Below are 57,671 nucleotides of genomic sequence, written 5' to 3' on the forward strand. Positions count from 1 at the left end.
TTTGAAAACTTACAGGCTCGTGGGGTAAATTATTTAGACGTCACACCGGATAAATTAGCGGTAAGTTTAGTCAACCGATATTTAGATATTAAGAGTAGTGGGCAATTATAAAATTGCACAAATACGATCACCATCCTCCAGGAGAAAATTTTTGAAAATTTCATTAATCGCAGCGATGGCAGAAAATAGAGTCATCGGTATCGACAATCAATTACCATGGAAATTACCAGCGGATTTAGCCTGGTTTAAAAAAAATACAGTCAATAAACCCATCGTAATGGGGCGAAAAACATGGGAGTCCTTACCTTTTCGACCCCTACCCGGACGGGATAATATTATTATTACTCGTGACAGAGACTATCAAGCCAAAAACACAAAAGCTGAAATTATCCCTTCTGCCATTGTCTGTTCATCAATTGATGAGGCCATACAAGTAGCAAAAGAAAAATCGCATGAAGAACTCATGTTTATTGGTGGCGCAACACTCTATGAGCAAGTGTTAGAAAAAGCGGATTGCCTGTATTTAACATTCGTTAAAGGCGATTTTGACGGTGACGCTTGGTTCCCTGAAATTGATTTCTCACAATGGCAGGAAAGCTATGTTCAGGACAATCTACCGGATGAGAAAAACCCCCACCATTATCGTTTTAGTATCTATCAACGAAACCAGTAGGGTGCTGAGGAACGATGCGCACCATTGACCACATCCTACAAGTGTAAAGATAAATGGGCTTATTTGCTCAGTCCCTTATCTTGCATAGCAGAATCACTAACAGCCTGAATAGCATCACCCATAAGTGATGAAGCTTGTACGATTGAGCCAATCCCTTGGCGGAAGCTATCACTGAGTGCTTCGAGAGAGATTTCAATGACTCGATTATTTTGTGTCAAGCAACTGAACTGACTTTTATCGTCTTTTACCCAAGTAACTCGAGCGCGGGAATAATGTGATTTGAAACAAAATTCAAGCCAGGAGTCTTCAGTAATATTTTTTACCTGATAGGTGTATTCATCATCAATAAGTTGTAATTTATAGCTATTGTTCACTAGACGAATCAATTCAAAATCAGTTTTTGACTGTTTTTCAGGTGTATAATTTTTCTTCACACAATGTGTGGTTGGTCGATTGATTAGGTGTGTTAATCCGGTCTTTTTCGGGGCTTGTTCTGCTAATGCATCCTCTTCAGCAATACTATCAACAAATGCTTCTTCAAGTGTGGATACTTCCGTGACTACAACTTTAGTCGGTGTGTTAATTTCCTCATCAAATTGAGTGAGTTCGCTATGCATGGCCTTTGAGTCAAGAACCGACTCAAGAGTAGATTCGGGAGCTGATTCAGGAGAATTGACTTTTGCTGTCTCGGCTACTTGAGAGCCATCAGCAAGGTGAGAGCCATCAGCGGCTTGAGAGTCATCAAATAATTCATTTCTAAAAATAATTTTATCAGGCTCATTATTCAAATTATTAGGCTGTTGTTTTGTTTTGCCTTCAGTGGATTGTAATGCAGCATGATGAAGTTTTTTAATTGCCAGAGTAATTTTATCTTGAATGTTTTTAGGGCAATGGACACGTGCTAGGCCGAATTGAAGCTCTTCATTGATAATTGGAATCAAGCGTTGTATACGGACTCTTTCAATATGCTTTTGTGTTGCTGTAATGCTAAAAATAAGGGCGCTAATAAATGCATTAGCGCGTTCCTTCATATCGTCACTGCTACTATTATCTGAATAAATATTGAGTAAAACATTTTTCCATATCTTATCAATAAATAAATGGATGCCGGGAGGGATTTCTTTGTCTTTTATTGCTTGTTGGACAATGTTGTCCACTTTGCTTTGTAAATTGGCCTTCACTGCCTGGGGTTGTTTTCGGGTATGATTAGCTTGCTGTTTCCGGTAGTTAACAAATTGTTTCAAGTCACCATCAAGCTCAGAAAATATGGCTTTATTGATTTTGTTTTCACGACCCAGTTGAGTGCTTATTTTTTTTAGTTTAAGATAAACAGGGTTGTTAATGCTTTCTTCGGTATCAGTAATACCAAAGGCTGCATTGGCAAAATCATCTAAAAAGTGTCTGGCAACATGCGTGGTATTATTGATAAAAGTATCATCAACCAAAGACAGATGAATAATGGGTATCATTAAACGCCGGAATAGTTTTTTTGCCCGGATAGAGAGGTGTTTATTGTTTTCAATATGAGTAAATAAATCCTCAATCATATCGATTAAGTGTAACTTTTTATTTTTTAGGGCAGTGCTGTGAGATTGCTTATTGGTATCAGCAAGAATGTTATTTTTTATTTGTAAGTGAATTGAGGGTGATGATTGCATGGCATCATAGAGCAAAGCATTATGATGCAAGGCTTGCAGGGAGCTAATTAATTCCTGAGTACTGGTTTCATGATGATGTGTGAAATTGTCATTATTCTGCGTGTTTTTATTAAGGTGATTTTCAGCGTAAACATCATGGAGTTGCAATAAATGATTGTTAGCATTTTCTTGTAACGATGAAAAAATGACAGGTGTCGATCTTTTCTTTGTTAGCAATTGATTGAGTTGTTTTCTGGTGCCAGTATTTTGGTTTAGGGAGGTTTTATTTCTAGCTAAATTCTGGGCTAATTCTAAGTGACGATTATTCAGTGTTGATGTTCTTTGTTGCCTTGTAGATGGCGGACTAAAATGAGTTAAAGTGCTATTTGCTGTTGGACTAAATTCAGGGTATTCATTACCTGGTATATTATTTTGATTATAATTGTCTTGAGTTTCTATAGGGCTTGGAATTTCTTCAGACTTACTTAAGGGTGGGGTTAAGGGCTTTGTATATTCTTTCTTTATACGGTAATCGCTGATAATTTCAGGCAAGATGCCTTGCTTAATCAATGCGTTGTTGAGTTCATCCAATAAGGCTGGCAGGTGAACAGCTAAAAATTGTTCAAATAATTTATAAACCTGTAGTCGCACATCGGGAGAAAAATCAAAAGTGTGCATGCTAGAGCGGAAAGCTGACAGAATTGTATCAGCACTGAGTGGACTCTTGCTGATTTCTTCGCCTCGTAACTTAAGTAAGGCAAATATTCGGGTTTCTAAATGCTCAAAAGCCTCACGATTTTGCTGGTTAATTTTTTCAATGACGGTATCAAAGGATAGGTTTTCTTCAAGATCTTTAGTGGCAATCAGATTGAGGCTTTCACGACTGCGTTTGTTGGTTGATAAATTATTGCTGAATGAACCGTCAAAAGTTTGCCCTGCTTTTGAGGTGTAAAAACTTTCTGAGAGAGAGTCGATGAATAAAGGTATGGCCTCATCAACAGAATTTTTCAGGCTATGTAAGGCTGTGAAACAATCAGATTGAACAGTCACCGAGGTGGTTTGTTCTGCTTTATCGATTAACTCATCTGTCAATCTGTCTGAAAACTGGCGGAGAAACACTGAAAACCATCGTTCAGTGATGTTAAAGAGTGGTGCGAGGGATGCATTGATATTATTTTTCATGACATCGTCTCTATGTCAACTTCTGCGACGTGATGGTCTACAACTTGTTTGGCACATGAAGGCACTAATATTGAGTTGAAGTATTGCTTTTCCATAGATAATAAAAAGCTTGTCCGGTGAGCATAAAACCTAAAACCTTAAGCAATGTGGGGGTACTAACATATTCCATTAAAGTGCCGGCGGCCAGAAAATAAATGGCGATGGTTATAAAGAGCATGGCCTTATCTTGAGTTTTTTTGCGTTCATTGTTCACCGCTTCGCTGCTGGCAATATCATCCATGACCATTTCTCTGAGTTTAGGCATAATTTCTTTAGCTCCTATTGATTGATTGATTGATTGACTGACTGACTGACTATAAATTAATCATAGCAGTTAAGTGACCAGAATTCTATTTTAAGAAAAAAAGCTATTGATCTAAATCGGTTATTTTTTGATAATCAGGGCAGTCAACACTAATGAACTCCGGTGGCTGAGGTACTTTATTGAGCTGCATGGCGGTTAAAGCCCCCCCCCAAAGACAGCCCGTATCAATGGCATAGGTATTGGGATGGCTGGTTTTGCCAAAAACAGTAGACCAATGACCAAAAATAATTTTTAACTCACTGCTTTTTCGCTTGGGTGTTTCATACCAGGGAAGATAGCCCTCCTTTTGCGTGCCAATGGGGCCTTTATCTTTAAAATTAAGCTTGCCACCGGGCTTACAATAACGCATCCGGGTCAAACAATTGGTAATAAATCGCAGTCGTTCCCAGCCAGCCAGATCTTGATGCCACTCTCTCGGCTGATCACCAAACATATTGGCCATAAATAGTGGAAAATCATTGCTTTGTAAGATGGATTCAACCTCTATGGCACAGGCCTGTGCTGTGGCTAAGTCCCATTGCGGCGGTAAGCCTGCATGGATCATGGTATAGCCCAAACGGGCATCATGATGTAATAAAGGGCGATGCCGTAGCCAGAGAATCAGTTCTTCACGATCGGGGGCGTTAAGAATATCATCCATCGTGTGATGTTTAACTTTTTTATTGCCTTCACACAAGGCCAGAAGCGTCAGATCATGATTGCCTAAAATGCTGATAGCGCTATCACCTAAGCTTTTGATAAAACGTAATGTTTCCAATGATTTATCACCTCGGTTGATCAAATCACCGGCAAACCAGAGAGTGTCTTTTGCGGGTTCAAAGTTGAGTTTGTCTAAGAGGCTAATAAGTGAGTCAAAACAGCCCTGAATATCACCAATCGCATAGGTGGTCATTAATCCTTATACCTTCTTTTATGCTATGAGAAAGGCTAAGATAATAGCATTATTTCCTTGAACCTGCGATGGGATAAATAAGCCTGCATTTCCAAGTATCACAGGGATATATTCGGGGTAGTCGGTATTTCCAAGTGGTGCAGGTATAGTGTAGAATAGCTTTTTTTGATTTAAGCGAGGAGTTTGTTTATGTTATCGATGGATGACAGAGATGGCGTCATCTGGTTTGATGGCGAAATGGTTCCCTGGCGTGATGCCAAAGTGCATGTTTTAACTCATACACTGCATTATGGAATGGGTGTTTTTGAAGGTGAACGTGCCTATCATACTGATAAGGGCGCTGCTATTTTTCGTCTACAGGAACATACTGACCGTTTATTTCGTTCGGCGCATATTCTCAATATGCCCATGCCATTTGATAAAGACACCATTAACGAAGCAACTCGTGCAGTGGTAGCGGAAAACAATCTGGACTCTGCCTATATCCGCCCGATGGCTTTTTATGGCAGTGAAGGCATGGGTCTGCGAGCCGATAACCTGAAAGTTCACGTCATGGTGGCCGCTTGGGAATGGGGTGCTTATCTGGGTGATGATTGCCTAGAAAAAGGCATTCGTATTCGTACTTCTTCGTTTACTCGTCACCATGTCAATATCACCATGTGCAAGGCCAAGGCGAATGGCAATTACATGAATTCCATGCTGGCCTTGCAAGAAGCATTAACCGATGGCTATGATGAAGCACTATTGCTTGATGTTGAAGGCTTTGTGGCCGAAGGCAGTGGTGAGAATATATTTATTGTGCGTAATAACACCATATTTACACCGGATTTGACCTCGGCACTAGAAGGTATTACTCGTGATACGATTTTTACTCTTGCCGCCGAGTTAGGCTATACGGTAAAAGAAAAACGCATTACCCGTGATGAAGTCTATTGCGCTGATGAAGCCTTCTTTACTGGCTCAGCAGCCGAAGTAACACCCATTCGTGAGCTGGATAATCGCAAAATTGGCTGTGGCAGTCGTGGTTCAGTGACAGAAAAATTGCAGACCATGTATTTTGATCAGGTGCATGGTCGTCGTGATAAATATCCTGAGTGGCAAACTTTAGTAAAATAACTGTTTTTGAATAGGAAAGGTTTATGGCAATAGTCAGCAATGAATTACTAGCGACACCCAATAGTAGCAATCGCTATGAACTCAAAGCATCCGAGTTGCCAGCACATTGCCCGATGCCCGGTACTAGCCTGTGGAATTCACATCCCAAAGTCTATTTGCCGGTCAAAGAAAATGGCGGCATGGCAAAATGCCCCTATTGTGGTGCAGAGTACCTGCTAAAAGGGTGACTTCCAGTACCGCCGAGCAACGCATACTGATCATCGGCCCTTCATGGGTGGGTGATATGGTGATGGCACAAAGTCTGTTTATGGTACTCAAGCAGCAATATGCTGCTCGTGATCAGTCGCTACAGATTGACGTGATGGCACCACCCTGGAGCAATGCACTTTTAGAGCGTATGCCAGAAGTCAGTGAAGTGATTGATATGCCCCTAGGGCATGGTCAGTTGCAGCTCAAACAACGCTATCAATTGGGCAAGTCGCTACGCTCAAGGCGCTATGACCAAGCTATTCTACTGCCAAATTCCCTCAAATCAGCCTTAGTTCCCTTTTGGGCAAAGATCCTAAAACGTACCGGCTATGTGGGTGAGATGCGCTATAGTTTGCTTAATGATGTGCATAAACTCGACAAAGAATTATTGTTTATGACCGTACAGCGTTTTGTTGCTCTGGCGGGTGCGGATACAGATATTGAACAGATTCCGGTACCAGCCTTAGTGGTTAAAGCAGAAGATGTGCAGGCCGTATTAAGCGAATTTAAACTGACTCAGGACAAACCAATTTTAAGTCTTTGCCCCGGTGCAGAATACGGCCCTGCAAAGCAATGGCCAGCACGCCATTATGCTGCCTTAGCAAAAGAAAAATTACGTCAGGGCTGGCAAGTATGGATTTTTGGCTCAGAGAAAGATCAGGCCATTGGGGCAGAAATAAAGCAATTGCTCGATCAGCAAGCAGTCAATCTCTGTGGCAAAACCCAATTAGCGCAGGCCATTGATTTAATGTCTTTGAGTAAAACCGTGGTGAGTAATGACTCCGGTTTAATGCACATGGGCGCTGCACTCGGTGTGCCGGTGGTCGGTGTTTATGGTTCTAGCGATCCCAATTTTACTCCACCTCTGGGCAAGCAATCAGCAGTAAAAAGCCTTTATCTCAGTTGTAGTCCTTGTTTTAAGCGTACTTGTCCTTTGGGGCATACTGATTGTTTGGAAAAATTATCGCCTGAAATGGTCACCGAAGTGTTAGAGCAACTTGAGAGTGATTTAGAAAAAGGTGAGCGCCTTTGAACACATCAACTGCTAATACAGCGCCTATAAAAACACCTACTATCAAAAAAGTATTGATCATAAAAACCTCCTCTTTGGGTGATGTCATTCATACATTACCTGCACTGAGTGATGCCGTTGCACGGCTGGGTGAAGTGCAATTTGACTGGGTAGTGGAAGAAAATTTTGCTGAAATTCCTGCCTGGCATCCCGCTGTCAATAAAGTGATCCCCGTTGCCATTCGACGCTGGCGCAAGCAAATCTTCAAAACGCTTTTTTCCGGAGAATGGCAAAGCTTTAAGGTGGACTTACAAGTAGAACGTTATGATGTTGTGATTGATGCCCAAGGCTTAATAAAAAGTGCGCTGATCACACGCATGGCAAAGGGAAAACGCTATGGTCTGGATAAAAGTTCAGCCCGAGAACCACTCGCAGCAAAACTTTACCAATACCCACAAGCCATAGACAAAGATCAACATGCAGTTGAACGAGTACGCCAATTATTTGCCCAGAGCCTAGGCTATTCGCTTGATGGTCTAACATTACAATATGGTATCAGTGAAAAATTGAATACCAAACTCAATGCGATGACCGCACAAAAGCAAGTCTTATTTCTCCATGGCACGACCTGGGCAACCAAGCATTGGCCGGAAAAATTCTGGCTTGAATTGGCACAGCGCTTGAGCGATAAGGGCTATACGATTCTTTTGCCCTGGGGCAATGAGATTGAACGCCAGCGAGCAGTGCGTATAAAAAATAATACCAATGTCGTGATACTTGATAAAATGAATCTCCATGATTTAGCCCAACAAATTGATGCGGTGGATGCGGTGGTGGCCGTGGATACAGGACTGGCTCATTTAGCCGCAGCCTTAGACAAGGCCACTATTGCGCTTTATGGGCCGACCAGCCCGGGTCTTACAGGCACTTATGGTCAACATCAGCAGCACCTACAATCCACAATCGACTGTGCACCCTGTTTTCAAAAAAATTGTGATAAACAGATAGATGACATTAGACCCGCCTGTTATAGTTTTCTGACGCCAGAACAGGTCTTTAACGAATTGGATGGCTTGTTAAACGAGAAAGAGACTCAACAATGAAATTAGCCTTTGCACTCTTTAAATACTTTCCCTATGGGGGCCTGGAACGTGATTTTTTACGTATCGCGAAAGAATGTCAGTCTCGTGGCCATGAAATTTTTGTTTACAGCTTTATTTGGGAAGGCGAAGTACCCGAAGGATTTAACTTAACCATGATACCAGTGAAAGGTATCAGCAATCATCAACGCATTAGTGATTATTCCGATAAATTATCACAACTGTTATTACAAGAGCAATCATTAAACGAGCCATACGATCTGGTTGTGGGTTTTAATAAAATGAAAGACCTGGATCTCTATTATGCAGCCGATCCTTGTTATGAAGCAAAAGTCAGAGAACAACATGGTCGCTTGTATCGTTTAGCTAAGCGTTATAAAGTATTTCATGCCATGGAAGAAGCAGTCTTTGCAGAGGATAAAAACGTTGAGTTACTCTTTATCTCTGAAATACAAATGGCCAATTTTAAAAAGATTTATAATACCCCCGCAGATCGTTTTCATTCTTTACCGCCGGGTGTCGATCGCTCACGCATACGGCCTGATAATGCCGATGATATTCGTCAAACGATGCGTCAGAAACTATCACTTAACGCCGATGATAAGCTCTTATTAATGATTGGTACGGGTTATAAGCGCAAAGGAGTTGATCGGGCAATGGCAGGCTTGGCGAGCTTGCCGGAGCCTCTGAGAAGCAAAACATTCTTGATGGTTGCCGGTGAAGATAAATTAAAAAAATACCGGGCATTGGCAAAAAAATTGGGCATTGAAAATCAAGTACACCTACCAGGTGCTAGAGATGATGTACCACAATTATTGTTGGCCAGTGATCTCTTTATGCATCCGGCACGTCATGAAAATACCGGCACAGTGTTATTAGAAGCGATTGCTGCTGGCATCCCACAATTAATCAGTGGTGTTTGTGGTTATGCCTTTCATATAGAGCAAGCCAATGCGGGTATGGTGTTGAGTGAGCCTTTTCAGCAAGCTGAATTGAACCAACAATTATTGACTATGCTGACATCAGATGAGTGGCAGCAATGGCAGGATAATGCCCTGCATTATATGCGCCATAGCGATATTTTTAGTATGCCGGATAAAGTCTCGGATATTATTGAAGCGACCGGAGAAAAACGTTCGATAGCCAATGTTTACTGCAATCATCAGGCAAGCTGAGGCGTATGAGAATTGCCGTGGAAGCGATAACATTACAACAGTTGCAAGCAATTAACTATCAGGTCGATTTGCCATTCAAACTGCATCTGAATGGACAAAGCATCCAATGCGAGCAGTTATTACGTGTCGTACCCGGAAAAAGACTGGTTTTTCGTGCCTCTTTAAACGCACCGAATATTACTGAGAGTAGCACAGACAATAGCGATAAGAAAAAAATCATTATCAAGCTTTTTCTGCATGCTTCAAGGGCAAAAAAACATTGTTTAAGAGAGCTGGAAGGCGCTCAATTGTTAATGAATCATCATATCAAAACCCCTGAACTCATTACTCAGGGAGTGACGGATGAAGGGATTCATTGTTTGCTTTTTGCTTATCTAGAGGGGCAAAATCTAGCGGCATTTTGGGCTGAAAATACGCCCAAAGCTCGGGTGAAAAAACTACATGAGCTTATGCCGGTATTAGTACAGCATCATAATGCCGGCCTGACTCATCAAGATCTACACTATGCTAATTTTTTATTAAGTCATGGGGTTTACACCTTAGATGGTGAGGAAGTTAAAGCAAGTGCTACGCCACTAAAGAAAAAAATACGCCTGCAAAATCTAGCCCTGTTTTTAGCGCAAACCTTTGATTTGAGTCGTGAGCATCATATTGAATTATTAGATATTTATTTGTCCCTCAGTAAGATAGAACTTAGTGCAAAAGAAAAAGACATTTTTTTAATAGCGATCAAAGTATTTCAGCAAGGGCGTATTAAACATTATTTGAAAAAAATACTCAGAGATTGCACGGATATCATGCATACAAAAAGCAAGCAAAGTGAAACACTCTGTCGTCGAGAATATCATAATTCAAGCATTCAACGCTTACTTGATCAGCCCGAACTTTTTTTTCAACATGAAAATGCGACTTTTTTAAAGCAGGGTAATACCTGTACGGTAAAATCTATCGTTGTTAATAACGAAAAGTTTGTGGTTAAGCGTTATAATCCTAAAGGCATCGCCTATGAACTAAAGCATCAGGCACAATGGTCAAGGGCAAAACGCTCCTGGCTTAATGCCCATTTACTACGTTTTATGGGTATAAAAACCCCCGAACCCATTGCTTTTATTGAACATCGGCCGGCACTAGGAAAACGCTGTAGTTATTTTATTTGCAAATATCAACAAGGACAAAGCAGTTGGGACTTTTTTTGTGATAGCGATAAGAATAATACAATTAATAAGCAACCAGCGGCAGAAAATTTAGTTAAAACATTATTACAATTATGCCAATATCAAATTACTCATGGTGATTTGAAAGGCAGTAATTTTATCATTGATAATAACAACACCTGGGTACTTGATTTGGATGCCATGACGCAACATAAAACCCTGTGGCGATTTAAACAAAACTGGCAACGGGATAAAATGCGTTTTTTTAAAAACTGGGACAAGAAGGCTTGTTATAAAAACTGGCAACAGTATTTTATGCAAGCCCTAAAATAAACGTAGGCACAGCTCAAACCTTGTTTACACTCAGATGTAGGATGTGGTGAGGAACGAACCGCATCAATGGCTTTAAATGTACGTCTTTGATGCGGTTCGTTCCTCACCACATCCTACTAACGTAAAGATAAATGGGCTTGTTTTATCTGTCCAAAACGTAGGTTGGGCGCTGTCCACCAAATGGTATAGTTCGATTCAATATTTATGGATTCACACTAAAGAATGACCTTAGAATTAAGCAAAGTATTTGCCCAACAATGGCACAATAAAGATCCCTTCGTCGAAGCTGATAAGCTGGAAGGTGAAATTTTTCGTGCGCTGGAAGCGCGTAAAACACTGCGTTTTAGTTTGTTGGGAAAAAGCTATTTTATAAAAATACATCGTGGTGTTGGCTGGTTTGAAATCATTGAAAATCTTGTGCGCCTACGTTTGCCGGTATTAGGTGCTGCCAATGAATACTTAGCGATTAAACGCTTGGAAACACTGAATGTTGATACCATGAAGACTGTGGCCTATGCGAATAAAGGAATAAATCCCGCGAGACAACAATCCTTCATTATCACCGAAGATTTAATCAATACCATCAGCTTAGAAGATTTCTGCGCGCCATGGAAAGATCAAGCGCCAAGATTTACCCTGAAAAACCACTTAATCAAAAAAATTGCTCATATTAGCCGAACTTTGCATCAAAATGGCATTAATCACCGCGATTTTTATATTTGTCATTTTTTGTTAGATATCAGTCACGAGCCTATTGGTGAAAAACACTTGAAGTTATCGCTGATTGATCTTCACCGAGCACAATTACGGGAGGTTACGCCGGAGCGTTGGATAGTCAAAGATATAGCCAGCCTATACTTTTCTGCCATGAACATCGGCCTGACGAAAAGAGATTTTTTTCGTTTTATGAAACACTATCGAAATTCCAGTTTAAGAGCCTGTTTTACTCAGGAACGTGATTTTTGGCAACAGGTTGAACGACAAGGTAAAAAACTCTGGCTACGTAAACAGCGAAAGGGAGATGCAATTTAGTACTTAGATATACTGCCATGAGTAGACTTGACTACCATAAATTTTAAAAAAGCTCTAAACTATCATTATGCGACTAGACTCAACACAACAAGCGGCACTCAAATTAGCTTTTCAGAATCTGAATAAAGAGGATGAAGTGTATTTGTTTGGTTCAAGAGTTGATGATAATAAAAAAGGTGGTGATATTGATTTGCTCATTTTTTCAGCCAAAGATAGCTTTGAACTTTCTAGAAAGATTAGTCAGGAGTTTTTCAAACATTGCGAAGAAAAAATTGATGTTTTGGTTGTACATCCACAAAATCAAACCCAAGAACAAAAACTGTTTACTTCATCACTAAAAAAAGTACCTCTAAAGCTGTTATAAAAACATTTTGAGTGGAATATTATGACTAGTATCACTAACGAACAATTACTTATCGCAGCAAAAAAATACACACGTACTTTCCTGCTTCTTGAAGCCAGTGTCAAAAAAACAACTGATTACGATATAGAAAAAAACTTTAGTGCTGATGAATTAGAGCCTTATGACGCATTAAGTGATCGGTTTATTCGCTCAGTAGAAATTGCAATTAAATTTTTTAAAACCTATGAATATCATTTTCAGGCAGAACAAAGTCAAACATTAAGAGATGGATTGCACCAAATGGAAAAATTTGACTTAATCTCAAACCTTGATATTTGGATTGATATGCGAGATATCCGAAACCGTATTGTGCATGACTATATTCCTGAAAAAATAGCCCAAATGTACCAATTAATTCGTGGTAACTTCTATCTTGAGCTTAAGCGATTAAATAATAAGATCATTAATATGGATATCATTCACGACTAATGAGTGTCCATTCTACTGTTTTATGCTGTCAAATAACCCTATTTACGGGTGAATATTAACTATCAGAAGTTTAGCTCGAATCAGGTAAATTATGTTCGCTAGTCTTATTAAATTATTTTTCCCTAAAAAAATTGTCTGGCATATTATCCCACAATTTCAGAATACTCTTTTGGGCGAAAAACTGAAAAATTTTGATGATGCCTATGAATATCCGGGTGAATTTATTGTTAAAAGCCCTTTGAGTCAGGTGTATAAAATAAAAATAGATAATAAATATTATTATCTAAAAAAATACAATATTTCCCGAAAGAAAATACAACGCTATCTAGGGCAAAGTAAAATTCAAAGTGAATGGCAGAATTTACTCTGGTTTGAGTCTTTAGATATTCCCGTAGCAAAAGTCGTGGCCTATGGCAGAGAAACTATGGGCTGGATCAATAATCGAGGTATTTTACTGACTGAAGAATTGGTTAATACGACAGATTTTGCAGATGTTGCAGACCATTACTCCGAATTATTAAAACGACCGGAGTGGGTTGCTCAGGTTAGCCAGCAGATTGCGCGGGCGGCACGAATCCTACATCAGCACAATTTTGCCCATAATGATTTTAAATGGCGCAATATCATGATTGATATTAAGGCTGATTTCCCCCAAATTTATCTCATTGATTGCCCCTCAGGGATGAAATGGTTCTGGCTCTTTCTGGAGTTTAGAATCATCAAAGATCTGGCTTGTCTGGATAAACGTGCAAAATATGAATTGTCTCGCTCTCAACGCCTAGCGTTCTATAAAGATTATGCTCAATGCCAGAAATTGACCCAAAAAGATAAACAACGTATTCGTAAAATTCTGAAATTTTTCCACAATCGAGAGTAGCACTAGGAGTCTTGCTGGAAAATTGATAAAATAGCCCTCTTATATTGATTCAAGCAAAGGAAACTCTGTGCCACTGATTACTCTTGGGCTTTCAGGCTCTCTCAATCACGATCCCTCCGCAGCGCTATTTATTGACGGCAAGCTTATCGCCGCTGCAGAAGAGGAGCGTTTTATCAGAGACAAGCACGCCAAAGGCAAAATGCCTTTGCATGCAACCCGGTTTTGTCTTGATTTCGCAGGCATAAAGCCAGATGAAATTGATATCGTTGCTGTGCCCTTTGCTGAGATTGACCTCTCTACTCCCGCTCGCTGGCATTATGCCAAGCGATATTGGTATGCCCCTGATCGTGCGTTGGACGTTCTGTTTAATGGCAATCGTCGTTATCGTCGTTATATCGGCTATATCAAGGCCATGTGTGAAGAAGTCGGGATTGCTTGGGATGACATTGAGTTCAAATCTGTAGAACATCATTTGGCACATGCCAGTAGTGCCTATCACTTGTCCGGCTTTAAAGAAAAAACCGCTATTATGGGCATTGATGGCAAGGGTGAATATGCTACGACATTCTTCGGCTATGGTGAAAATGGCAAAATTCATAAAATTAAAGAGTTCTATGATCCAGATTCTTTAGGCGGCGTTTATGGCGCATTAACTGAATTTCTAGGCTTTGAAATGCTTGATGGTGAGTTCAAAGTGATGGGCATGGCTCCCTATGGCGATCCCGATAAATATGATTTTTCACGCCTAATCAAAGTAACAGAAAATGCCGATGGCTTAGATTTTAAAGTGAATACTGATCTCATTAATGTCATTGGTACTCGCCGTTATAAAGAAAATGGCAAAGGCTATTACTTCTCCCCCAAACTCATTGACTGGTTAGGGCCAAAACGTCAGGGCGATGAAATTGATGATCCCTATATTGACTACGCGGCTTCAATGCAAAAATTATTTGAAGAAGTGTCTTTAAAGCTCATGGATTATTATCTGGGAGACATTATTAAAGAAACCGGTAAAATTGCCTTTGCCGGCGGTGCTGCACTTAACGTCAAGCTGAATCAAAAAATTATTGCCCGCGATGAAGTCAAAGAGCTGTTTGTGCAACCCGCTGCTTCAGATGCAGGCACAGCCATCGGTGCTGCCTCCTATGCTATAGCAGAAAAAGGCATCGAACTGGAAAAAATGGAGCATGTTTTTCTCGGGCCAGAATTTAGCAATGAAGAATGTATCAGTGCTTGTGAAAACTATCAAACTGAAGATGGTCAGGCTGTGAAGTTTGAACAGATTACAGATGTCCCCAAGCAAATCGCTCGTATTTTAGCAGATGGCAATCCTGTCTCTTGGTTTCAAGGACGCATGGAATTTGGTCCTCGTGCACTAGGTGGTCGCAGTATTCTAGGTTGCCCGAGTATTCCAGGCGTGGCAGATAGAATTAATGAACAAATAAAATTCCGCGAACGCTGGCGACCTTTTTGCCCCAGTATGCTCGATACGGTCGCACCGGTGATGTTAAAAACCGATCACCCCGCACCCTTTATGACCTTCACTTTTGAAGTCAATGAAGGCTGGGCAGAACGTGTTCCCGAAGTCGTGCATGAAGATGGCACAGCCAGAGCCCACGCAGTTAAAGAATCGGTTAATCCACGTTATTACGCTCTAATCAAAGAAGTTGAAGTCTTAACCGGTAATGGTGTGGTGTTAAATACGTCACTTAATCGTCGTGGAGAGCCTGTAGTCTGTACTCCAGAAGATGCTTTGAATATGTTTTATGGCTCAGATTTACAATATCTGATCATGCAAGATGTACTGGTTATTAAATAACGATATTAGAGTAAGAGTATGAATTACCAAAATCCAAAGTTGGTGTGTCGGTTATTTCATTATTATAACTTACCTTTTCTTGACGTTACCAATGACGTCAATAAGCAGGTTTTGGTTTTATTCAATCTAATTCAACTTATAAAAAGATGAAAGACCTGAAAATTGCATTCATTCCTCTACAGCGTTTGGGTGATGGGGTTATTTCGCTAGTATTAGCTAATAACTTACAGGAAAATGGATATCAGGTTACGATGTATCATAGCTTCATGTGTCAGCTAAATGATTGGTTTGACTTTGATATTAAAGCTTATCCCGAGCATAATGCATTAGAAGCAATCTTGAGTGACTATGAAGTTGTCCTTATGGATATGTGTATGCCTTTTGTTCTATCTCAAACCCAAGCACAACAAGAAAATTTATCCAGAAAATATATATTTTACGCGGTTGGAAATCTTAATGATGAATTTGTTTATGATCATACTGAACGTTTAACTAAACGCTTAGGGAAAGATTCTGAAGTTCTATTTTCAGCACTGGCTAAAAGTTGCAGAACAATAAAATTCGATAAAAGTAATTCAATGGTGGATAATATGACTCAATATTGCCAACAAGTTTTACAATTAAAAACGGTATCGAATCAAGCGGGCATAAAAATTCCTGATGAGCTTGAATTTTCTAAATATAATAAGCGGGTAGTGCTTGCTCCGACAAGTAGTTTGGAAAAAAAGAATTGGGGAAGTAAAAATTTTATTGCTTTGGCACGTCTTCTAAAGTCAAAAGCTTATGAGCCTGTATTTGCTGTAGCACCAGATGAAAGGGCCTATTGGGAAGAAGTGCTCAATGATGAATTTGACTTACCTGAATTTACAAGTATTAAAATTTATTCAGAGTATTTGTATGAATCATTAGCATTTATTGGTAATGATTCGGGGGGTGGTCATGTCGCATCATTGATGGGCGTGCCTGTTTTAACTATTGTTACCAGCGCTAGAAAATTAAATTTTAAATGGCGCCCAGGTTGGGGAAATAATACCGTTGTTGGGCCGAGATTTACATTTAAATGGATGGGCAAGCGATATTGGCAAGCTTTTTTATCAAGTAAAAAAGTATTTCATGAATTTAAACGATTGATAGCAAAAATGTAAACAAATAAAGTTTATCTGTATTGTTATAATCGTTAGAGCTTTTTTTCTTTAAGATGCTTATATATTGATTCTGCTAAAACATGATAGCCTTCTTTATTAAAATGATTCCAATCAATAGGGCCATGGATTACCGTTGTTTCTGATGCTTTTCTAAGGTCTGTACGGGCATCAAGAAATACTAGGCCCAGTGACTCTGATATTGTTTTAATTTTGTTTGCAACAAGATTACTTTGTTTTTCTAATTCAATATTTGTGTGTATTGCTATTTGTTTTCTAGAATTCTTCATGTCACGTTCAATATCATCAGGAATCACATTAATGACACTGACTTTTTCAGAGGTTATTTCATAAGATGAAATAACAGAAGGAATATAAACAACGACGATTTTACTCTTCTTAAAGGTGTTTTTTAAATACCTTAATGCCTGTTTTGATACCATCGCACCTAAGTCAATCCCTTTTTCTGTTAATTCAAATGCAGGTGATTGCAAAGCATCTGGAATCTTAATTATTTTATTGTCAACAACTATACTATTAATCCTTCCTGCTTTTTTTATCTGTGTTTCAGTGGAGTCAGAATATAGTGGACCCCGAAAACTGGACAATAGGTTAAGATATAAGAGCTAACCTAACGGGGAACAAAAAAATGAGCACAAAAAGAAAAACATTCAACAACAAATTTAAAGCAAAAGTAGCCATTGAGGCTTTGAAAGGTCAAAAACAGTCGCAGAAATTGCGTCAGAATTTGAAGTGCACACCACCCAGGTCAATAGCTGGAAAAAGCAGATGCTTGATGGTGCAGCCGATACTTTTTCAAAAAATTAGAGAATAAAGATGCTGAACATGAAAAGGAAAAAGAACACCTGTACAGCCAAATAGGTCAACTAAAAGTAGAGGCTGACTGGCTGTCAAAAAAGTTGAAGATGTTCAACTGAGTAGAGCAGAAAAGCGGTGTTGCATAGAAAAAGAGCACCCTCAGTTGAGCATCAAAAACAATGTGAGCTTATCGGCCTGAACCGTTCAAGCTATTACTATCAACCTAAAAAGCCTCTGCAAAATAAAAGATTTAACATTAATGAATTTGATTGATGAGTTGTACATAAAACATCCATTCTATGGCAGTCGTCAAATTCGTAATGCATTAAGATTGAAATGTTATAAAATTAATCGTAAAAAGTTCAACGGCTTATGCGGATCATGGGATTGGTTTCAGTGGCACCAAAACCCAATACCAGCAAGCCTTGCAAAGTAAATAACCTCTATCCATATTTGCTCAAAGGAATTGATATTAATAGGAATAACCAGGTTTGGTGCACAGATATCACGTATTTACGGATGCCACATGGATTTGTCTACCTAAGTGCTGTTATGGACTGGAGTAGCCGTTTTGTGCTGTCCTGGGAAGTGTCAACCAGCATGGAAGAAAGCTTTTGTATCAGTAGTCTGGAAACAGCACTGCGACGATATGGAAAGCCAGAATCAATACGGATCAAGGTGCTCAATATACTAGCAGAGCATTTACAGGTGTTCTAAAGGCCAATGATATAAAAATCAGCATGGACGGCAAAGGCAGAGCAATGGATAACATTATGATTGAACGACTCTGGCGAAGTGTAAAATATGAGGAAATTTACCTCAAGGATTACCAAAGTATTGATGAGCTAAAGAGCTCATTAAAGGAATATTTTGAGTTTTACAACCATGAACGACCACACAGTACACACGGTGGAAAAACGCCTGCAGAGATCTATGGCGTGATGAAAGAAGTTGTTCCAGACTTAAAACGGGCAGCATGATGAGAGGATAATCAACTTTACTGGCAACCGCCTTGTCCACATATCCACAGGCCAAGCCAGTAGCCCTGAGATATATCGCAAGCGTCTCTGGACTACTGGCAGACCTGTGGATATGTGGATAAGACTAATACTATAAATAACCAACAGAATTATATTTTAATATTTGAGAAAGCTGTCTTGACAATGGGGTCCACTGTAGAACCCATTACTAGTGTTTTCAATTCATTATTTAATGCTTTAAAAAAGCCTTTATAAACCATCCTCTATTACTATCAATGCCATAAAAAGGGCCGACTTTTTTTTCTTTTTTATAAGGTATTGAAAATAGTCATCCCAGGTTTGTTCATTATAGAGTTTACTTTTACCATATCGAGGAATAAACTTTTCATAAACGTGTTCTACATTATCTAAAAGATCATTGCCTGCATAGAAAAAAGCGATGATAATCTCTGGTTCGGTAATCTTAGGGCTTATATTTCTTTCTATAAATTGATATCTTGAAATAGGTTCACGAACCCAGCCAGTAATATTGCTCGCACCACCTTTGCCAAAAGTAATAACATCATGGCCCGTTAATTGATTTAAAACGTGTGATGCATTAAATGCATCATTAGAATTTGGATCAATTTCACGTAACCAGTCACCAGCGCCTTGAGCATACGAATCACCAACGATAGCAATATAATTCTCCGGGATTTTGCTGGATTTGGAACTTTGAGCCAAAATAGCCATTCCAGAGGGTAAAGCAAAATGGAACTTAACCGGTGTTTTAGTGATTAGCTTGTCTTCAACAAAGGATTCGATAAAGAGAAAAGTGCCTATAACAACCGTTAAAACAAGTAGAATATTTATTGCAATGGTTTTTTTCATAATTTTGCTTTAAAACAAAGTGTAGATAAACGGTGCAATCGCAGAACCCTGTGCCAGAACAAGTAAAGCGCCTAGCAACACCATAATTAGAATAATGGGTAATAACCAGAATTTTTTTCTGGCTTTTAAGAATGCCCATAAATCTTTTAATAATTCAAACATTAAAATGGATTCTCCATATTATTAGTATTTTTTCACGTTTAATATAATAGCTGTCTACGTTGTGCTTTTTCTTCATGGGGTCAAAGCCAAATAATTTAGCAACTAATCCCATGGGTGTTAATACCAGATAAAAAATAATAAACAGTAGTATCCGGCTATTAATAAAACCGAGTACTTCTGCAAATTTTAACCAGGCTTTATGCACGGGAATCAAAAGCTGAGGAATCAGTAGGCCTGTTAGAGCAAATACCCCGGAAATAATATAAGGTGTCCAGGAAAATGCCCAATTCCAAACCCAGGGTAATAGTAGGGCAAAGAACACCAAGATCATACCTGACATTATCCAGGCAAATTGGCGTATTTCTTTTGTTTCATTGTTCATTATAGGTGTGACTTTTGTGTTTGTAAGTTTTTTGTTATGTGTTGTGTTCAGAGTTTAGTCAAGCTCAAACTCATTACGCCAATCGCTATTGTCCTTGAATTCGGACTGTTCTTCTTTATAAAGAATAAAATTCTCCAGTACCAGTATGTCCATTTCTGTGACCTAAAAGAATTTAAAGAATCAGCTGTCAAATTAGCAAATGGATGGATTCCCGTTTGATTGCTAAGTGATTCAGGAGCGTGATTTATTAAAGGCCACAGCGTACTTTGCAAGGGAAACTTTGTGAAGTACGCATGGATAACTGATCAGGCTAAAGATTACCCGGTAACGATTCTGTGCCGTTTTATGGATGTTTCCGTAGTTGCTATTATGATTGGGTTAGCTCTCCTAAAACGGATAGAGAGAAAGAAAATGAAGCGCTTACTGAGCAGCTAAAAAACTGTTTGAAGACAGTCGCAAGACTTATGGAACCCGTCGTCTTAAAAGAAAACTGGCTGAAAAAGGCGTTCATATAAGCCGCCGGAGAATTGGTCGATTAATGAAAAAGCCGGTTTGTTTTGTAAAACGAAGAGACGCTTTAAAGCGACGACTAATTCCAAGCATAATAAGCGTATATCTCCAAATTTACTGGAAAGAGAGTTTACTGTCTCTCAACCTGATCGCTACTATGTGGGTGATATTACCTATATTGCCACCAAGGAAGGCTGGTTATATTTAGCGGTTGTCATTGACTTATTCTCTAGGCAAATTGTTGGCTGGTCGATGGATGAGCGAATGAAAGCCAAGCTAGTCAATGATGCTTTACTGATGGCCATATGGAAGCGTAAACCAATGGATGGATTGCTTTGGCATACTGACCGAGGTAGCCAATATGCCTCTGATAGTCATAGAAAAATATTGTCGGATCATAACATAATTCAGTCTATGAGCCGCAAAGGAAATTGCTGGGACAATGCTGTATCAGAGAGCTTCTTTCATAGTTTGAAAACTGAATTGACGCACCATTGTCGATTCAAAACCAGAGTAGAAGCAAAGCAGGCAATATTTGAATATATTGAGGTATTTTATAATCGGGAGCGACTTCATTCGGCTAATGATTATTTGTCACCAGTCGATTATGAAATACAGCAGGAAATAGCTTAAATCGATTGATTGAAGAGGGGTAAAAGGCGACATAAATGCCGCCCATTACCGTTGACGGCCATCGGCTCCTCAGCCTGTGCCGTGAAGATATTGTAACAGGATCATTACCGTTGTGAAAATACCTTGGGTGAATGGAACGGCTCTATCGTTCCAGAGGGCAAAGCCCTTTCTCTTCATCTGTTTAAAGTTAACATGAGAAACTAAAATGATAGGAAATACAAAATGACAAAAATCACTTGAAACAGCCAAAAAAAATATTTAGAAAACTGTCCGGAAAAGTGTTGGACACATCAAAAATCGAAAGGCATCTTCTGGTGTTGCGACAATAGGCCTCCTCGGACATTAAACGAGGTATTAATTAAAACAGCACAGCCGGTCAAGTCTTTAAATGCTTTGATGATTTTATAATATCGGGGATTCGTATCCTGATGAACGGTTTGAATGCGTGCAGAATTATCCACATGGGTAATAGAGGGTAGTGATGAACGAATCTGTTTCAGACGTTCTAGCCCTTTTTTGTTTGCTCGACGGGTTTTAACAGAGTGGAGACTACCTGAGCAACGATCAGCATATATGGACTGGGTGTTTTCTGCTCGAAATATTCACTTACATCTTCAGCCAGAACGGATGGGGCAAAAGGCCGGAATGATTCACGATATTTAATTTTTAAATTCATCGTAGATTGCATATCGATATTGCGTGGATCACCGATAATAGAGCGCCCACCGAGTGCTCTAGGGCCAAATTCCATACGTCCCTGAAACCAACCGACGACCTTGCCATCATCGAGCTTTTTAGCCAGTAAAGGAAAAAACTCGTGATCTTCATGATAATGATAAGCAATGGATTGAGAATCCAGATACTGTTTTATGCTTTCATTACTGAACTTGGGACCTAAATAACTGCCGGCCATTGAATCATGAACATTGTCTTTGACATCTAAAACCGGTTGTTCATAGTAATTATGCCAGAGTGCCAGTGCTGCACCAACGGCACCACCTGCATCACCGGCTGCCGGTTGAATCCAGATGTTTTTAAAGGCGCTTTCTCGTTCTAAGCGCCCATTAGATACACAGTTTAGAGCGACACCTCCGGCTAGGCATAAATAGTCATTATCGGTATCTTTTTTAATCTGATGAGCGATTTTAAGTATAATTTCTTCAGTCACAGCCTGAATGGAGCTAGCGATATCCATTTCCATTTGAGATATTTCGGATTCAGCTTGTCTGGGTGGTGCTCCAAAGAGTTTATGAAACTTGCCGTTGGTCATGGTTAGGCCAGTGGCATAGTTGAAATAAGACATATCCATATGAAAAGAGCCATCCTCTTTCATCAATAAGATTGTCCAGAATGAGATCTTTATAAATGGGGTCGCCATAGGGAGCTAGCCCCATCAGCTTGTATTCACCAGAATTGACTTTAAAGCCGCAATAATAGGTAAAAGCAGAATAGAGTAGCCCTAGAGAGTGTGGGAAATTGATTTTCCACAAAGGTGTCAACTGATTTCCATCCCCTGCCAGAGCGAAGTGGTTGCCCATTCTCCTACGCCATCAACACATAAGACCAATGCTTTTTGTAGGGTGAAGGAAAAAAGGCAGAAGCAGCATGGGATTGATGGTGTTCAGCAAATTTTAAAGCAGGTACTTTTTCACCGTCATTAAGTAAATGTTCAAATTCTGTGCGTAATACCTTTTTAAATATAATTTTTCTTTAAGCCAAATGGGCATGGCCTTAATAAAAGATTGAAAGCCTTTTGGTGCATATGCAAGATAGGTTTCCAATAGGCGCTCAAACTTTAGTAGCGGTTTGTCATAAAATACAATATCACCCACATCAGCCAGGTTGATACCGGCCTCTTTAAGGCAGTATTCAATGGCTTTTTCCGGAAAAGCGGCATCGTGTTTTTTCGGGTAAACCGCTCTTCCTGAGCCGCTGCAATTGTTTTACCTTTGTAGATCAGAGCTGCAGCACTATCATGGTAATAAGCTGACAGGCCGAGGATATAATCAGGTGTCGATTTTTCTGTATTTTTTATCATCGTTGAGGTTAGAAGAATTATATAAGAGTTAATTGTAACTTCTCAATAAGTCTGTGCAAAACTTGAAATAAAAACAAAAAAAAGTCTTGACAGCATTTTAGAGGACAAAAATTGCATTTTCACTGCCCCATGTAATTTATCCCTATAAATGATCCTGTCGATCTGTCTCAGATCGAAATAGAATATTTTTGAATATTATCTTAACTGAGAGGGAGTTTGATCAACACAGGGCAAACTAAAGAGCCTTAAAAAGCCATGATACAATTGTTTTATTGAAAACAACCTGTATTGATTATAGTGAAAAAATTACCTCCAATTCCAGAGATACCTGAAGAAGAAAAGACACCGGTAGTCCGATTACTCCTTGCTTTCATGGAGCAACAACAGGAAATCATTCAAAACCAACAGGTTGAAATCGATGCCCTTAAAACAGAAGTTGCTAAGCTTAAAAAGCTACCTCCAAAGCCTAAAATAAGAGCCAGTAAATTGCCAAAGGATGATGACAATGATAATCCGACAGGTCATTCAGGAAGCAAGAAAAACAACTCAGGAAATGGGACTAGTAAAAGTCGTAAACGAAAGAAGAAATTGGCTATTCATAAAACCACCGTTATCAAACCAGATAACCTGCCAGAACATTCACGTTTTTTAGGGTATCAGGATTATTTTGTTCAGGAGCTGCTGATTAAGCCTTTCAATACTCGTTATCGATTGGCTCGCTATAAAACACCCGATGGTGATACCTGTATAGGAAAATTGAGCTTTGATACACATATAGGACATTTTGGCCATACATTACAGAGTTATATCGTTTATCAATATTATCACCAGAGAGTGACTCAGCCATTGATAATACAACAATTAACAGAATTAGGTTTTGATATTTCAACGGGTCAGATCAATGAGATTTTAATCCATGACAAAGACCATTTTCATACTGAAAAAAATACATTGCTAACTGCCGGTATCAACAATAGTACTTATATCCATGTTGATGATACGGGTAGTCGTCATGATGGAAAGAATGGTTATTGTACTCACGTTGGCAATGAAACCTTTGCCTGGTTTTCAAGTACTCGATATAAGAGCCGGATTAATTTTCTACAATTGTTACGAGGTGCTGCTGTTGATTATACGCTCAACGATGCAGCACTTGATTATATGAGAGCAGAAAAATAATGTGGCTATACTTAACCGGACACACAACTTAAAATAACTAAAAGATAAAAAGTGTGACCTAAAATGAATGATCAAACAAAAAACCGAATAAAAGCTATACATCAGAATTTAAAGAATCAGCTGTCAAATTAGCTAATGAGACGGATCAACCCGTTTCTCAGACTGCCAGGGAGCTAGGTGTTAATGTAAATACTCTACATACCTGGATCAGTAAATATTCCAAACCGGTGAAGACGGTAGCCAATAGAAGTGATGAACACATTTATGATGAAGTAAAACGTCTGAAAAAAGAATTGGCAAAAGTGATTCAGGAGCGTGATTTATTAAAAAGGCCACAGCGTACTTTGCAAGGGAAACTTTGTGAAGTACGCATGGATAACTGATCAGGCTAAAGATTACCCGGTAACGATTCTGTGCCGTTTTATGGATGTTTCCCGTAGTTGCTATTATGATTGGGTTAGCTCTCCTAAAACGGATAGAGAGAAAGAAAATGAAGCGCTTACTGAGCAGCTAAAAAACTGTTTGAAGACAGTCGCAAGACTTATGGAACCCGTCGTCTTAAAAGAAAACTGGCTGAAAAAGGCGTTCATATAAGCCGCCGGAGAATTGGTCGATTAATGAAAAAAGCCGGTTTGTTTTGTAAAACGAAGAGACGCTTTAAAGCGACGACTAATTCCAAGCATAATAAGCGTATATCTCCAAATTTACTGGAAAGAGAGTTTACTGTCTCTCAACCTGATCGCTACTATGTGGGTGATATTACCTATATTGCCACCAAGGAAGGCTGGTTATATTTAGCGGTTGTCATTGACTTATTCTCTAGGCAAATTGTTGGCTGGTCGATGGATGAGCGAATGAAAGCCAAGCTAGTCAATGATGCTTTACTGATGGCCATATGGAAGCGTAAACCAATGGATGGATTGCTTTGGCATACTGACCGAGGTAGCCAATATGCCTCTGATAGTCATAGAAAAATATTGTCGGATCATAACATAATTCAGTCTATGAGCCGCAAAGGAAATTGCTGGGACAATGCTGTATCAGAGAGCTTCTTTCATAGTTTGAAAACTGAATTGACGCACCATTGTCGATTCAAAACCAGAGTAGAAGCAAAGCAGGCAATATTTGAATATATTGAGGTATTTTATAATCGGGAGCGACTTCATTCGGCTAATGATTATTTGTCACCAGTCGATTATGAAATACAGCAGGAAATAGCTTAAATCGATTGATTGAAGAGGGGTAAAAGGCGACATAAATGCCGCCCATTACCGTTGACGGCCATCGGCTCCTCAGCCTGTGCCGTGAAGATATTGTAACAGGATCATTACCGTTGTGAAAATACCTTGGGTGAATGGAACGGCTCTATCGTTCCAGAGGGCAAAGCCCTTTCTCTTCATCTGTTTAAAGTTAACATGAGAAACTAAAATGATAGGAAATACAAAATGACAAAAATCACTTGAAACAGCCAAAAAAATATTTAGAAAACTGTCCGGAAAAGTGTTGACACATCAAAATTACCTCACAAGCCATTGAGCGTTATTGAACAAAGTCATCAGACTTGCTTTGATAATGAAGAAGCCTGGAAATACTATCTGCAGAACAATAGTATCATAACACAACGGCATGTTCGCATTGCCACAGAAGGCGCTTTACTGGGGGCATTAATTAACAGTGGCTTTCCAAGTGATTTGGTGATTGTGAGTGATGATGCAGGACAATTTGATATTTTGTTGCACGCATTATGTTGGATACATGCAGACAGAGTGTTTCAGCGGATACTACCACTCAATGAGCGACATGATAAAGAACTGAACTGGGTACATACTCAGATTTGGGAACTATTTTATGATCTCAAACAATATAAACTTGAGCCAGATGATCCGTTGAAGGTATACGTCAAAACTTCCCACGTTGACGTATCATTCCACTTTATTTAAAGGCTGAATTTTTTCAGTCAAATTCCATGGCAACAATTGCTCTAAAGCCTCATCATCATAATGCCTGCCCAGCTTAGGTAACTCAGTCAGAATGTGTGTTAAAAAGGCAAAGGGCTCTAGGTTGTTTGCTTTCGCTGTTTGCACGATTGAATATAAAATAGCACTGGCCTCAGCACCACGAGGATTTTGGTTCATGACCCAGTTTTTGCGCCCAATCACAAAGGGTTTGATCCGCCGCTCTGCCATATTATTATCAATCTGGAGGTTGCCCTCTTCAAGATAGACAGTCAGATACTTCCATTGATTGATCACATAACGAATAGCGACACCCAACTTACTGTCTTTTGTTGTTTTAGTCACTTTATCATCACACCACTTTTTAAAGTCATCCAGTAGTGGTTTGCTTTTTTCCTGACGGATCAGGTAACGTTGTTCAGCATTGAGCGGTTTGATTTGTTTTTCAATCGCATACAATTTAGCAATTTTACTGATCGCCATTTGTACCATGCCAGGCTTTTTCTGACTGTTCTTGGGTAATGCTTTTAAGGCATCATGGAACTTGCGACGAGCATGTGCCATGCAGCCTAATAAAGTGACTTCACTGTTCTCATTTTCGAATATATGATAACCGGGAAAGCCATCCGTTTGCAGGTAACCTGAAAACCCCGTTAAAAAGGCAAGCCGATAAATAAAGGTGTTGATAAATGCGATAAATTAAGCTATTATTCTTGTAAAATCAACATTTAAGGGGATATCTAAATGGATAAAATATCTTCTGATATAAAACAACCAAGAATTCCAGTTGAAATTAACGATATTCAGGTTAATTTTTGCAAAAATCCATTGTGCCAAAATTATGGTGTTCCTGCCAGCACAGAAAGCCAAGTTAAACTCCATAAATCACAAAAAGACTGCTACAAATTATCAAGTGGTAGTCGAAAGCCAGTTACTAAACTGATTTGCAAGTCTTGTAATGAGTTATTCCCAGTTAAGAGCAATCAAGGAATTTGGGATGAATTACAGCGAATTGAAGAATATTTAAAAGAAACTCCAGAGGTGTCATGCCCTGATAATTCATGTAAAAATAATCTCATTAGTATTAAGTTAGGAAAAGAATTTTACCAGTCTTTTGGGAAAACAAAATCAGGTTCTAGTCGTTATCGATGCAAGTCTTGTAAGAAAACATTTTCAGTTAAACAATCTACAACTGGTCAAAAACAGCCTCATAAAAACAATCTTATTTTCAAACTTCTAATGAATAAATCCCCTTTAAGGCGAATCTGTGAAGTTGCTGATGTTGGTATGGCGACTGTTTATGCAAAAATTGATTTTCTGCATAAACAGTGCATGACCTTTGTATCAGAAAGAGAACAGAGGTTAATTAAAAGCAATATAAAGCGACTTTATGTTAGCGTGGATAGACAGGAATATATTGTTAATTGGACAAGACGAGAAGATAAACGAAATATTAAACTTCAGCAATCGGTAGTGCTGACAATGAAACAGGCTACGTATTTCAAATGAATTTAAACTATGATCCTTGTATTAGCCCTATTGAAATAGAAGAAAATGCTTTATCTGTTAATGATTATAATGCCCAATACGCCTATCGAAAACATGCAAGATTCTGGTTGAATGGTGATTATAAAGAGAGTGTGAAAAATTCAAGATCCAAAAGACAAATGGATCATCTTTAAGTGCCGATATATCAGCAACATACAAGGATGCAATTTCTCGTGATGATATAGAAGAATCAGAAGCTCTCTATCAAGTACAAAAATTGCCTCAAAATGGAATGCAGATCCATTCTGAATATACGATGTATGGACATTTCTTTTTTATACATAAATTGTTCAGTGGTGTTGAAAAAATCAGATTCTTTTTAGATCAAGATTCTGGAATGAGAGCAACCTGCTTAACAGCTTTCCATAACGAAATAAAAAATAGAAGCTGTGATGCTTTTTATGTTCGAATAACAAAGGATTTAACTGTTGATGAAAAGCGGAGAACTTTAAATGATTCCAGGAACTATTTTTCAGATCAGCAAAAAGAACACCCTGATTTATCAAAAAATAAAATAAAATTAAAAATAATAAAAGATCGATTAGAAAACATGCAGGAAATTGGAAACTGGAAAGATAAATGGCTTTTACACCCTTTTCCTAATATGTCTGAACCAGAAAAAGCGATTTGTTATCTTACTGATTATGGTGACTATAATGTGGCTATACTTAACCGGACACACAACTTAAAATAACTAAAAGATAAAAAGTGTGACCTAAAATGAATGATCAAACAAAAAAACCGAATAAAAGCTATACATCAGAATTTAAAGAATCAGCTGTCAAATTAGCTAATGAGACGGATCAACCCGTTTCTCAGACTGCCAGGGAGCTAGGTGTTAATGTAAATACTCTACATACCTGGATCAGTAAATATTCCAAACCGGTGAAGACGGTAGCCAATAGAAGTGATGAACACATTTATGATGAAGTAAAACGTCTGAAAAAAGAATTGGCAAAAGTGATTCAGGAGCGTGATTTATTAAAAAGGCCACAGCGTACTTTGCAAGGGAAACTTTGTGAAGTACGCATGGATAACTGATCAGGCTAAAGATTACCCGGTAACGATTCTGTGCCGTTTTATGGATGTTTCCCGTAGTTGCTATTATGATTGGGTTAGCTCTCCTAAAACGGATAGAGAGAAAGAAAATGAAGCGCTTACTGAGCAGCTAAAAAACTGTTTGAAGACAGTCGCAAGACTTATGGAACCCGTCGTCTTAAAAAAGAAAACTGGCTGAAAAAGGCGTTCATATAAGCCGCCGGAGAATTGGTCGATTAATGAAAAAAGCCGGTTTGTTTTGTAAAACGAAGAGACGCTTTAAAGCGACGACTAATTCCAAGCATAATAAGCGTATATCTCCAAATTTACTGGAAAGAGAGTTTACTGTCTCTCAACCTGATCGCTACTATGTGGGTGATATTACCTATATTGCCACCAAGGAAGGCTGGTTATATTTAGCGGTTGTCATTGACTTATTCTCTAGGCAAATTGTTGGCTGGTCGATGGATGAGCGAATGAAAGCCAAGCTAGTCAATGATGCTTTACTGATGGCCATATGGAAGCGTAAACCAATGGATGGATTGCTTTGGCATACTGACCGAGGTAGCCAATATGCCTCTGATAGTCATAGAAAAATATTGTCGGATCATAACATAATTCAGTCTATGAGCCGCAAAGGAAATTGCTGGGACAATGCTGTATCAGAGAGCTTCTTTCATAGTTTGAAAACTGAATTGACGCACCATTGTCGATTCAAAACCAGAGTAGAAGCAAAGCAGGCAATATTTGAATATATTGAGGTATTTTATAATCGGGAGCGACTTCATTCGGCTAATGATTATTTGTCACCAGTCGATTATGAAATACAGCAGGAAATAGCTTAAATCGATTGATTGAAGAGGGGTAAAAAGGCGACATAAATGCCGCCCATTACCGTTGACGGCCATCGGCTCCTCAGCCTGTGCCGTGAAGATATTGTAACAGGATCATTACCGTTGTGAAAATACCTTGGGTGAATGGAACGGCTCTATCGTTCCAGAGGGCAAAGCCCTTTCTCTTCATCTGTTTAAAGTTAACATGAGAAACTAAAATGATAGGAAATACAAAATGACAAAAATCACTTGAAACAGCCAAAAAATATTTAGAAAACTGTCCGGAAAAGTGTTGACACATCACTATGATGAAGACCATCAGGCATGGTTATATAACAAAGCCTCCATGCATGGGATTGATAATTTTTTTATGCAGGTTAGACGTAGATTATCATTATTAGAGCGAGCTATTTCATCTGCCAGCAGTTCTGGCAGAAGGTGGTATGGGTATTCTGCTTACAACCCAAAGAACATTGTTAAGTTACTCGATATATTCCGAGTTTATTATAATTATTGTATTGCAGGAAAAGACAAAAAAACCCCCGCTATGCGTTTAGGTCTGGCAAAAGGCATTGTTAGTCCAGAAGACATCATTTATTTTTCACCTAATTAACTATGAGCCATTATGAATAAAACAATTTTCAAACAACTTAAGAAAGACAAAGGTAACTGGCTCAATGAAACAGAAGTACGCCAGGGATGGATAAAGATTATTGGTGATGCTTTAAATATTCCTTTTCAAATGGAGAGGCAAAGAGTTGATGCCAGTTATAACAGAGTTATTATTGAATTTAAGGATAAGGGCTTATTTAATGGCAGTACTTCCAGTTCTGCATTTAAAAATGCGGTGTTTGATCGCTTAAAAAATATATCCCGACTCGTGCTAAACTCGAATCCCTCGACAATGAGGATTATATTGGAATAGTTACCGATGCAGAGCATATTGCATTTGCACGGTACAGCCGAGGAAAAATAGTTCATGATGCATTATTACCATTAAGTGAATCCAGTGTATCTTTGATAGTTAAGGCTCTGACTGATTGTAAATGGGTTCCTGTTACATCAGAAAATCTAATCACTGATTTTGGTCATAGTTCTGATGCTGGCTGTAATATGTTACAGGCTTTATCTGACGCATTATCAGAGCGACTGGAAAAGAAAAATAATAATAAAATAAAAATGATCTTTGAAGAGTGGAAAGCTCTTTATGGACAAACATCAAATCTTTCCATCAGCCAAGTGAATGGGATTCTTGATAATATTGGATTTCAAGTCAATTTCTCTGAACAAAAAAGTCTGAAGAATTGAAGATCCCTGTTGCACTTTTTGTCATACATACTTACAACTCTCTTTTGATAAAAATTCTTGGTGCAGAAGTTGTTGCCGAACATGCACTAACCACTTATAAAGGATTTATCAGAGAAACAGTCAGCCTTGATGGTCAATTATTAATTGACCGAATGGAATATGAAATTGAACAGGGTAATTTCTTTTCTGGTGCTGGAATAAATGGGTTTGGAGAAGAAGTTATTTTCAGTTGGTATCTTGATGTTGCAAGATTGAAACAACATCAAGCCAAAATAATTGATGGATTAAAAGGTATTTTGCTTTCATTCTCCATGTATAGAGCGGATAAATTAACTTCCGCACGTTCAAAAGATGTTCTTAAGTCGTTTTATCAAGATCTCGTGCCAAATGAGCTACGAAAAAGTCTGGGTGAATTTTATACACCAGAATGGTTGGTTGAAGTCACTCTGGATAGAATCAATGTAAAAAATTTTTTAACTCAACGATTTCTTGATCCAACATGTGGTTCAGCTTCTTTCTTACTGGCTTTAATCAGGAAAATAAAAATACAAGCAACAGATGATGGGTGGGGTGATTTAGAAGTGTTAAAACACATCATAAACAATGTCTGGGGCTTTGATTTAAATCCTTTAGCAGTCCAGACTGCCCGAGTGAATATATTAATCGCTATTTCTGATTTATTAGACAATAACAAAGGAACAGATATAGAAATACCGATTCTTTTAGCGGATGCAGTGTATTCCCCAGCTCGAAATCCTAAAAAGATGAATTGATTGTCTCTTATAAAATTGGTAGTGAAGTAGCCGATCTTGAAATTTTATTGCCTTCAGAATTGGCTTTTGATAGAAGTCGTTTAGATTCCGTATTTTTACTAATGGATAATTTAGTTTCAAAAAGTACTCAGTGGCGTGAGACAGAAAAAAATTAATACAAAAAAATTAATTACATCCAATGAAATGAAAGAATGGAGATCACCACTCAAGCATACTTATGAAAAAATTCTGGATTTACATGAAAGAAACTGGAATGGTATCTGGTTTCGTATAGTGCGTAATTTCTTCTGGTCTGCTATTGCAGGAAAGTTTGATGTGGTTGTTGGTAATCCACCTTGGGTCAGATGGTCAAAATTACCCGAATTATACCGTGAACGTATAAAGCCAACCTGTGATCATTATGGAATTTTCTCAAAAACAAAATTTCATGGTGGAAATGAACTTGATATATCAGGAATGATCACCTATACCGTTGCAGATAAATGGCTCAAAGATGAAGACGGAATTTTAGCATTTGTTATCACGCAAACTCATTTTCAATCACCATCTTCAGCAGGTTTTCGATCATTTTATATCGGAAATAATCAGATCATTCAACCTGTAGGGATTGATGATCTAAAAGCTTTAAAGCCATTTCCTGATGCAGCCAATAAAACAGCTATTTTTATTGCTAAAAAATGCAAAGGTAACACAATAAAATATCCTATACCCTATGCTATATGGGAAGCGGCTAAAGGAAATAAAAAAGCAATCCCTGCTCACCTCACAAAACAAGAAGCTCTTGATTCAGTTGACATTGATAAGTGTGAGGCAACCCCTGTTACGGGAGGTGATTCACCATGGGCTATTACACCGAAAGGTGGTTTTAAAGCATTTAAAAGATCACTGGTGCAAGCACTTGGGTTAACGGCAGAAAAGGAGTAACCACAGAATTAAATGGTATTTATTTTGTAAAAATTATTGATACAAATAAAAATAATAATTTGGTGCAAATTGAAACCTGCCCTGACTTTGGAAGAAATGAAAAAGTAAAACCAGCAAGAAAGTTTTGGATAGAACCTGATTTTCTATATCCTTTAGTTAAGGGGCTGGAGATATACAGGAATGTTATGTCTCAATCAAAAAAGATTTATATGTACTGGTGCCTAATAAGGGGATCACAAAACAGTTATTAGAAGATTGTGAAAATGACATGGAAGACAAACCAAAGTGTGAAGGATTTTTTAGCACCTATCAAGACCAGCTTATTTTAAGATCAACATATAGCAAACGAATGACAGAACACGCACCTTATTTCTGTATTTCAAATGTTGGCAGTTATACTTTCGCACCATTTAAAGTGGTATGGCCTGAACAGCCTGGCAATAAATCATTTAGAGCGGCAGTCATTACAAAAGGTAACGATCCTATCAGTGGTCAAAAAGTTTTTGTTCCCGACCACAAATTGTTTTTTGTTGATTTTTATGATTCAGAGCCAGCCTATTATCTTTGTGGTTTACTAAACAGCTCTACAGTACAAGCTTTTATTGATAGTCATAATATTTCAATTCAAGTGGGTAATGTGTTTAAACACATGAATTTACCAGAATTTGATGCAGATAATAAGAAACATAAAGAGTTATCAGCATTAAGTGAAGTAGCACATAATGAAGATAACAAAATCAAAAGACAAGCATTGTTAAAAACTATTTCTAAACTTGGAAATTCATTACTTTGAGCAAATATGGGTGTTTTTATACAAAAATATCAACACCTTTGTTTATCGGCTTGCCCCATAAAGTGGGTTGGGCTGGTTTGTTCTTTGCCATTGCTTTATCAATGGTATTATTTACAGATTTAAAACTATCAATTGCCTTGTTAACGGGTGCTATTGGTATGGTGCTATCGGGCGTTCTTAAAATTGATGAAGCTTATGAAGCCGTGTCATGGAAAACAGTATTCTTACTGGCTAGTTTAATCCCACTAGGACTTGCGGTTCAATCCTCGGGCACAGCGGGTTGGATTGCTGAACAAACCTTAAAAGTGGTTGGTGATATGCCAGTTTGGGTCATTCAATTGTCCATTGCAATTTTAGCAACATTCTTTACTTTGGTTATGTCCAATGTTGGAGCCACGGTGTTACTCGTGCCTTTAGCTGTGAATATTGCCCTAGGTGTTGAAGGTGCAGATCCTGCGGTTTTCGCTTTAACCGTAGCGATAGCGACATCAAATTCATTCCTCATCCCAACCCATCAAGTAAATGCACTGATTATGGGGCCAGGTGGTTATCGAGTGCCTGACTTCATGAGAGCCGGTGGTATTATGACCATTCTGTTCTTAATCGTTATGACTATCATGATGTCACTGGTATTTTAAAAAATAACAATGATTAAAAAAGGTGGGCATTGCCCACCTTTTTTATGTTTGTCTATTAATTTATAATAAAATATATTTCTTAATAACAGGAAAAAATATTAAAATTATTTTGTGATAATTATGACTTTATTAAACAAATTAAAATTTCCGCTGTTTCTCACCTTACTGCTTATCCCTTTTCAGCTTTTTGCTACTGAAACCGTAGGTACGCACGAACCATTGGATTTGACTTCCAGCCCAATTGGCTACATTGCCTTAGTGATTTTTATGATTGCCTATATTTTTGTGATGGCAGAAGAATATACTCACTTACGTAAATCTAAACCGGTTATTTTTGCTGCGGGCATTATCTGGGCGATGATTGGCTGGGTCTATGCTAATCATGGCATGTCGGAGTTGGCTGAATATGCCGTCAGACATAATCTGCTTGAATATTCAGAACTGATGTTATTCTTGTTGGTGGCGATGACCTATATTAATGGCATGGAAGAGCGTCGTGTTTTTGATGCTTTGCGCTCCTGGTTGATTCGTAAGGGGTTTTCCTTTCGTCAATTGTTTTGGCTAACAGGTATTCTGGCATTCTTTATCTCGCCCATTGCTGATAACCTCACCACGGCCTTATTAATGTGTGCTGTGGTACTGGCTGTGGGTGGTACAAATGCCCGTTTTGTTTCCATTGCCTGTATTAATATTGTCGTTGCTGCTAATGCCGGTGGTGCATTCAGCCCGTTTGGTGATATTACCACCCTAATGGTTTGGCAAAAAGGCATGGTTGAATTCTGGGGCTTCTTTGCACTGTTTATTCCTTCGGTTGTCAATTTCGTTGTGCCTGCTGCGATTATGCACTTTGCCATTCCTGATGAAAAGCCTCAGTCTTCTGATGAAGTGGTCGAAATGAAGCGTGGTGCTAAGCGTATCATTGGCTTGTTTTTATTAACCATTGCGACTGCAGTCAGTTTTCATAACTTCCTCGGTCTGCCACCAGTGATTGGTATGTTGACGGGCTTAAGTTATTTACAGTTCCTGGGTTACTATTTGAAAAAGACCAAGGCTAAGTGTCTGGCACGTGAGCAAGCTTTGAATAAAGATGGTGATAATAATGAAGTGGGTCAATTTGTTGCTTTTGATGTGTTTGTTCCTATTGCGAAAGCGGAATGGGATACCTTGCTTTTCTTCTATGGTGTGGTCTTATGTGTGGGTGGTTTAGGCTTTTTAGGCTATTTGTCTATGGCATCAGAGCTAATGTATACACAGTGGGGTGCAACATCAGCCAATATCGCAGTGGGTGTGTTATCAGCCATTGTTGATAATATTCCGGTAATGTTTGCAGTGCTAACCATGAACCCTGAGATGTCCACCGGACAATGGTTATTAGTGACCATGACCGCAGGTGTGGGTGGCTCATTACTATCCATCGGTTCTGCAGCCGGTGTGGCTCTAATGGGACAGGCACGAGGTCAATATACCTTCTTCGGCCACCTGAAATGGGCTCCCGTCATTGCTCTGGGCTATATTGCCAGTATCATGACTCATATGTGGGTGAATAGCGCCATGTTTTAATAGCAAAGGCCTCAGTAGAAATGAAATCGTAGGGTGCTACTGAGGCACGAAGCGCACCATCAATAGAATAAACTGAACGATATGCTTGATTTATAATAATGCAAGTTCATGACTAAGTGCTTAGGCTATACTTTTTATTATGCCTTAAATTCAACTCATAAGTGCAACACTATGTCATTATTACAAAAACCAAAGCGCGAAAAAATCAGGATGCTTACTCGCAGTAGTTTCTTTCTATTGTTTATCTTTGCGCCTTTTTTAGATATTTTTCGCTTGGATCTCACGCTGGGGCACTTCATCATCTTTGGTCAGCCTTGGACTTTGGGGCTTGATGCTTTTCAGCAAGGGCAGGGCGATGCAGGGTCAGCCGCAATGACTTTGCTTACGCATGCCTTCTTACCCGTTTTATCCTTTATTGCAATCATCAGTTTTATTATCTGGCGTTATGGCCGTATTTATTGTGGTTGGCTCTGTCCGCATTTTTCTATCGTAGAAATCTTCAATGATATGATGCTTAAGCATCTCAACCGAGTCACTTTATGGGAAAAAGCCAGTAAAAAATCAAAGGGTGTTTTACCCTGGCTACTGGTGCTTTTTTCTTGTATGACTATGGCCTTTGTCTGGGCCTTTAGTTTGCTTAGTTACCTCCTGCCACCAGCTGAATTAATTCCGGATCTTTTGAATTTTGAACTGGGTATGGGAGCCACCCGATTTTTATTGGTTGCCACGACTATTTTTACCATTGATTTCTTTTTTGCCCGGCATCTGTTTTGTAAATTTGGCTGTGCAGTTGGTGTGTTTCAGAGCCTTATCTGGATGGCAAATAGCAAAGCAATGGTCGTCAGTTTTGATAAACCCAGAGCCTATGAATGCCAGTCCTGTGATCGCGAATGTGATCGAGCCTGCCCCATGCGCCTACATACCCGCAGTATTAAACGAGCAAAATTTACCTGTACACAATGTGGTCAGTGCCTAAACACTTGTGACCAAGTACAGGCTGACAATCCTGATGGGCGGATTATTAATTGGGTGACCAATGAGAAAGCTCAGGCAGTGGATCGCAATGCGCCCGCTATGGTGGTAAAAGAGATCACTAGTAAGCAATAAAATAGTGACTTTATCGGACAGATTGAAATAAGCCAATTTATCTTTACATTGGTAGGATGTGGTGAAGAACGAACCGCATCAAAGAAGTACACTTAAAGCCATTGATGCGGTTCGTTCCTCACCACATCCTACATCTAAAGTGTAAAAAAGATTTAATCTGTGCCGCTTTATATTTATGCTCAATTAAGATAACATAACATAACATAACCTACTAAATTAGTATGAAATTATCTCTTAATGGAAAAAGTGGAAAAATATTATGTCAGATGCGCACACTTATAATCTTGATTGTCAAAAATGTCAGGTGCAATACAAACTGGATGATGTGGCTTTTGATAAGTCATGCCAAAATAAGCACACTTTTTTGTTTATGTGCCCATCCTGTGGCGATTATAAGGCCACGGCAATGACTAACATTCCACAAGAAAGATGGTCAGAGTTTGTCCCAGCCGATGAATTAGATGATTTATTGGCTAGACATGCCGCTGCAATGAAGAGTCATTAATTCTTACCTTATAAATTTTTTAGCAGTATAAAGTAGGGTGGGCACGCTTTTTGTGCCCACGCTGAAAGTGTGCAGATAAGGTGCTCAGTCAGCGTGGGCAGATAAAGCCATGCTCACCCTTGCAATGAAAAGTCACTAAATTCCTTAGCGCAGTCTATAAAGTGAATGACACGCCGTACAAGTGCTGAGAATTTGATTTAATTGTGACAAGGTATGTTCCTTGTCAGCCAAAGATTCGGCATCCATTGCCATTTGATCAAAGGCCTGATGCGTAGCAAAGCCCATTTTCTTGGTAGCCAATGGTAATTTGCCGACAATACTCTTGGGCACACTCGCAAAGCCAATCGTGCCCACTTTTCGGGCAGATGTTGCGATCTGCTGCATATCGTCTTTTTCAATACCATCAATAATTTGTTGCACGGCAATTAAAAAGCCGCGCATTTCGTTCAAGAAAAAAGCCCGCTCCGATTCTTCAAGCAAAATAATGGTTCGTCCGTCAGCGGCAATTTCAGTGTCACCTTTAATAATAAATTGATAGCTGAGAGTGGCGCTGACTGCGCTCATAAACAAAAATAATATCCAGCCTAACTTTGTCATATTAATGAATGCCATATTAATGAATTCCTTTGTCATTGAGCACTTTGCCATATTCTTTGTCGGTGCCATTAATGTGTTTGATTAACCATTCTTTGAGAAATTGCAGGGTATCGACGATAGTGATATCGGAATCACTTTTATATTGAATAATAAAGTCATTAATTTTACTGATAAAGCGTTTGTGTTGTTGTTTGTGGGCTTCAAGATCTTCGTAGCCGTTATCAGCCATTAATTGCTCTTCTTTTTTGAAGTGGGTCTTGGTGTAATCGACCAATTCATTCAGTGCTTTTTCTTCAAATTCCTTGCCAGTGTAATAATTGACAGCAGTTTGTAATTGATTGATCAAGTTCAGGAGTTTCTTATGATCATTATCCATTTCTTCAATACCGACACTATAATCATCTTTCCAGACTAAGTATTTCTTTTTAGCCATTTTATTATGCACAATGGGAATGGCAACTAGAATGACCAACATAATCCAAGGCAGAGGATGAGTAGGACCGATCAAAAACCTAAAGCGACCATGACAACCGCTCCGACAAAGAGTAAAACCATGCCGAATGTACCCAATGATTTAAACATAATATTCTCCTGATGATAGCATTGTGATTAATGCTTAATGGCTAGTGCCTTCTTCTAAATGTGTTTTGTTATAGACATTGTATTTGCCCGATGGTTTCTTCATGGGTAAGCGAGTGACCTCTTTTAGCGTCAGTGCATCATAAACAATGATTGCGCCATCATCTTCCCAAATGCTCAATAGGGCATAACGTCCATCCTTAGTGAATTCAACATGCGCCGCTGTTTTACCTGGAGCAGGTTGTAAAGTCTTAACAATCTCTAAGGTTTTTTATCAATAATGTGGACTAAATCTTTGTGTGGACCAAAAAACATCAACCCAGGCATAGGGGCTTTTTTCATGGCTACGCATAAAAAATCCAGGGCCTTTAGTTTTTATTTTTTAATAATTTTCCAGGTTTTAGTATCAATAAAAGAGACCACGCCTTCCTTGATATTGGGTGTTGCAATAATATGAGTGTCCTTATATTTCCAGCTAATACCAGAACTTAAATGAGGCATCCCCGGTAAGTCGATATCACTAATTTTTCTGCCGGAAGAAATTTTAATCACCTGCCCACCCTGGGGTAAGCGTTCGCCCTTGGGACGTGCAGCACCAATGATGTGTTGATATTGCTGATCAAAGAAAAAATCATCCAAATAATTACTCAGTTTAACACGTCGAATACTAAAGGGCTCACCAGTATAAGCAGGCATTTCATGACGATAATCATGCACGAATATTTTTTATCGACATAAGGAATTTCCCAGAATTCAGGAAAATCTTTTAAGGCTAAAATAAAACTTTGTCGTGGTGCGGCAGTATAAACCGCACTGACGCGTGAGCTTTCACCCTTCTCATTGACTACAGGAATCAGTTTGATGGGACTTAAATCATAGGCATCTAAAATAACCGCCGTATGAGGTAAGGTATTGCCCACAATAACATAGCGTCCATCATCTGAAACAGCCAAATTACGGGTATTAATGCCGACACGAATATCGGCAATGATTTTTAAATTATAAATATCAAATTTAGTGACCCAGCCATCTCGCGAAGCAAAGAATACATAGCGGCCATCCTTAGAATACTTAGGACCACCATGAAGGGCATTATGGGTCTTTAGACGAAAAATAGGCTTAAATGTGTCACCATCAAGTAAGGTAACATGATGATCACCAATTTCAACCACTAAAAACAAATTTTGCATATCAGCATCAAAAATGGGTTTATTGCCCAGACTATCTGGTGCATTGCTTATCTTGTGACTGTTTTTAATTGCCTGCATATCCCAGCGGGGTTGATGGGCTAATGGTGTATAAATATAGTCAACAAGAGAGGCTATTTCAGTATTGGAAAGAGTGTCGGCAAATGCCGGCATCTGGCTCGCTGCACGACCATTTTAATCACCAATGTGGCAGCCTTTGGCTTCAAGCGCTTAAAGCTCTGTGGAATCAAGGTGATGTGTCAACACTTTTCCGGACAGTTTTCTAAATATTTTTTGGCTGTTTCAAGTGATTTTTGTCATTTTGTATTTCCTATCATTTTAGTTTCTCATGTTAACTTTAAACAGATGAAGAGAAAGGGCTTTGCCCTCTGGAACGATAGAGCCGTTCCATTCACCCAAGGTATTTTCACAACGGTAATGATCCTGTTACAATATCTTCACGGCACAGGCTGAGGAGCCGATGGCCGTCAACGGTAATGGGCGGCATTTATGTCGCCTTTACCCTCTTCAATCAATCGATTTAAGCTATTTCCTGCTGTATTTCATAATCGACTGGTGACAAATAATCATTAGCCGAATGAAGTCGCTCCCGATTATAAAATACCTCAATATATTCAAATATTGCCTGCTTTGCTTCTACTCTGGTTTTGAATCGACAATGGTGCGTCAATTCAGTTTTCAAACTATGAAAGAAGCTCTCTGATACAGCATTGTCCCAGCAATTTCCTTTGCGGCTCATAGACTGAATTATGTTATGATCCGACAATATTTTTCTATGACTATCAGAGGCATATTGGCTACCTCGGTCAGTATGCCAAAGCAATCCATCCATTGGTTTACGCTTCCATATGGCCATCAGTAAAGCATCATTGACTAGCTTGGCTTTCATTCGCTCATCCATCGACCAGCCAACAATTTGCCTAGAGAATAAGTCAATGACAACCGCTAAATATAACCAGCCTTCCTTGGTGGCAATATAGGTAATATCACCCACATAGTAGCGATCAGGTTGAGAGACAGTAAACTCTCTTTCCAGTAAATTTGGAGATATACGCTTATTATGCTTGGAATTAGTCGTCGCTTTAAAGCGTCTCTTCGTTTTACAAAACAAACCGGCTTTTTCATTAATCGACCAATTCTCCGGCGGCTTATATGAACGCCTTTTTCAGCCAGTTTTCTTTAAGACGACGGGTTCCATAAGTCTTGCGACTGTCTTCAAACAGTTTTTTAGCTGCTCAGTAAGCGCTTCATTTTCTTTCTCTCTATCCGTTTTAGGAGAGCTAACCCAATCATAATAGCAACTACGGAAACATCCATAAACGGCACAGAATCGTTACCGGGTAATCTTTAGCCTGATCAGTTATCCATGCGTACTTCACAAAGTTTCCCTTGCAAAGTACGCTGTGGCCTTTTAATAAATCACGCTCCTGAATCACTTTTGCCAATTCTTTTTTCAGACGTTTTACTTCATCATAAATGTGTTCATCACTTCTATTGGCTACCGTCTTCACCGGTTTGGAATATTTACTGATCCAGGTATGTAGAGTATTTACATTAACACCTAGCTCCCTGGCAGTCTGAGAAACGGGTTGATCCGTCTCATTAGCTAATTTGACAGCTGATTCTTTAAATTCTGATGTATAGCTTTTATTCGGTTTTTTTGTTTGATCATTCATTTTAGGTCACACTTTTTATCTTTTAGTTATTTTAAGTTGTGTGTCCGGTTAAGTATAGCCACATTAAGGGCGGGCCAATCAGTCCCAGACGATCATCGCCATGACAAGAGGCACAATTCTTTTTAAACAGCTCAATAGTACTCACATTAGTGCTGGCACTAGCGTTAACATTAGCACTGGCAGTAGCATTTATATTAAACGACAGGCTAAAGAAAAAAATCAGGTAAAAAAAGAGCTGTATTTTCATAGGATTATAATTAATCTCAAGGCATTTAAGCTTGATTATAATCCTAGCCTAGCAATTGAAACATTGATTTTTATCAAGTTCAGAAGAGGGGAAGTATCATGGGTATTTCTACACGTGATATTTAATATCCAGTACATAAACTTGGCAGGAATAAAACATTAGCTTGGATACAGCCGCACTAAGCTATGCCAATTTCTTCATCCGTTAGATAACAGGCGGGATCTTCTGCCCAGAAGTTATCGGTGGTTTGCCAGGCTCTGACGCGGGTATTGCCATTGCAGATATTGAGATATTGGCATTTGGCACAGCGTCCTTCGACGGGTCTGGGACTTTGCTTTAGGCCTGCCATGAGTGGGTCAGAAGTGTCCGGCCATATTTCTGAAAAAGGGCGGTCTTTGACATTGCCTAGCGAATAATTCCACCACATGGTATCAGGATGTACCTTGCCTAAATTGTCGATATTGGCAATATTAACCCCTGAAGAATTACCTCCCCATTGATCCAGACGAGCCTTGATAGCATCGGCTTGCTCGGGGTAATGCGCTTTCACCCAATGATAGAGATATAGGCCATCAGCATCATTATTGCCAGTGACATACTCACGTTGAATGCCTTGTTTAATTTCTTTAATACAATGTTCAAATAAGAGATCCAATGATTTGCGGGTGGCCAGATGATAGACATCATCCTTACGGTTTTTATTGCCCCGACCGGCATAATTAAGATGTGATAAATAAAATTTATCAATCTGTTCATCTTCCATGAGTTGCAATAGGGCAGGAAGTTCATCCGCATTGTCCTGCGTTAGGGTAAAACGCAGACCCACTTTAATATCATGTGCTTTACACAGACGAATGCCCTTGATGGATTCTTGATAAGCCCCTTCTTTACGGCGAAAAATATCATGGGTTGCTTCGACGCCATCAATGCTAATGCCGACATAATCATAATTAACGGCGGCTATTTTCTCGATGTTTTCTTCTGTGATCAGCGTGCCATTAGTGGACAAGCCGACGTAAAATCCCATCGCCTTAGCATGGTGAGAGATTTCAAAAATATCATCTCTTAATAAGGGTTCACCACCGGAAAGAATCAGCACCGGCACACCAAAATCTTTTAAATCATCTATGACGGTAAATACTTCATCGGTGGATAACTCACCTTTAAAATGTGTGTCAGCAGAAATAGAATAACAATGTTTACAGGTCAGATTACAGCGACGGATTAAGTTCCATATCACCACCGGTCCAGGTGGATTTCGCTTGGCCTTTAGGGGTGTTGGCTGGATGACTTCATTGAGATATTGCGAAATTCTAAACATAATTAACCATTTGCTTAAAGAATAGGTTTTAACCTGATTTGGACGCTTAGCTTGATAAGCGTAAGCCCGTTTTTTTTAAAAATTTTGTGCTATAAAGCAGCTCATAGCCAGCACAGTGTTCACCTAACAAGCTAACGATTTCCATTACCTTGATGGCTACTTCATCTTTACTTTTGCCATGTAGCATGGCAAATAAATTATACGGCCATTCAGGTAAGAAACGTGGCCGTTCATAACAATGGCTGACAAAATCTAAAGCACCTAATTGTTGGCCTAATTCATTAATCATATCATCCGGCACATTCCAGACTGACATCGCATTTGCCTGATAACCTAATTTATAATGATTAGGCACGGCACCGATACGACGAATTTTTCCTTGTTCAAGCATGGCACTCATGCGTTGCTTTAGCAACTCGGGTTTAATATTGAGTTGTTGAGCAATCATATCATAAGGCGCTTTAACCAAGGGTAAGCCGGATTGTGTTGCGGTAATTATTTGTCTATCAAGATCATCCAAAGTGGTTATCCATAGTTGTTATCCATTAGGCTTGAAAATGCAAACCAACAAAAAATTCCTGTAGCTTGGGCATATTATAAACCTTTAGTCCGGTTTTATCTTCAATCGCCTTATTGGTTGTTGCTATTTTCTCCAAGCTATCGGTTGCCAATACATACCACATATTGAATTCATGATCGCGGGCATAATTATGTGCCACCTCAGAAAAAGAATTAACCATTTCAGTGACTTCGTCGAAGCGTGCTTCGGGTACGCGAATGGCACACAAACTAAAACTACCACCGAGCTTTTGAATATCATACATCGGACCAAAGCGGGTCAGGGTTTTGTTTGCTAGTAATTTTTCTAGCCGCTGTATTAAGTCATCTTCAGAGAGACCTATTTTTTCTGCGGCAATGGCATAAGGGTGGTCGGCAATGGGAAAATCCCCCTGAAGCAGATTGATAATTTTTTTATCAAGCTCATCCATACGCGAGTTTAGTCTCTATTGTTTGTTTCTGTTCGCTCTGTGTGGTGAGAGGGGATGGCAAGCTGGAAATAGAGCGACTGATGATTTTATCAGAATCAATATAACGTGCGCCACGTTGTTTAAAACGGCGCGTACTGAATAAAGGCTCATGTTTAATATCTTGTAAGTCTAAAAAATCCACCAAGTCATCCAGACGTTGTAAAACGGATTCCCTGTCTTTACCATGAATCATAGAAAAAAGATTGTATGACCACTCGGGTAAGCGACGAGGGCGTTGATAGCATAGTGTGACACATTCAAATGAGGCAATGCGTCGAGCAATTTCAGCGACTTTATCATCGGGAATATCCCAGACGACCATGGCATTGGCCTTAAAGCCCAGCTCGCGATGACGAACAACAACACCCAACCGCTTAATTGTACCATCGTCTTTTAATTGCTGTAGTCGGGTAATGACCCTTTGTTCAGAAATACCCAATTGCTCAGCAATGGTGACAAAGGGTTTGGCAGTAAAATCCAAACCATCCTGTATGGAGGCAATAAGTTGTTGGTCTAAAATATTTAATGTCATGGCATAATACCTTTTTTTACAGCTTTTTTATTAACATGTTTTTATTAGCACTCTTTATTAGCACTCTTTATTTAATGCACTGCATTAGCACCAAAGAGGAAAGCCTAAATCAATATGGTAATCACTTTCCATGGGTAAATTCATAACACTTAAACCCGTTTGTTGAGCAATTTTATCTAAAGTCTGTTCGACTTCTTGTTGCGAACTTGCAGTGACCACAAACCATAAGTTAAAGTCATGTTCACGTTCATAATTATGGTTAACTTCGGTGAAGCTACTAACAATATTAGCCACTTCATCCATACGTGCTTCCGGTACTGCCATTGCCGCTAAAGTACTGCCACCGACTCGCTTAGGACGAAATACAGGACCGATACGACTAATCATGCCGCGTGCTTTTAAAGCGCTGAAGCGTGTTATTATTTCATCAGTTGTGACGCTAAACCCCTTGGCCTGCATCTCTGTTGCAATCACAGCATAAGGCTCAGACACCAAGGGGATGCCTTGCTGATAATCATTTAATAATTGCTTTTCTAATAGTGTCAGCATTCATCTTTACCTTTTCAATCTTACAAGCCAATACGATGTGCGCGGCTGGTGAAAAAAATACCACTGGGCTTTTTCGCCTTAATGCGCTTCACTTCTTCCAGTGTTTGCGTGTCATAAACGATGACTTCATCATTGTCTCTCACCGAAACCCAAACCTGTTCGCTACGAGGGGTAAACTCCATGTGCAAGATGCCTGAGCCGGGCTGGAACTGCTTAATGATTTTATAGCTTTCTGAGTCAATAACCTGCAAGGTATTATTATCAGGGAAAGCAAAGTTCACCCAAATCTGACGGTCGTCTGGACTGGCCATAGCAAACACGGGTTGGCTATGGACTTTAATACGGGCAACTTCCTGCCAGCTGTTAATATCCACGACTAACACCTCATGCAAACCCACAGCGGGAAGAAATGCATGGTTGCCCGCAATGGCCCAACCTTCAAGGTGAGGCATCTTATACACAGGGAGTTTCTTTTGTCCCTTGCCATAATGATTTAAAATACGTTTAATGCCTTTTTCAGGATGCCATAAATCCAACAGACTCAAACCATCTTCACCAAATAAACCGGCAATATAATAACGACCATTGGAACTGATTAAAGCGTCATAGGGTGCTTTACCAATATTGTGATATTTTTTAATCTCAGTTTTGGGTTTGTTGGTTGCTTTATCCATCTGTAGCTGCCAGATTTCATTGCCATCATACAAACTAAAAATAAATTCATTATTAGGGGCATCCACTAAGCCCACTGTTTTTGAAGCTAAACCACTATCACCATAAATGGCAGGAATCTTTGCCACTAAACTCAAATCATCAATGGCAAAAATGTTAACGCCACCGGGTTCATAATTAGAAACAGCAATATATTGTCCATCTTGCGAGATTGCACCACCAATCGAATTGCCAGATTGCATCAGTCGCTTGCTGATTTTACCCTTGAGTAAATCAATTTTGGTTAAACCGCCATCACGGCCAAAGACAAAGGCATAGCGTTCATCACGGGAAAATACCACCGAGGCGTGAGATAAGTCTCCCAATCCTTCTACTCGGCATAATACTGAGAGGGAGCTATTGTTAATAATTAATACTGAGCCATCCATCCGCTCGATAATCACCCCAAGATCACCTGTGGGTAAAATGTCAGGCATTTTACAAGCAGAAAAACTCAATGAGCTGAACAGTAAACTGCTAAGGCCGAAAATAACGATAAGGGTAGGCTTCAAGATCATTTTATTTCTTCTGTCCTAAGTTTCCTGACTGTAATTGTTCTACAATCCATTTAATTTCATTTTTAGTTAATATCGGTTTCCAGGGTGGCATTGGAGTACCTTCTCGTCCATGACTGATAGCCTCAATCAAATAGGCTGTTGGCAAGACTGAAATCCGCTCTGGCAAAAGCGAAGGCCCTAGACCACCTTTTAATGTCATACCATGACAAGAACCGCAATCCTGTTGCACCATATATTTTAATTCATCTTGTCTCTCTACTGAGACCGCTTGTGTCTCATTGGCTATGACCGGCGAAGAAAATACGCTAGAAATAACAAGCAATATAACAAAGCATACTGTTAATTTAACGTCTTGTTTTGCCCGCTGTTGCATTAATCAGTCCTATTTGTTGCTATTAAGCACTTCTGAGTGTCACAGTAACGAACCTGGTAAGTTACGGCTTTGATTTAGATCAAATCTGAAAGCGGCTTTTTAGTCATATTAAAAAAGTTCAATTTATTCAAAATATTTTTTTGATCTGGATCAATAAAAGCTTTGATTAAAATACTAATAAACTCAATAATTATGGCTTGATATTGGCTTAAATTATTGAATTTATTGGTTAAACACTATAAAAAGCCTGTTTAGTGTTGATCTAAATCAAGGTGTAAGATGTTTTGACGGGGTTATTGTTACCCCGTGCTCAAAAATAATCTTTTCTTAAGAATGCGTATTTTGCTGGGATTATGCAAAGCTCAGAAGAGCGACAAAGTCTTAAGGATTACCTCCAGGAGAGACAAAAACAATGAATATTTTTAAACTGGGTAAACTCACTGCAGCCGTTGCATTTGCTACTGCCCTCAGTGCGCCTATTGCAATGGCCGGTGCTGCCAAACAGCCGACCTTATCCGATGCTGACTTTGAAAAAGCCAAAACATTATATTTTCAACGTTGCGCAGGTTGTCACGGTGTTTTAAGAAAAGGGGCTACAGGTAAAAATCTCGAGCCTAAAAACACCATGAAAAAAGGCCAAAAGCGTCTTGAGAAAATTCTCACCTATGGTACAGAAGGCGGCATGAACAACTTTAATGACATCTTCTCTAAAGAAGAAATTAAACTCATGGCGACTTATATCCAGATGACACCGCCAGTGCCACCTGAAATGCCAATTTCTCTTATGAAAGAGCGCACCAAGGTTTATATTGAGCCCAAAGATTATCCTACCAAGCCAATGCATGGCCTGAACTGGGAAAACTTCTTTATCGTCATCGAACGTGATGCAGGTAAAGTCGCTATTATTGATGGCGATACCAAGAAAATTGTTGCTCATATTGATTCCGGTTATGCAGTACACGTAATCAAAGGTACAGAACATCATAAGACCGAACATCCTAAAGCAACCGTGGGTCGTTTCTGGTATACCATTGGTCGTGATGGTAAATTGAACAAGATTGATTTATGGCAGACACCCGACAAGATGCTAGTGGCAGAAACACAAATTGCCTATGATGCACGTGATGTTGCCGTATCAGGTGATGGTAAATACGTTATTGCGGGTGGTTATTGGCCTCCACATTTCGTTATCGTTGATGCTGAAACCATGCAGCCACTAAAAGTTGTTTCTACTCGTGGTATGAATGTTGATGGTGATTATGTCGAAGAGTCACGTGTTGCAGCGATTTATACTACGCCTAATGAATCAGCCTTTTTAGTAGCAGCCAAAGAGCTGGGTCAAATGTGGCAAGTGAACTATAAAGACCTTGATGCCTTAAAAATCACCCAAATTGATTCATCTAAGTTCCTTCATGATGGTTTCTTTGACCCTACTGGACGTTACTTCCAGATTGCGGCCAATGCTTCCAACCAAATGGTAGTGATTGATACTAAAGATGGTGGTACATTAGCAGCAAAAATCGATGTGGATAAACTACCGCATCCAGGTCCTGGCGCTAACTGGATTGACCCTAAGTGTGGCCCTGTCGGTGGCACAACTCATCTAGGTGTTGGCATGGTGTCTGTTTGGGGTAATGATCCCGCAGGACATAAAGATCAGGCATGGAAACTTTGCTACAAAGTTGAAACAGATGGTGCTGGTGCATTCATTCGTACCCATGAGAACTCAGATTATGTCTGGGCTGATCAGTTGAAACATCCTGAGCCAGAAGTACAGCAAAGTGTGCAGGTTATCGATAAAAAAACCCGTGAAATTGTTAAAACCATTCGTGTCACTACCGAGCCTGGTAAAGCGGCATTGCACATGGAATTTAATAAGGACGGCACTGAAGTTTGGATTTCAGTCTGGAATCGTAAAGACAATAAAAATGCCACCGGTGAAATTGTTGTCTATGATGCCAAAACGCTCAAAGAAATTGCGCGTATCAAAGGTCTGACTACACCAACGGGTAAGTTTAATGTTTATAACCGTGTTAATCACAAAACATAAGTGACTAACGTGCTATAAATGTTGACTGAAGAGCAGATATAGATATTTATATCTGCTCTTTTTGTTTTAAGTCAAGGATCTTTCCCTGATAAAAAGAGAAGCTATGGCTATAGTTTCAATACAAGCAAACCACTTCTAAAAAATATTTCAGCTTGCATAATATTTACATGAAATTTTCAATAAAAAATTACAGCTTCAAATAATGTTCCACATCTTAACGGGAATAAGATTATGAATTCACCAAGCTTTATGCGCCGCAAACTCTTCATGGGAGTCTCTGTCGGAGCAGCTATCTTCTTTATTATTTTAGGTATCATCCTATGGGGTGGCTTTAATACCGCATTAGAACTGACCAATACCGAACAATTCTGTATCTCTTGTCATGAAATGGAAGATAATGTCTACCAAGAATATAAAACCACCATTCACTATGCCAACCGTTCCGGTGTAAGAGCTACGTGTCCGGATTGCCATGTACCCAGAGAATGGATTTATAAAATGAAGCGCAAAATACAGGCTTCAAATGAAATCTACCATAAACTTCTGGGCACTATTAATACCCGTGAAAAATTTCTTAGCGAACGTATTCATTTAGCAAAAAATGAATGGAAACGCATGAAAGCCAGTGACTCCAGAGAATGTCGTAATTGTCATGACTTTGAATCCATGAGCATTGCCTACCAAAAACCGCGTGCCAGAAAACAACATCAATTTGCTTTAAATAACGGTAATACCTGTATTGATTGTCATAAAGGTATAGCACATCACATGCCTGAAGGCCTGGATGAAGAATGGTTGGAAGAATTTTCTGCGCCCGATCCCTCTCATGCAAAACCGGATGCAAAATTAAAAGCACCGGTGAATGCCAAACAGGAAAAAATCTACGCATTATCACTGAATCCACCTAAGCCCAAAGTGATCACCAAAACCGTGATCAAAGAAGTCCCTGCGCAGTGTGATGCAACAGATGGCGATGCAGCAGATGTTGCTCCAGGTGCTACACCTCAAGCTTCTGCGGCCGTGAGCAAGGGCTTTGGCATAGACTGGAGCGATGTACCCGACCGTCAAATTACTATCTTTTATCCCGGTCAGGCCTCAATGGAATGGATCTTCAAAGGCAGTGAACATGGTGGCAAGCGTCCTTTTCAGGGCGGTGAAACCTGTGTCAGTTGTCATGATGCTGAAACCGCCGATATGGGACAGAAAATCGTGACCGGCGAGAAGTTAGAGCCTACGCCTATTCCCGGCAAACGCGGCAGTATTGCCGTCAAAGTACAAGCAGCGCATGATGATGACTATCTCTATATGCGTTACGAGTGGCAGGATACAGAACATGCCCCCGTGCCCTTTGTTGACGGTGGCAAAATGGATCCCGACAATCAAGTGAAACTGGCATTGATGATCACTACTGACGATACACTCTATGCTGACCGAGCAGGTTGCTGGGGAACTTGCCACCATGATAATCGTGATATGCCTAATGCGCCTGAGCAAGCAGCCATTGATGCCTATGGTCAAAAAGATCAGGTGGACATGAGCAATGGTATCACTAAGTATATTACTGAGAGTCGCACCAAGGTCGAAATTAAAGGTCGTCGTGGTAAAATTCTAGGTGGCTGGGACAAGCTTAAAACACCAGAAGAAGTCAAACTGGAGCTCAGCGAAGGTCGCTTTATGGACTTGTATCGTTACCAGATTGGCACTGATAAATCTGAAAACGGTTTGATTTTAGCGGAGCGTAAACTAAGCGAAGGGGGCGTTGAATTCAAGGCCAACAAACAGGGTGATACCTGGGTTGTTGAAATGAAACGCAAACTACAATCCGGTGTTGCTGATGATATTCCTCTGGATACCAGCAAAGTCTATAATCTGGGCTTTGCCATCCATGATGACTATACCATAGGCCGTTTCCACCATGTGTCCTTAGGCTATAAGCTAGGCTTTGATAATAGCGAAGCTGAAATTAATGCCGTGAAAAAGCAAGCCAGTGCAGTCTCTAGTGCACCTGCAGCAAAAGCCGCCCCTAAAGCTGCAAACTCTGAAGCTGGATCAGGACTTGATTGGAGCAAGGCTGCATCACGGGATGTTACACTCTTCTATCCCGGACAAGCATCAATGGAATGGATCTTCAAAGGCAGTGAGCATGGGGGCAAACGTCCCTTCATGGCCGGTGAAACCTGTGTTAGTTGCCATGATGCCGAAACCGCTGATATGGGGGAGAAAATCGTCACCGGCGAAAAACTTGAACCCACTCCGATCCCCGGCAAACGTGGCAGTATTCCCGTCACCGTACAGACCATGCATGATGACAGTAAACTCTATATGCGTTTCCAATGGCCTGATACCGAGCATACGCCCGTACCCTTTGCTGAAGGCGGCAAAATGGACCCTGACAATCAGGTGAAATTAGCCGTGATGTTTGCTACTGATGATGTGCTTTATGCTGATAGAGCAGGCTGTTGGGGTACTTGTCATCACGATAATCGTGACATGCCTAACGCCCCTGAGCAATCAGTTATTGATGCCTATGATCAAAAAGCGCAATTAAATAGCGATCATGGTGTGACCAAATACATCACTGAGAGTCGCACTAAAGTGGAAATTAAAGGTCGCCGCGGTAAAAAACTCGGTGGCTGGGATAAACTTAAAACTGCCGATGAAGTCGCCGAAGAAGGTGCTCAGGGTCGTTTTATGGATGTTCACCGCTACAAAGCGGGCAGTAAAATCTCCGAAAATGGCGCTATTCTTGCTGATCGTATGATGAGTGGGGGGCAGGATGTGGAATTCAACGCCACTTTAGCCGATGGCACCTGGACAGTGGAAATGGTACGCGAGCTTAAATCCGATCAGGCCACCGATTTGACCCTTGAGCTGGACAAAGTTTATAACTTTGGCTTCGCTATCCATGATGATTACACCATCGGTCGTTTTCACCATGTATCCTTGGGCTACAAACTCGGCTTTGACAATACCGAAGTTGAACTCAACGCCACAGCTAAATAGTTGTAGGGTGGGCAGATAAAGCCATGCCCACCCTACGATGAGTTCTTGCGAGAAAAGAGTTTTGTCAATGACTGGGTGTCGTATTTTGAGGCGATTTCACATATAAAATTACCTAGCTCTTTGTATTCTGTTTGCGTTGTGAGTATTTGGGCATTTTGTCGTACTCCTTTTAGATTGCCATCATTGACCAGGGTGAGTAATAGTTGATAATGTTGCTCTGATAGTTGTTGTAATTGCTCGTGGATAGAGTCCATATTATAGCTTTGTTGCTGTGCTTGCTGGGTCACTGTTTTATAAATGTAGCGCACTGGAATAAGGTTTGCAATGCTCTGTAGTAATTTTTCGATATCAATCGGTTTGGCCAGAAAAGTATCAGCACCATGGGCTAATAATTGATTTTCCCGGGCATTATGGATTGAGGTCGAAGTGAGTATTATTGGTAACTCAGGGTATTTAACTTTCACTTGCTTAAGCAATTCTTCGCCATCCATCACCGGCATTTTGACATCACTGATCACCAAATTGCTAGGTGTTTTTTGTTCATGCAGGATATCTAAAGCCTGTTGGCCGTTATTGGCGACTGTAACTTGATAGCCAATTTTTTCCAGCAGTTCCTGACAGAGGGTTCGAGATGTTTCGTTGTCATCTGCCACCAATATATGCCAGTCTTTAGCAGGGCTTTCACCTCGATGATCGATGGCCACAATACGTTGTTGGAAATCAGTGTCGAGTGAGGTGGAATTGATAGCAGGTAAGGGGATACTAAAATAAAAACGTGAACCTTTGCCGAGTTGACTTTCAACCTGCAACTCACCATCGAGTAAATTAACAAAACTGGTACAAATGGATAGGCCTAAGCCAGTGCTATCATCATTACTCTTGGCTTGAGATTGGCGAAAGGGTTGAAAGATAGTCTCTAGGTCTTGTTCAGGTATACCCTGTCCGGTGTCTGCGATGCTAAATAGGATCTGGTGTAAGCTTTCATTGGCGACTTTAAGTCTGATTTCGCCCAAAGGGGGAGTAAATTTAACCGCATTCGCCATGAGGTTGATCAATATTTGGCGTAATTTACGATCATCTCCGGAAACGACCTTGGGCACAAACTCATCTATATCAACGATCAGCTCAAGGTGATTGCGTTGGCAGCGGGGGATGAGCATTTGTTGTATGTCATCAATGAGTTGATGCAGGTTAAAATGGGTTTCGCTTTTTTCCATCAGGCCGGATTCAATTTTGCTGAGATCCAGAACATTGTTAATGAGACTTAAAAGATGTGTGCCACAGCGTTGAATGATATTCAGGTGTTTATTTTGAGTGTTATTCAGTTCATTTTCCCGGGACATTAAATCGGCATAACCCAAAATACCATTCAATGGAGTACGTAATTCATGACTCATATTGGCAAGGAAAGTGGATTTTGCCCGATTAGCCGCTTCGGCTTTGATTTTTTCTGCTTCCAATGCTTGTGTTCGGCTTTTAACTGCTTCCTCTAATGTTTCAATATGATGGAGATATTGATTGTAGTAACTGGATTTCATGCTCAGTGACAAGGCCAGTTGCTTCGCTTCCATTTTGTCAAAGGGCTTTTTGAGCAATAATAGGCGATGTGAAATGCCTAATATTTTACTGAAGTCTTCCCAAGTATAGTCTGAGTATGCAGTGCAGATGACCATTTCCAGTTCAGGGTGTTTTTTCCAGATGTGTTGTATGGTTTCCAGCCCTGTCCAACCGGGTGGCATACGGACATCCATGAATACCATAGAATAGGGTTTGCCTTCAGCAAAAGCTTTATCCACCATGGCTGAAGCTTCTTCACCCTGAAAGGCAAAATCCAGCTCAAATTCATAGGGGCAGCTAATGTTTGTTTGGTTTTCCTGTGCGTTGTTAGAGGGGCTGTCAAAAACATCATCAATTAAATTGTCCAGTGCTTTATCGGCTGCATTCTGTGCTGCATTTCTTGGGCTGAGTGAGGATATAAAGTCGCGATGAATTTGTTTGTTATCATCAGTGATCAGAATTCTGACTTTGGTTGTTTCTTCCGGGGCGTTAATATTATTTTCAATGGTTGTTTTTGTCATGTGTTAAACCGTTGCTGTTTCAACTTTATGTCCGTTACCATTGCTGTTTTAGATGTCTATATTGTTTCATCAATGAAGCATTTGAACCATCTTGCATCGAGGAGAATATTTGCTCAAATTGCTCTTCATGGGCGATAAATATTTCGATGATTTTCGGGTCAAAGTGTTCAGGCTTGGTGCGTGAATCGCCATTGACGATAATGTCCATGGTTTGCTCACGGTTAAAACCTTCTTTATAAGGACGTTTGGAACGTAGTGCGTCATACACATCGCAGAGGCTAGTTATGCGAGCCGCAAGGGGAATGTCTTCAGCCTCGATACCATCGGGATAGCCTGAACCATCGTAGTCTTCATGATGGCCCTGGGCGATTTGGGCGGCCATTTTGAGTAGAATATTATGGTCACTTTTGCTATTTAGGATTTTTGCACCAATGGTGGCATGGGTTTTCATGACTGCCCATTCACTGCTATCCAGTGGACCTTGCTTATGTAGTATATTGTCAGGAATGCCTATTTTGCCTACATCGTGTAATGGCGCAGCAAATAAAATCATTTCACAATCTTCAGCAGACCAGCCGAGTTTTTCAGCAATTAATGCGGCGTATAAGCCCAGTCGGTTATTGTGCATGCCGGTTTCATAGTCGCGGTATTCTGATGCAATGGAGAGCAGTGATAAGGCATCTTCATAGGAATGGTGTAATTCATGGGTTTGTAGCTCTACTTGTTCTTGCAGGTTGTTGCGTAATTGACTGAGTTCAATATGCGTTTTGATACGGGCGAGTAATTCCTGGCGTTGAAAGGGCTTGGAGACAAAATCAACACCGCCCGCTTTGAGTGCTTTGACCTTGCTTTCTACATCGTCTAATGCCGAAAGAAATAAAATTGGAATAGACTTAAGCTCAGGAGTAGCCTGAATACGACGGGCCGTTTCAAAGCCTCCCCAACCTGGCATCATAATGTCTAGTAAAATCAAATCGGGCAATTGATTTTGCGCGATTTGGTAGCCATGCTCACCACTGGTGGCCACTAAGACATCATAATCTTCTTGTTCTAAGATGGTTTCGAGCAAGCCTAAATTTTCAGGCGTATCATCAATTGCTAATATTGTTGAATTTTTTGCCATTTAGTCGTTCCGTGTCTATTCTTATATTGTTGTTGAGGCTTATTTAGGGCATTGTTGATAAATGCTCTATAAGAGTATAGTCAATATTTTTAATTTGTTAAGTTTTTAAAGGAACATTAATGTCATCGAGCATTCGCACGACGCTCATTAAACGCATTACCACGATTATTGTGATTATTTTTATTGTCGTGCTGTCGAGTATTGCGCTGGTGACAGTTTATACCACGAATACTTATTTGGATAATTCTGAGCAACAATTATTTCAGGCAATGAGCACGAAAGGGCATACGTTGGCGGTGAATAATAGTCAGGCTTTGATTGATATGGTCAGTGATAATTCTTTTTCTTCGGTAAGGAATCTGGTTTTAGCCACGGTAAAAAATGATAGTGATATTGTCTATGGCATTTTTATGGATGCTGAACAACGTCCCTGGGTGATCAGTAATGATCAACGTTCAGCTAAAAATAAGATAGAAACAGAAACTGGAACTGAAATAGAAATAAAAATCGAGTTGCAATTATATAGTGAGAAGTTGCAGGATGGTTTGAGTCTTTGGGCTGCGGCTTTAACACAAACGAGTTATCGGCAATTGGATATTGATAAAATGCCTGCTTATACGGGCATAAAAGATGCTATCACTATTTACGAATTTGCAGCGCCGGTATTCCTGCCATCGGAGGATGGGGAACCGCAGGTGCTACTGGGGACAATTCGTTATGGTATTTCAACCAAGCGCATGGAAGTGGCACGCATAGAGGTACAAAATTTTTCAAGACAGGTGTTGATCATCACTTTGTTGATGTTGTTTGCTTTGGGACTGATTGCTATTTTGGTGGCTTATTTTGCCACCCGACATACGGCAACCCTCATTACTCAACCCCTGGCAGAGTTATCATTGGCAACTCGAAAAATTTCTCAGGGTCATTATGACTCTGCTATTGTGATGACCCAGGATGCCCATAGTGACAATGAAATTGGTGTGTTAAGTCGCAGCTTTGATACCATGCGGCTAAAAATTAAAGATGTTCTGAGTCAGTTATTGCAGCACCAGCAAGAACTGAAAGTTCTGAATCAGAACTTGGAAGATAAAGTCATAGAGCGTACTGCGGAGTTAAAAGCAGTGCAACGGGAGTTGCTAGAATCTGCACGTGCTGCTGGTATGGCTGAGGTCGCGGTGAATGTCTTGCACAATATCGGTAATGTGATTAATAGTGTCAATATCGCTAATCAGGATAGTTTTGGGCTGCTTAAAAATTCAAGGCTACCGACATTATTAAAAACTAATCACTTGATTCAAGATAATCTTGAACATTTGAGTGAATACATAAATGACGATCCCCAAGGTAAAAAACTACCTGAATTATTTAATCTATTGTGTCAGTCTCTGAATAAGGATAATCAATTGTTAATGGAAAACTCATCACGCATGATGCAGAGCATCAATATTATCGGCAATATTATTGCTACGCAGCAAAAATATGCTAAGAGTAATTTATACAATGAGTCCTTGGGTTTGCAAGCGGTGGTTGAGGACTCATTGGACGTTCTGGACATGAGTTTTGCTAATCATGATATTGTTGTGCAGACCCATTTTTCAGAACAACCTAATATCATGGTAGACAATGCAAAATTGCACCAAATTTTGAGTAATGTTTTGCTTAATGCGAAACATAGTGTGCTAAATAATAGCATGGATAATCGTTTGCTTGAAGTGAGCCTATTTCAGGAACAGGGTTTTGCGGTGTTGACCATTAAAGATAATGGCACGGGCATTAAGCCTGAGTTATTGACTGATATTTTTCAACATGGTTTTACCACCAAAAAAGAGGGACATGGTTTTGGCTTACATTCTTGTGCTAATTTGCTTGGTGAAATGGGAGGGAGTATCGAGGTGGTGAGTGAAGGCGAAGGAAAAGGTGCTTGTTTTATTATCAAGTTGCCTTTTGTTGATAGTGAAGAAGGTTTATAGTGAATAAAGTTAATAAAGAAGTCAGCATCAGGATAATTTAATGATACAGAATACAGCAGACATTAAGTCTCAAGAAAAACGAGTTTGCCAACGCCTTGAACTCAACCGGCGGGTTCAGCTAAGTTTAGCTAATGGACAACTTATTAAGGGTTTAACCGAAGATATCAGCCTAGGAGGGGTGAGAATTAAGACCGATGATAAGTTTGAGGTGGATGCATTTTATGAGCAAACTGCTATATTACAGGTGTTATTAGATGATGAACTATTATCAGCAGAATTTCCCTGTCATATTGTCCGTTGCCATGAAAATGCAATGTGCCTTCAATTAGATAAAAAGAAAGCCGCTGCATTTGGTTTGATGCTGACCCGTGGCTTATTAAAGCAAAAAAAACAGGGCTAAGTGATGTGTATTAAAGTAGGAGATGATGAATTAGATTCTGTAAAAGCCTTAATGACCATGAGTCTTAATGCCTTGATAGCAGATGTTTTTGACTTGGATTTGGAAGATTTAAAGCCGGAATTATCGTTGACCAGAGATCTGGGCATGGATGAAGCAAAGCAACATGAGTTAGCAGAATTGATCGATGAATATTTTGATGGTTTATGGATTGATTTTTCGCTTAACGATAGTTTGGCAATGCTCTTTCAAACGGTAGTAGAGTCGGAGTTTGAGTGATTGAAGCTTTAAAATAGCTTTTGCTAGAAGGAGATTCTGTTAGAAGGAGATTGCTTGGCTGGCAAGTCAATCTCTCTCAATACTAACGTGCTCTCTTTGTTTAGGTTTTCATAAACTGCCCATTGAAACCAAATTTCACAAGATTGCTATTGTCATTGTTAACCCAGGTTTTGCCTTCCATTTTTTCAACAAGTTTATTGCTATTATAAAGGCTGAGGCAAGAACCACCGTAGTTTTGAATATTGGAAATATCCGTTTGTACGAAGGAGTTAAATAACATTTCTATCT

At 39.6% G+C, this 57,671-nt stretch carries 58 protein-coding genes and 9 pseudogenes (2 of these 67 cut by a window edge); 39 read left to right on the forward strand and 28 right to left on the reverse strand.

From position 1 onward, the window contains the following. Both JEU79_RS29090 and JEU79_RS11930 read left to right on the forward strand, forming a co-directional pair. Nucleotides 1-111, forward strand: partial view of a DUF58 domain-containing protein gene (locus JEU79_RS29090; protein WP_484637458.1) — the final stretch only. It extends 573 nt beyond the left edge of the window; 111 of the gene's 684 nt are visible here — the last part of the coding sequence; the start codon falls outside the window, past its left edge; its stop codon occupies nt 109-111. A gap of 64 nt (nt 112-175) precedes the next feature. Further along, nucleotides 176-673, forward strand: a complete 498-nt coding sequence (locus JEU79_RS11930) for a dihydrofolate reductase (RefSeq protein WP_425511174.1) — start codon at nt 176-178, stop codon at nt 671-673. A gap of 59 nt (nt 674-732) precedes the next feature. Here JEU79_RS11930 and JEU79_RS11935 read toward each other — a convergent pair whose 3' ends face one another. The 3 genes from JEU79_RS11935 to JEU79_RS11945 all read right to left on the reverse strand — a co-directional run bounded on the left by JEU79_RS11935 (nt 733) and on the right by JEU79_RS11945 (nt 4,748). Beyond that, on the reverse strand, nt 733-3,492 hold the full coding sequence (locus JEU79_RS11935) for a DUF1631 family protein (RefSeq protein WP_198264307.1): 2,760 nt from the start codon (nt 3,490-3,492) through the stop codon (nt 733-735). A gap of 64 nt (nt 3,493-3,556) precedes the next feature. Beyond that, nucleotides 3,557-3,796: a hypothetical protein gene (locus tag JEU79_RS11940; RefSeq protein WP_198264308.1), complete on the reverse strand. Its 240-nt coding sequence runs from the start codon at nt 3,794-3,796 to the stop codon at nt 3,557-3,559. Nucleotides 3,797-3,899: 103 nt separating this feature from the next. Beyond that, complete coding sequence (locus tag JEU79_RS11945) at nt 3,900-4,748, reverse strand: symmetrical bis(5'-nucleosyl)-tetraphosphatase (protein WP_198264309.1); 849 nt, start codon at nt 4,746-4,748, stop codon at nt 3,900-3,902. A gap of 189 nt (nt 4,749-4,937) precedes the next feature. Here JEU79_RS11945 and JEU79_RS11950 point away from each other — a divergent pair, with 189 nt between their 5' ends. The 12 genes from JEU79_RS11950 to JEU79_RS12005 all read left to right on the forward strand — a co-directional run bounded on the left by JEU79_RS11950 (nt 4,938) and on the right by JEU79_RS12005 (nt 16,592). Beyond that, nucleotides 4,938-5,864: a branched-chain amino acid transaminase gene (locus JEU79_RS11950; protein ID WP_198264310.1), complete on the forward strand. Its 927-nt coding sequence runs from the start codon at nt 4,938-4,940 to the stop codon at nt 5,862-5,864. A gap of 23 nt (nt 5,865-5,887) precedes the next feature. Next, nucleotides 5,888-6,091 carry a zinc-finger domain-containing protein gene (locus JEU79_RS11955; RefSeq protein WP_198264311.1) on the forward strand — a complete coding sequence of 68 codons (204 nt, stop codon included), beginning with the start codon at nt 5,888-5,890 and terminating at the stop codon, nt 6,089-6,091. Next, nucleotides 6,052-7,146, forward strand: a complete 1,095-nt coding sequence (waaF, locus tag JEU79_RS11960) for a lipopolysaccharide heptosyltransferase II (RefSeq protein ID WP_198264312.1) — start codon at nt 6,052-6,054, stop codon at nt 7,144-7,146. The genes JEU79_RS11955 and waaF overlap by 40 nt, the downstream gene beginning before the upstream one ends. Continuing rightward, on the forward strand, nt 7,143-8,228 hold the full coding sequence (gene waaC, locus JEU79_RS11965; RefSeq protein ID WP_246540204.1) for a lipopolysaccharide heptosyltransferase I: 1,086 nt from the start codon (nt 7,143-7,145) through the stop codon (nt 8,226-8,228). The genes waaF and waaC overlap by 4 nt, the downstream gene beginning before the upstream one ends. Further along, the gene (locus JEU79_RS11970) at nt 8,225-9,400 is read left to right on the forward strand and encodes a glycosyltransferase family 4 protein (RefSeq protein WP_198264313.1); all 1,176 of its coding nucleotides are present in this window, start codon (nt 8,225-8,227) and stop codon (nt 9,398-9,400) included. Before waaC ends, JEU79_RS11970 begins: the two co-directional genes overlap by 4 nt. Nucleotides 9,401-9,405: 5 nt before the next feature. Further along, nucleotides 9,406-10,887, forward strand: coding sequence for a lipopolysaccharide kinase InaA family protein (locus JEU79_RS11975; protein ID WP_198264314.1), 1,482 nt, complete (start codon nt 9,406-9,408; stop codon nt 10,885-10,887). Between the two features lie 222 nt (nt 10,888-11,109). Next, entirely contained in the window at nt 11,110-11,919 is an 810-nt protein-coding gene (rfaP, locus tag JEU79_RS11980; protein ID WP_198264315.1) for a lipopolysaccharide core heptose(I) kinase RfaP, read from the forward strand. A gap of 67 nt (nt 11,920-11,986) precedes the next feature. Next, nucleotides 11,987-12,283 (forward strand): nucleotidyltransferase domain-containing protein, encoded by a 297-nt coding sequence (locus tag JEU79_RS11985; RefSeq protein ID WP_198264316.1) that lies wholly within the window; start codon nt 11,987-11,989, stop codon nt 12,281-12,283. A 21-nt stretch (nt 12,284-12,304) separates the two neighbouring features. Next, complete coding sequence (locus tag JEU79_RS11990) at nt 12,305-12,751, forward strand: nucleotidyltransferase substrate binding protein (protein ID WP_198264317.1); 447 nt, start codon at nt 12,305-12,307, stop codon at nt 12,749-12,751. Between the two features lie 91 nt (nt 12,752-12,842). After that, entirely contained in the window at nt 12,843-13,628 is a 786-nt protein-coding gene (locus tag JEU79_RS11995; RefSeq protein ID WP_198264318.1) for a lipopolysaccharide kinase InaA family protein, read from the forward strand. A 67-nt stretch (nt 13,629-13,695) separates the two neighbouring features. Further along, the gene (locus JEU79_RS12000) at nt 13,696-15,447 is read left to right on the forward strand and encodes a carbamoyltransferase family protein (RefSeq protein WP_198264319.1); all 1,752 of its coding nucleotides are present in this window, start codon (nt 13,696-13,698) and stop codon (nt 15,445-15,447) included. Between the two features lie 146 nt (nt 15,448-15,593). Then, entirely contained in the window at nt 15,594-16,592 is a 999-nt protein-coding gene (locus JEU79_RS12005; protein ID WP_198264320.1) for a glycosyltransferase family 9 protein, read from the forward strand. Nucleotides 16,593-16,624: 32 nt separating this feature from the next. Here the strand turns inward: JEU79_RS12005 and JEU79_RS12010 are convergent, their stop codons facing one another. Beyond that, nucleotides 16,625-17,197, reverse strand: coding sequence for an SGNH/GDSL hydrolase family protein (locus JEU79_RS12010; protein ID WP_198264321.1), 573 nt, complete (start codon nt 17,195-17,197; stop codon nt 16,625-16,627). Nucleotides 17,198-17,238: 41 nt separating this feature from the next. On the opposite strand from JEU79_RS12010, the pseudogene JEU79_RS12015 reads away from it, so the two are divergent. Then, nucleotides 17,239-18,388 (forward strand): annotated as a pseudogene (locus tag JEU79_RS12015) (IS3 family transposase). A 249-nt stretch (nt 18,389-18,637) separates the two neighbouring features. On the opposite strand, the gene JEU79_RS12020 reads toward JEU79_RS12015, so the two are convergent. Genes JEU79_RS12020 through JEU79_RS12030 form a run of 3 tightly spaced genes read right to left on the reverse strand, consistent with a single transcriptional unit; the run spans nt 18,638 to nt 19,802 of the window. Continuing rightward, nucleotides 18,638-19,258: an SGNH/GDSL hydrolase family protein gene (locus JEU79_RS12020; protein WP_198264322.1), complete on the reverse strand. Its 621-nt coding sequence runs from the start codon at nt 19,256-19,258 to the stop codon at nt 18,638-18,640. 9 nt (nt 19,259-19,267) lie between these two features. Further along, nucleotides 19,268-19,420 carry a DUF5989 family protein gene (locus tag JEU79_RS12025; RefSeq protein ID WP_198264323.1) on the reverse strand — a complete coding sequence of 51 codons (153 nt, stop codon included), beginning with the start codon at nt 19,418-19,420 and terminating at the stop codon, nt 19,268-19,270. Continuing rightward, nucleotides 19,413-19,802 (reverse strand): SxtJ family membrane protein, encoded by a 390-nt coding sequence (locus JEU79_RS12030; protein ID WP_198264324.1) that lies wholly within the window; start codon nt 19,800-19,802, stop codon nt 19,413-19,415. Before JEU79_RS12030 ends, JEU79_RS12025 begins: the two co-directional genes overlap by 8 nt. 249 nt (nt 19,803-20,051) lie before the next feature. Between JEU79_RS12030 and JEU79_RS12045 the strand changes: the two are divergent. Beyond that, nucleotides 20,052-20,945: pseudogene (locus tag JEU79_RS12045) on the forward strand (IS3 family transposase); the annotation flags it as partial. 290 nt (nt 20,946-21,235) lie between these two features. Here the strand turns inward: JEU79_RS12045 and JEU79_RS28570 are convergent. The 4 genes and pseudogenes from JEU79_RS28570 to JEU79_RS28585 form a co-directional block, all read right to left on the reverse strand. Continuing rightward, nucleotides 21,236-21,406 carry a carbamoyltransferase C-terminal domain-containing protein gene (locus JEU79_RS28570; protein WP_246540207.1) on the reverse strand — a complete coding sequence of 57 codons (171 nt, stop codon included), beginning with the start codon at nt 21,404-21,406 and terminating at the stop codon, nt 21,236-21,238. Between the two features lie 44 nt (nt 21,407-21,450). Next, the gene (locus JEU79_RS28575) at nt 21,451-21,858 is read right to left on the reverse strand and encodes a carbamoyltransferase C-terminal domain-containing protein (RefSeq protein ID WP_425511175.1); all 408 of its coding nucleotides are present in this window, start codon (nt 21,856-21,858) and stop codon (nt 21,451-21,453) included. A 123-nt stretch (nt 21,859-21,981) separates the two neighbouring features. After that, nucleotides 21,982-22,483 (reverse strand): annotated as a pseudogene (locus JEU79_RS28580) (carbamoyltransferase N-terminal domain-containing protein); the annotation flags it as partial. Nucleotides 22,484-22,487: 4 nt separating this feature from the next. Further along, nucleotides 22,488-22,983, reverse strand: a pseudogene (locus JEU79_RS28585) (carbamoyltransferase N-terminal domain-containing protein). Between the two features lie 297 nt (nt 22,984-23,280). On the opposite strand from JEU79_RS28585, the gene JEU79_RS12055 reads away from it, so the two are divergent. The 3 genes and pseudogenes from JEU79_RS12055 to JEU79_RS12065 all read left to right on the forward strand — a co-directional run bounded on the left by JEU79_RS12055 (nt 23,281) and on the right by JEU79_RS12065 (nt 26,102). Continuing rightward, on the forward strand, nt 23,281-24,162 hold the full coding sequence (locus tag JEU79_RS12055; RefSeq protein ID WP_198264325.1) for a transposase: 882 nt from the start codon (nt 23,281-23,283) through the stop codon (nt 24,160-24,162). Nucleotides 24,163-24,239: 77 nt separating this feature from the next. After that, nucleotides 24,240-25,385: pseudogene (locus tag JEU79_RS12060) on the forward strand (IS3 family transposase); the annotation flags it as partial. 309 nt (nt 25,386-25,694) lie between these two features. Then, the gene (locus JEU79_RS12065) at nt 25,695-26,102 is read left to right on the forward strand and encodes a hypothetical protein (RefSeq protein ID WP_198264326.1); all 408 of its coding nucleotides are present in this window, start codon (nt 25,695-25,697) and stop codon (nt 26,100-26,102) included. Here the strand turns inward: JEU79_RS12065 and tnpC are convergent. After that, nucleotides 26,085-26,813, reverse strand: coding sequence for an IS66 family transposase (gene tnpC, locus JEU79_RS12070; protein ID WP_198265981.1), 729 nt, complete (start codon nt 26,811-26,813; stop codon nt 26,085-26,087). The two genes, JEU79_RS12065 and tnpC, sit on opposite strands and share 18 nt — an antisense overlap. Nucleotides 26,814-26,861: 48 nt before the next feature. Here tnpC and JEU79_RS12075 point away from each other — a divergent pair, with 48 nt between their 5' ends. The 15 genes and pseudogenes from JEU79_RS12075 (at nt 26,862) to JEU79_RS12145 (ending at nt 37,144) form a co-directional block, all read left to right on the forward strand. Beyond that, entirely contained in the window at nt 26,862-27,626 is a 765-nt protein-coding gene (locus JEU79_RS12075; RefSeq protein WP_198264327.1) for an IS1 family transposase, read from the forward strand. After that, nucleotides 27,623-27,799, forward strand: coding sequence for a hypothetical protein (locus JEU79_RS12080; protein ID WP_198262593.1), 177 nt, complete (start codon nt 27,623-27,625; stop codon nt 27,797-27,799). Before JEU79_RS12075 ends, JEU79_RS12080 begins: the two co-directional genes overlap by 4 nt. 122 nt (nt 27,800-27,921) lie before the next feature. Further along, complete coding sequence (locus JEU79_RS12085; protein ID WP_198264328.1) at nt 27,922-28,359, forward strand: hypothetical protein; 438 nt, start codon at nt 27,922-27,924, stop codon at nt 28,357-28,359. Between the two features lie 26 nt (nt 28,360-28,385). After that, nucleotides 28,386-29,548: pseudogene (locus JEU79_RS12090) on the forward strand (IS3 family transposase). A gap of 277 nt (nt 29,549-29,825) precedes the next feature. Beyond that, nucleotides 29,826-30,149, forward strand: a complete 324-nt coding sequence (locus JEU79_RS12095; RefSeq protein WP_246540213.1) for a hypothetical protein — start codon at nt 29,826-29,828, stop codon at nt 30,147-30,149. Between the two features lie 12 nt (nt 30,150-30,161). Beyond that, entirely contained in the window at nt 30,162-30,461 is a 300-nt protein-coding gene (locus tag JEU79_RS12100; protein ID WP_198262483.1) for a hypothetical protein, read from the forward strand. 92 nt (nt 30,462-30,553) lie between these two features. After that, a complete protein-coding gene (locus JEU79_RS12105) occupies nt 30,554-30,844 on the forward strand; it encodes a hypothetical protein (RefSeq protein ID WP_198262482.1) in 291 nt (96 codons plus the stop codon). Nucleotides 30,845-30,888: 44 nt separating this feature from the next. Continuing rightward, entirely contained in the window at nt 30,889-31,617 is a 729-nt protein-coding gene (locus tag JEU79_RS12110; RefSeq protein WP_198264329.1) for an N-6 DNA methylase, read from the forward strand. Beyond that, entirely contained in the window at nt 31,614-31,772 is a 159-nt protein-coding gene (locus JEU79_RS12115) for a hypothetical protein (protein WP_198262479.1), read from the forward strand. Before JEU79_RS12110 ends, JEU79_RS12115 begins: the two co-directional genes overlap by 4 nt. Before the next feature lie 28 nt (nt 31,773-31,800). Further along, nucleotides 31,801-32,541, forward strand: a complete 741-nt coding sequence (locus tag JEU79_RS12120; RefSeq protein ID WP_198264284.1) for an Eco57I restriction-modification methylase domain-containing protein — start codon at nt 31,801-31,803, stop codon at nt 32,539-32,541. A 268-nt stretch (nt 32,542-32,809) separates the two neighbouring features. After that, a complete protein-coding gene (locus JEU79_RS12125) occupies nt 32,810-33,334 on the forward strand; it encodes a hypothetical protein (protein WP_198264586.1) in 525 nt (174 codons plus the stop codon). A gap of 53 nt (nt 33,335-33,387) precedes the next feature. Beyond that, nucleotides 33,388-33,972, forward strand: a pseudogene (locus tag JEU79_RS12130) (SLC13 family permease); the annotation flags it as partial. Nucleotides 33,973-34,092: 120 nt separating this feature from the next. Continuing rightward, on the forward strand, nt 34,093-35,532 hold the full coding sequence (nhaD, locus tag JEU79_RS12135) for a sodium:proton antiporter NhaD (protein ID WP_198264330.1): 1,440 nt from the start codon (nt 34,093-34,095) through the stop codon (nt 35,530-35,532). Between the two features lie 171 nt (nt 35,533-35,703). Next, nucleotides 35,704-36,639, forward strand: a complete 936-nt coding sequence (locus JEU79_RS12140; protein ID WP_198264331.1) for a 4Fe-4S binding protein — start codon at nt 35,704-35,706, stop codon at nt 36,637-36,639. 259 nt (nt 36,640-36,898) lie between these two features. Continuing rightward, nucleotides 36,899-37,144 carry a hypothetical protein gene (locus tag JEU79_RS12145; protein ID WP_198264332.1) on the forward strand — a complete coding sequence of 82 codons (246 nt, stop codon included), beginning with the start codon at nt 36,899-36,901 and terminating at the stop codon, nt 37,142-37,144. A 144-nt stretch (nt 37,145-37,288) separates the two neighbouring features. Here the strand turns inward: JEU79_RS12145 and JEU79_RS12150 are convergent, their stop codons facing one another. From JEU79_RS12150 to JEU79_RS12195, 13 genes and pseudogenes are all read right to left on the reverse strand, one after another. Next, the gene (locus tag JEU79_RS12150) at nt 37,289-37,756 is read right to left on the reverse strand and encodes a hypothetical protein (RefSeq protein WP_246540222.1); all 468 of its coding nucleotides are present in this window, start codon (nt 37,754-37,756) and stop codon (nt 37,289-37,291) included. A gap of 1 nt (nt 37,757) precedes the next feature. After that, nucleotides 37,758-38,216, reverse strand: coding sequence for a bacteriohemerythrin (locus JEU79_RS12155; protein WP_198264333.1), 459 nt, complete (start codon nt 38,214-38,216; stop codon nt 37,758-37,760). Between the two features lie 141 nt (nt 38,217-38,357). Beyond that, nucleotides 38,358-38,672: pseudogene (locus tag JEU79_RS27460) on the reverse strand (cytochrome D1 domain-containing protein). A gap of 23 nt (nt 38,673-38,695) precedes the next feature. Further along, a complete protein-coding gene (locus JEU79_RS27465) occupies nt 38,696-39,016 on the reverse strand; it encodes a cytochrome D1 domain-containing protein (RefSeq protein WP_281400886.1) in 321 nt (106 codons plus the stop codon). Beyond that, nucleotides 38,968-39,681: a cytochrome D1 domain-containing protein gene (locus JEU79_RS26445; protein WP_246540223.1), complete on the reverse strand. Its 714-nt coding sequence runs from the start codon at nt 39,679-39,681 to the stop codon at nt 38,968-38,970. Before JEU79_RS26445 ends, JEU79_RS27465 begins: the two co-directional genes overlap by 49 nt. A 367-nt stretch (nt 39,682-40,048) precedes the next feature. Further along, nucleotides 40,049-41,204, reverse strand: a pseudogene (locus JEU79_RS12165) (IS3 family transposase). A 425-nt stretch (nt 41,205-41,629) separates the two neighbouring features. After that, nucleotides 41,630-42,772, reverse strand: coding sequence for a heme d1 biosynthesis radical SAM protein NirJ (gene nirJ / locus JEU79_RS12170; RefSeq protein WP_198264334.1), 1,143 nt, complete (start codon nt 42,770-42,772; stop codon nt 41,630-41,632). A gap of 46 nt (nt 42,773-42,818) precedes the next feature. Further along, on the reverse strand, nt 42,819-43,292 hold the full coding sequence (ahbB, locus tag JEU79_RS12175) for a siroheme decarboxylase subunit beta (RefSeq protein WP_246540224.1): 474 nt from the start codon (nt 43,290-43,292) through the stop codon (nt 42,819-42,821). A gap of 25 nt (nt 43,293-43,317) precedes the next feature. Further along, the gene (locus tag JEU79_RS12180; RefSeq protein ID WP_198264335.1) at nt 43,318-43,761 is read right to left on the reverse strand and encodes an Lrp/AsnC family transcriptional regulator; all 444 of its coding nucleotides are present in this window, start codon (nt 43,759-43,761) and stop codon (nt 43,318-43,320) included. After that, on the reverse strand, nt 43,754-44,332 hold the full coding sequence (gene ahbB, locus JEU79_RS26450; RefSeq protein WP_246540230.1) for a siroheme decarboxylase subunit beta: 579 nt from the start codon (nt 44,330-44,332) through the stop codon (nt 43,754-43,756). The genes JEU79_RS12180 and ahbB (JEU79_RS26450) overlap by 8 nt, the downstream gene beginning before the upstream one ends. An 84-nt stretch (nt 44,333-44,416) precedes the next feature. Then, nucleotides 44,417-44,881 (reverse strand): Lrp/AsnC family transcriptional regulator, encoded by a 465-nt coding sequence (locus JEU79_RS26455; RefSeq protein WP_246540233.1) that lies wholly within the window; start codon nt 44,879-44,881, stop codon nt 44,417-44,419. 20 nt (nt 44,882-44,901) lie between these two features. Beyond that, nucleotides 44,902-46,029: a cytochrome D1 domain-containing protein gene (locus JEU79_RS12190; protein ID WP_198265985.1), complete on the reverse strand. Its 1,128-nt coding sequence runs from the start codon at nt 46,027-46,029 to the stop codon at nt 44,902-44,904. 82 nt (nt 46,030-46,111) lie between these two features. Next, nucleotides 46,112-46,483 (reverse strand): c-type cytochrome, encoded by a 372-nt coding sequence (locus JEU79_RS12195; protein WP_198264336.1) that lies wholly within the window; start codon nt 46,481-46,483, stop codon nt 46,112-46,114. Nucleotides 46,484-46,895: 412 nt separating this feature from the next. Here JEU79_RS12195 and JEU79_RS12200 point away from each other — a divergent pair, with 412 nt between their 5' ends. Together JEU79_RS12200 and JEU79_RS12205 are read left to right on the forward strand one after the other, a co-directional pair. Continuing rightward, the gene (locus tag JEU79_RS12200) at nt 46,896-48,533 is read left to right on the forward strand and encodes a cytochrome D1 domain-containing protein (RefSeq protein ID WP_198264337.1); all 1,638 of its coding nucleotides are present in this window, start codon (nt 46,896-46,898) and stop codon (nt 48,531-48,533) included. 231 nt (nt 48,534-48,764) lie between these two features. Next, nucleotides 48,765-51,536: a NapC/NirT family cytochrome c gene (locus tag JEU79_RS12205; RefSeq protein WP_198264338.1), complete on the forward strand. Its 2,772-nt coding sequence runs from the start codon at nt 48,765-48,767 to the stop codon at nt 51,534-51,536. A gap of 32 nt (nt 51,537-51,568) precedes the next feature. Here JEU79_RS12205 and JEU79_RS12210 read toward each other — a convergent pair whose 3' ends face one another. Then, nucleotides 51,569-53,614 carry a response regulator gene (locus JEU79_RS12210; RefSeq protein ID WP_198264339.1) on the reverse strand — a complete coding sequence of 682 codons (2,046 nt, stop codon included), beginning with the start codon at nt 53,612-53,614 and terminating at the stop codon, nt 51,569-51,571. A 34-nt stretch (nt 53,615-53,648) separates the two neighbouring features. Beyond that, nucleotides 53,649-54,737: an HD domain-containing phosphohydrolase gene (locus tag JEU79_RS12215; protein WP_198264340.1), complete on the reverse strand. Its 1,089-nt coding sequence runs from the start codon at nt 54,735-54,737 to the stop codon at nt 53,649-53,651. Between the two features lie 119 nt (nt 54,738-54,856). Here JEU79_RS12215 and JEU79_RS12220 point away from each other — a divergent pair, with 119 nt between their 5' ends. The 3 genes from JEU79_RS12220 to JEU79_RS12230 are packed head-to-tail and all read left to right on the forward strand — an operon-like array spanning nt 54,857 to nt 57,383. Beyond that, complete coding sequence (locus tag JEU79_RS12220; RefSeq protein ID WP_198264341.1) at nt 54,857-56,707, forward strand: sensor histidine kinase; 1,851 nt, start codon at nt 54,857-54,859, stop codon at nt 56,705-56,707. A gap of 40 nt (nt 56,708-56,747) precedes the next feature. Continuing rightward, nucleotides 56,748-57,107, forward strand: a complete 360-nt coding sequence (locus JEU79_RS12225) for a PilZ domain-containing protein (protein ID WP_198264342.1) — start codon at nt 56,748-56,750, stop codon at nt 57,105-57,107. 3 nt (nt 57,108-57,110) lie between these two features. Then, on the forward strand, nt 57,111-57,383 hold the full coding sequence (locus tag JEU79_RS12230; RefSeq protein ID WP_198264343.1) for a hypothetical protein: 273 nt from the start codon (nt 57,111-57,113) through the stop codon (nt 57,381-57,383). 100 nt (nt 57,384-57,483) lie between these two features. Here JEU79_RS12230 and JEU79_RS12235 read toward each other — a convergent pair whose 3' ends face one another. Beyond that, a protein-coding gene (locus tag JEU79_RS12235) for a phosphate/phosphite/phosphonate ABC transporter substrate-binding protein (protein ID WP_198264344.1) crosses the window boundary here: on the reverse strand, nt 57,484-57,671 show its end. The gene runs 1,573 nt beyond the window's last position; 188 of the gene's 1,761 nt are visible here — the last part of the coding sequence; its start codon lies off the right edge, out of view; the stop codon is at nt 57,484-57,486.

Source organism: sulfur-oxidizing endosymbiont of Gigantopelta aegis (assembly GCF_016097415.1).
Classification (GTDB): Bacteria; Pseudomonadota; Gammaproteobacteria; order GRL18; family GRL18; genus GRL18.

Bases quoted from the DNA above. Each gene is read 5' to 3' on its own strand.
- JEU79_RS11985 (WP_198264316.1), top strand. From the start codon at position 11,987: ATGCGACTAGACTCAACACAACAAGCGGCACTCAAATTAGCTTTTCAG.
- JEU79_RS28575 (WP_425511175.1), bottom strand. From the start codon at position 21,858: ATGGCCGGCAGTTATTTAGGTCCCAAGTTCAGTAATGAAAGCATAAAA.
- JEU79_RS12180 (WP_198264335.1), bottom strand. From the start codon at position 43,761: ATGGATGAGCTTGATAAAAAAATTATCAATCTGCTTCAGGGGGATTTT.
- JEU79_RS12125 (WP_198264586.1), top strand. From the start codon at position 32,810: ATGGAAGACAAACCAAAGTGTGAAGGATTTTTTAGCACCTATCAAGAC.
- ahbB (WP_246540230.1), bottom strand. From the start codon at position 44,332: ATGACATTAAATATTTTAGACCAACAACTTATTGCCTCCATACAGGAT.
- JEU79_RS12200 (WP_198264337.1), top strand. From the start codon at position 46,896: ATGAATATTTTTAAACTGGGTAAACTCACTGCAGCCGTTGCATTTGCT.
- JEU79_RS12205 (WP_198264338.1), top strand. From the start codon at position 48,765: ATGAATTCACCAAGCTTTATGCGCCGCAAACTCTTCATGGGAGTCTCT.
- JEU79_RS11945 (WP_198264309.1), bottom strand. From the start codon at position 4,748: ATGACCACCTATGCGATTGGTGATATTCAGGGCTGTTTTGACTCACTT.
- JEU79_RS12220 (WP_198264341.1), top strand. From the start codon at position 54,857: ATGTCATCGAGCATTCGCACGACGCTCATTAAACGCATTACCACGATT.
- JEU79_RS11995 (WP_198264318.1), top strand. From the start codon at position 12,843: ATGTTCGCTAGTCTTATTAAATTATTTTTCCCTAAAAAAATTGTCTGG.
- JEU79_RS12145 (WP_198264332.1), top strand. From the start codon at position 36,899: ATGTCAGATGCGCACACTTATAATCTTGATTGTCAAAAATGTCAGGTG.
- JEU79_RS12195 (WP_198264336.1), bottom strand. From the start codon at position 46,483: ATGCAACAGCGGGCAAAACAAGACGTTAAATTAACAGTATGCTTTGTT.
- JEU79_RS11940 (WP_198264308.1), bottom strand. From the start codon at position 3,796: ATGCCTAAACTCAGAGAAATGGTCATGGATGATATTGCCAGCAGCGAA.
- JEU79_RS12085 (WP_198264328.1), top strand. From the start codon at position 27,922: ATGTATGGACATTTCTTTTTTATACATAAATTGTTCAGTGGTGTTGAA.
- JEU79_RS12075 (WP_198264327.1), top strand. From the start codon at position 26,862: ATGGATAAAATATCTTCTGATATAAAACAACCAAGAATTCCAGTTGAA.
- JEU79_RS11970 (WP_198264313.1), top strand. From the start codon at position 8,225: ATGAAATTAGCCTTTGCACTCTTTAAATACTTTCCCTATGGGGGCCTG.
- JEU79_RS12150 (WP_246540222.1), bottom strand. From the start codon at position 37,756: ATGGCATTCATTAATATGACAAAGTTAGGCTGGATATTATTTTTGTTT.
- JEU79_RS11990 (WP_198264317.1), top strand. From the start codon at position 12,305: ATGACTAGTATCACTAACGAACAATTACTTATCGCAGCAAAAAAATAC.
- JEU79_RS12155 (WP_198264333.1), bottom strand. From the start codon at position 38,216: ATGTTGGTCATTCTAGTTGCCATTCCCATTGTGCATAATAAAATGGCT.
- JEU79_RS12190 (WP_198265985.1), bottom strand. From the start codon at position 46,029: ATGCCTGACATTTTACCCACAGGTGATCTTGGGGTGATTATCGAGCGG.
- JEU79_RS26455 (WP_246540233.1), bottom strand. From the start codon at position 44,881: ATGCTGACACTATTAGAAAAGCAATTATTAAATGATTATCAGCAAGGC.
- JEU79_RS12005 (WP_198264320.1), top strand. From the start codon at position 15,594: ATGAAAGACCTGAAAATTGCATTCATTCCTCTACAGCGTTTGGGTGAT.
- JEU79_RS11955 (WP_198264311.1), top strand. From the start codon at position 5,888: ATGGCAATAGTCAGCAATGAATTACTAGCGACACCCAATAGTAGCAAT.
- JEU79_RS11950 (WP_198264310.1), top strand. From the start codon at position 4,938: ATGTTATCGATGGATGACAGAGATGGCGTCATCTGGTTTGATGGCGAA.
- JEU79_RS11935 (WP_198264307.1), bottom strand. From the start codon at position 3,492: ATGAAAAATAATATCAATGCATCCCTCGCACCACTCTTTAACATCACT.
- rfaP (WP_198264315.1), top strand. From the start codon at position 11,110: ATGACCTTAGAATTAAGCAAAGTATTTGCCCAACAATGGCACAATAAA.
- JEU79_RS27465 (WP_281400886.1), bottom strand. From the start codon at position 39,016: ATGCCTGCTTATACTGGTGAGCCCTTTAGTATTCGACGTGTTAAACTG.
- JEU79_RS12140 (WP_198264331.1), top strand. From the start codon at position 35,704: ATGTCATTATTACAAAAACCAAAGCGCGAAAAAATCAGGATGCTTACT.
- JEU79_RS12120 (WP_198264284.1), top strand. From the start codon at position 31,801: ATGAAAGAATGGAGATCACCACTCAAGCATACTTATGAAAAAATTCTG.
- JEU79_RS12030 (WP_198264324.1), bottom strand. From the start codon at position 19,802: ATGAACAATGAAACAAAAGAAATACGCCAATTTGCCTGGATAATGTCA.
- JEU79_RS12080 (WP_198262593.1), top strand. From the start codon at position 27,623: ATGAATTTAAACTATGATCCTTGTATTAGCCCTATTGAAATAGAAGAA.
- JEU79_RS12215 (WP_198264340.1), bottom strand. From the start codon at position 54,737: ATGGCAAAAAATTCAACAATATTAGCAATTGATGATACGCCTGAAAAT.
- JEU79_RS12020 (WP_198264322.1), bottom strand. From the start codon at position 19,258: ATGAAAAAAACCATTGCAATAAATATTCTACTTGTTTTAACGGTTGTT.
- JEU79_RS12100 (WP_198262483.1), top strand. From the start codon at position 30,162: ATGAATAAAACAATTTTCAAACAACTTAAGAAAGACAAAGGTAACTGG.
- nhaD (WP_198264330.1), top strand. From the start codon at position 34,093: ATGACTTTATTAAACAAATTAAAATTTCCGCTGTTTCTCACCTTACTG.
- JEU79_RS12230 (WP_198264343.1), top strand. From the start codon at position 57,111: ATGTGTATTAAAGTAGGAGATGATGAATTAGATTCTGTAAAAGCCTTA.
- JEU79_RS12025 (WP_198264323.1), bottom strand. From the start codon at position 19,420: ATGTTTGAATTATTAAAAGATTTATGGGCATTCTTAAAAGCCAGAAAA.
- JEU79_RS11930 (WP_425511174.1), top strand. From the start codon at position 176: ATGGCAGAAAATAGAGTCATCGGTATCGACAATCAATTACCATGGAAA.
- waaF (WP_198264312.1), top strand. From the start codon at position 6,052: ATGCCCCTATTGTGGTGCAGAGTACCTGCTAAAAGGGTGACTTCCAGT.
- JEU79_RS12225 (WP_198264342.1), top strand. From the start codon at position 56,748: ATGATACAGAATACAGCAGACATTAAGTCTCAAGAAAAACGAGTTTGC.
- JEU79_RS11975 (WP_198264314.1), top strand. From the start codon at position 9,406: ATGAGAATTGCCGTGGAAGCGATAACATTACAACAGTTGCAAGCAATT.
- JEU79_RS12210 (WP_198264339.1), bottom strand. From the start codon at position 53,614: ATGACAAAAACAACCATTGAAAATAATATTAACGCCCCGGAAGAAACA.
- nirJ (WP_198264334.1), bottom strand. From the start codon at position 42,772: ATGTTTAGAATTTCGCAATATCTCAATGAAGTCATCCAGCCAACACCC.
- JEU79_RS26445 (WP_246540223.1), bottom strand. From the start codon at position 39,681: ATGCCGGCATTTGCCGACACTCTTTCCAATACTGAAATAGCCTCTCTT.